Genomic DNA, 46,259 nt, shown 5'->3' with positions numbered 1-46,259 from the left:
AGCTTCGGTTCGATCACCCCGCGCATCCGCGCCGAGTGGAACCATGAGTTCGCCGATGTCGATGCCCAGTGGCTCGACTATGCCGATATCCCGGGTGCCGCGATCTACGACCTGGCGGGCAATGGCTGGAAGCGCGAGCAGCTCCAGCTGAGCATCGGCACGCGCTTCGACATCCTGAGCAGCGGCTGGTCGTTCGACTTCGAGACCGGCCTGCGTGCCGGCCAGGGCGAACGCGCCGGTACCCTCCAGATCCGGCTGTCCAAGCGCTGGTAACGGCTGCAAACCCCGGGGCGGCCCACGCCGCCCCGGGGTTTGCTCCGGATGCAGGAAAGATAGGACCAGCCTCGCGCAGCAATGTTGCAAGACAGGCCGCTGAAACCTGCTCCTGGCCTGTACTTCGTGTACTTTGGGAGGTCGGGAGCTACCGGCCTAGCAGCCGGTCGAGCGCGGCGGCCACCTGGGCTTCACGATAGGGCTTCTCGATCATCGGCACTTCGTCGCCAAAGCCCTCGGGCGGTGCGCCATAGCCGCTGGCAAAGGCGAAGGGCACCCCGCGTGCCCGCAGCGTCTCGGCGATCGGGGTACTGCGCTCGCCGCCCAGGTTGATGTCGAGGATCGCCACGTCGAAGCCTTGCTCCTCGGCCAGTGCCAGGCCGTCGGCAAGCCGGCTCGCCGGCCCGATCGTCTGGCAGCCCAGGGCCTCGAGCAGGTCTTCGAGGTACATCGCCACCACCGGCTCGTCTTCGACGACAAGCACGCGCAGGCCCTCCAGCCCACTCATTCGGCGCCCTCCGGCAGCGGCGCATCGACGACGCAGACCAGCCCCTCGGGGCGGAATTCGATCTTCACGCTGCCGCCCAGCTCGGCAGCCAGGCCGCGCTCGATCATCCTTGTGCCAAACCCGCGACGGCTGGGAGCGGAGACCGCCGGGCCGCCGGCTTCTTCCCAGCGCATCGAAAGGCGGGCGGGGCCTTCGGCACGGAGCCGTTGCCAACGCACTGCGATCCGTCCTTCCGGCCGCGACAGTGCGCCGTGCTTCACCGCATTGGTCGCGAGTTCGTGGATCGCCAGCGCCAGGCTGATCGCCGTCTTGGGCAGGATCATCAGGTCCGGCCCGTCGAGCGCGAAGCGGCAGGCCTCGCCGTGCGGGCGCAGCGCGTCCTCGATGATCTGGCGCATCGACACCAGGCTCCAATACTCGCGGGTGAGCAGGTTGTGCGCTTCGGACAGGGCGGCCAGCCGGCCCTCGAAGGCAGCACGGGCCTGGCGCGGCGGCACATCGTCCTTGAAGCTCTGCTGGGCGATGCCCTGGACGATCGCCAGCGTGTTCTTCACCCGGTGGTTGAGCTCGTCGATGAGCAGGCGGAGATGCGCCTCGGCGCGCTTCGCCTCGGTCATGTCGCGGCCGATCGCGTGGAGCGCCACGGGCTGGCCCTGATCGTCGAGGCTGAGCCGTGAATTGACTTCCCAGATCAGCTCGCGCCCGTCCTTGGCGCGCAGCCTGACGGTGAGCCGGGTCGATCCGCCATGCTGCAGTTTGCGGTTGAACGCGTCCATGCTGATCGCAAACTGGTCCGGGTCCATGAACTCGGCGATCGAGTGGCCCAGGATCTCGCCCTCGTCATAGCCGATCGCTTCCACCACTGCCGGGTTCACCGAGGTCACCCGATTGTCGAGCGTGGTGGTGATCAGGAAGTCGTTGGCCTGTTCGAAGATCGTGCGGAAGCGCGTCTCGCTCTCGCGAAGCTCGTCTTCCGCGCGTTTGCGGGCGGTCACGTCGAACGAGACGCCGACGAAGCGGCTGGGCCGGCTGTCGCCATAGTCGATCCGGTTGCCATGGCTCTGCAGCCAGCGTTCGGCGCCATCGTCGGCACGCAGGATGCGATATTCGATCGTGTAGGGCACGCCCTCGGTGAAGCAGCACAGCGCCGCCTCGCGCGTCCGTTCGCGATCGGCGGGATGCACGCGCTCGATCCACTCTTCGAAGCTGCCGCGTGCATCGGGACGGCGCGCCATGCCGAGCAGGTCGAAGCGATTGGGCGACCAGGCGCCCTCCATCGTCTCCAGGTCGAGCTCCCAAGTCGCCATGCCGGCCGTCTCGGTGGCCAGGCGTAGCGTTTCCTCGCTCTTGCGAAGCGCTTCCTCGCTTTCGCGCCGCTGGGTGACGTCCAGCGTCACCGCCAGCACGCCGAAGGGCTCGCCATTTGCACGGCGGATCACCGCGACCGAATTGTTCACCCAGACGATGCCGCCGTCCCTGCGGATATAGCGCTTCTCATGGGTATAGGGCGTGCCGTCGCGCACCGCCCGCTCGAACAGCGGTACATTGCGCACCAGATCGTCCGGATGGGTGATCTGCTGCATGGTCATGCCCATCAGTGCTTCCTGGCTCCAGCCGGTGATGTCGCAGAAGCGATCATTGACCAGGGTGAAGCGTCCTTCGAGATCGACCTGGGCAAAGCCGGCGGTGGTCTGGCTGATAAAGGCGGAGAGCTGTGCCTCGCGCTCGCGCAGGGCCAGTTCGGCGGTCTTGGCCTCGGTCACGTCATGCGCGACGCCGATGAAGCCGATGTGACGCCCTTCGGCATCGCGGCGAGGTTGCGACGTCGAGTGAAGCCAGCGCCACTCGCCCTCGGCGTTGCGATACCGGCCCTCCAGCTCGAAGGTCTGGAGGCTCACTTCGCCCGCCACCGATTCTGCGAGCAGTCGCGCGGCGTCATCGGGGTGAATGATCCGCCGCCAGTCAAACTCCAATGCTTCCGCATAGGAAACGCCGAGAAAGGCGACATAGGCGCGATTGACGAAGCTGCGACGGCGATCGAGCCGCGTGACCCACACGGCGACGGGGGCGCTGTCCGCGATCAGGCGGAACTCGTCCTCGCCAACCGGCAATGGTTCGGCAGGTGCTTCGATCATCGTACCCCGTCGAGCTGCATCAGCAATTTCCTAGCCAGGCTACGGCAAATCAACGCATGTTACCGGCGCATCGCCAGCACGGCCTTCGCGCGCTTCAGATGCGGCATATCGAGCATCTCGCCCTCCAGTCCGATCGTGCCCATACCCGGATTAGCCGCGAAGACGGCCACGATCTTCTCGGCGCGCTCGATTTCGGCCGGGGAAGGGGAGAAGGCGCGGTTGATCACCGGCACCTGATCGGGATGGATCGCGAGCATCCCGCGGAAACCCGCGCGGCGCGCTTTGGTTGCGACCTTCTCCAGCCCCTGCAGGTCACGGAAATCGCCATGGATCGTTTCGATCGGCGTTACGCCTGCCGCTGCCGCCCCGGTCAGGGCGAGGGTGCGGAAGACCTGATAGGGGAAATCATATTCTCCCGCCTCGTCGCGGTTGTGCGTCGCGCCTAGCGCCGTGGCGCTATCCTCGGCGCCCCAGGTGAGCGCGGCGAGGCGTGGGCAGCCGGCATAGTCGCCAAGCCCGAAGATCGCCTGCGCGGTCTCCGTCGCCACCACAATCGTGCGGATGCCGCCCTGCGGAAGGCCATGTGCGGCCTCCAGTGCGGTCAGATAGTGATGAAGCAGTTCCGCTTCGGCGCGACTGGCCTTGGGGAGCATGATCCCGTCGGGGCGACCGGGCACGATCGCCGCGAGGTCGGGCAGGGCATGCGGGGTGTCGAGGGGGTTGATCCGCACCCATTGCGGCTGGGCGCGCTCGGCTGTCTTGAGATGCTGGGCGACCAGCGTACGGGCGGCGGGCTTGTTCGCCTCGGCCACTGCGTCTTCCAGGTCGAGCAGCACCAGATCCGCTCCGCTCGCGCCTGCCTTGGTGATCTTGCGTTCGGAATCACCCGGCGCAAACAGCAGCGATCGGGCGGCGAGCGGGTCGGTCATGCATCCTCCTGTTATCCAGCCTTGCTATCGCGGCCGGATCGGCGGGTAAACCGCACGTCATCCTTAACCTTGTCCGGCACCTTTCCCTCTCGGTGGCGTAATGATTTTACCGCTCCTTAACGCTGTCCGCTTACCCCGTTTGCAGGGATGAGCGAGGGGATTTCGCAAGTGCGCATTTTGATCGTGGACGACGAACCGGCGATGCACGAGTCGTATCGCCAGGTATTCGGGAGCCGCCGGGGCGGCAACGCGACCGCGCTGAGCGCCATGGCGGCCGAGCTGTTCGGCGACGAGGATGACGCACCGTCCGAACCCGCCAATGACGCGATCGACTTCGACTGCGCCCATTTCAACCAGGGCCTGGATGCCGTCGAGGCGATCCAGGATTCGATCGAGACCGGCAAGCGTTTCGCCGTAGCGTTCATCGACGTGCGCATGCCGCCGGGCATCGACGGCAAGGAAACGGCTCGCCGCATCCGCGCGCTCGATCCCGACATCAATCTGGTGATCGTCACCGGCTATTCCGACTTCTCCCCGCTCGACATCAGCCGCGCCGCCGGCCCCGCCGACAAGATCTTCTACATCGCCAAGCCTTTCCAGGCCGAAGAGGTCATGCAGACCGCGACCGCGCTTGCGCATCGCTGGGAAGCCGACGGCAAGCTGCGCAGCGCCATCGCGCTGCTCGAGGAGCAGAAGCTCGAACTGGCCGCCAATGAATCCCGCGCCGTCCACATCGCCAACCATGATTCGCTCACCGACGCGCCCAACCGCCTCTCGTTCCTCCACATGCTCGGCAAGGCGGTGAAGGGCGACCAGTGCTTCGCCATGGCGATGATGGACCTCGACCGGTTCAAGATCGTCAACGACACGCTGGGCCATCTCGCCGGCGACGAGCTGATCCGCATGGTGTGCGAGATCCTCCAGACGAACGTGCCGGCAGAAGGCTTTGTCGCGCGGCTGGGCGGCGACGAGTTCGCCATGCTCTATCCCGTGACCGGCGAGGACGAGGCGACGATGGTCGCCGAGCGCCTGCTCAAGGCGGTTTCAGTCAGCTTCAAGGTGTTCGGTCACTCGGTGCAGGGTGGTGCCTCGGTTGGTCTGATGGTGGTCGAGCCTGGCACGATCCATGATCCGATCGACGTGATGCGCCGTGCCGATCTCGCGCTCAACGAGGCCAAGCACAATGGCCGCGGTATCGTCCGCCTGTTCGACGAGGCGATGGACGAATCGATCCGTTTCCGCCGCCAGATCGAAGGCGGGCTTTCCGAGGCTATCGCGAAGGGCGAGCTCAAGCTTGTCTTCCAGCCGATCGTCGGTCGCGACCAGCTCGAGATCACCGGCTTCGAGGCGCTGATCCGCTGGTGCAGCCCGGAATATGGCATGGTCTCGCCGGGTATGTTCATCCCGATCGCCGAGGAATCGAACCTGATCCACGAACTGGGCGACTGGGTGATCGACCGTGCGGTCGAGACGCTCAAGACCTGGCCGGGGCAATATGTGTCGGTGAACTTCTCGCCGCGCCAGTTCCGCCGCCACAATTTCGTGGCGCATGTGATGGAACGCGTCGCCAATGCCGGCGTCGAGCCCGGCCGCTTCCAGATCGAGATCACCGAGACGGCGATCTTCGACGATGTGGAACGTGCCGCCGAGACGCTGTTCAAGCTCCGCCAGATGGGCTTCCGCATCGCGCTCGACGATTTCGGCACCGGCTATTCCAGCCTCTACAATATCCGCCGCTTCGCGCTGGACTGCCTGAAGATCGATCGCAGTTTTGTCGACGGCATGGGCCGTGAGCGCGAGAGCGCGGCGATCGTCCACTCGATCATCCATCTCGGCCGCGCGCTGGGCATGGAAGTGGTGGCCGAGGGCGTGGAGACCGAAGCGCAGCTCCAGGCGCTCCGCCTGGCCGGCTGCAGCCATCTCCAGGGCTATTATCTCGCCCGTCCGATGGATGCCGAGGATGCGCTGGTGCTCGCCAATAAGGGCTATATGGGCCTCGAGGAGCCTGAGGCCGAACTGAGCAACGGGACGCACGGCTGATGCCAACCCGGGGGCGCCTCAAGGCGCCGGCCTCGCTCGGCGCGAAACTGGTCCTGATCCTCACCGGCGTCGGCGTGGTCGGCGCCGCCGCGCTTACGTTGATGCTGGCTACCGTCATCACGCCGAGCTTCAACCAGCTCGAGCGCGACGCCGTGAATGCGCATGTCGCGCGCACCGAAGCGGTGGTCCACGACGTCTCGGCCAAGGTCGAGAACGCCGTGCGCGACTATGGCGACTGGAACTCGTCCTACGACTATATGGCGAACCCGACGCGGGCGTTCGAGGAAGAGAGCTTCTCGACGCTCGCGATGGTCAATCTCGACGTCAACGGCATGGCCTATGTCCGGCCGGACCGCTCGATCGTCATCGCCCGCTGGCTCGATCTCGAGAAACAGGCAGATGTGCCGGCGATGCGCGCGCAGTTGACGACCGCCATCTCCAAGCTCGATTTCCCGAGGGCATTGCACGGCCAGAGCTCGGCCGGCTTCTTCATGCGGCTGGGCGATACGCTGGCCGCTGTGGGCGTCGCGCAGGTGCGCAAGAGCGACGGCAGCGGAAGTCCGCGCGGCTATGTGCTGATGGCGCGCGCCGTCACCGCAAGCCAGCTCAGCACCCTGCTCCAGCTCAAGGCGAGCCTCGCGCTCGACAATCCCGTGGCCGAAGTCACCAAGACGCCCGGCACCACCCGCACCCGTATCGCCGTGCCGGTCCCGGGCCCGGATGGCCGCTCGGTCGCCACCGCCACCTACACCGTGCCACGGGACCTCTCCACACTGGGTACCCGTATGCTGGTGCTCGCGGTGGTCGGGTCGTCGATCCTGTTGGCGATCGTCCTGCTGGTGCTGCGCCGGATGATCGCGCGGCTCGTGCTCGGGCCGCTCAAGCGGGTCGAGCAGCATATGGGCGTTGTTCGCGCGTCGGGCACGCTCGGGCTGCTCACCGACAAGGAGCGCGATGACGAGATCGGCAGTCTGGTCACCAGTTTCAATTCGATGCTCAAGCAGCTCAAGGACCTGCGCGAGCAGCTCGAGGTGCAGAGCTTCTCGCTCGGCCGCAGCGAAAGCGCGGTCGCGGTGATGCACAATGTCCGCAACGCACTGAACCCGATCAGCACGGTGCTCAGCCAGGGGCTGGGGACAGGCGCGCCGATGGACCGCGCACTGCTCGATCGCGCGCTTGGGGAGTTGGCTGGCGAGGACATCCCGGCGGTGCGCCGGCAGAAGCTGGTCGCCTTTCTTGCCGCTGCGATCGAAAGCGTGGAGCAGGAACGCAGTGACCGCCGCGAGCAGATCACGATCGGCCGCGAGGCGCTGCACCATGTGCTGGAGATCATCGGCCAGCAGCAGGAGGCAGCGCACGAACGTCCGCCGCTCGATGCCTGCGACATTACCGATATCGTCGCCCAGAACGCTACGATCGCGCGTTATTCAGGCGAGAACTCGATTGCCTTCAGCTTCCCGTCAAAGCCGCAATGGGTGATGGCGAACCGGGTGATCCTGAGCCAGGTGGTCGGCAACCTATTCGCCAATGCCGCCGAGGCAATCGCGGCAACGGGGCGGACCAGTGGTTCGATCGCGGTGACGATCCAGCAGAAGGGCGAGAACACCGAGATCCATATCCGCGACGATGGCGAGGGCTTCGATCCGTCAACCGCGCCCACGCTGTTCCAGCGCGGCTTCTCCACCCGTGCACACAAGTCGGGGGGGCTGGGATTGCACTGGTGCGCGAATTCGATGCTGGCGATGGAAGGCAGGCTCGACCTGCTCAGCGATGGCAGGGGCACGGGCGCCAAGGCGATCCTGACGCTCGGGACTGCCCAACTGGCCCAGCCGAGCGGGATGGCGGCCTAACGCTGCCCGGCGGCGCGGTGGGAACCCGCCACCTCATCCTTCCGCCGCAGATAGGGGGCGACCAGGTTCCGTGCCCGGAACCACTCCTGCCGGTCCGGATCGAGGCTGTCGAAGTTCCCGATCACCCGGCGGCATTGCTCCGAGCGGCACTGGCAGATCATGTGCCAGTTCGATTCCCGCAGCGTCGTCGAATAGTCCCAGGCGATCTCCTCGCCCGGTTGGATCGCGCGGACGGCGACCAGGAACACACCTCGATCGGTGAAGCGCAGCCCGGCATTGGGATCGCAGCTATGGTTGACCAGGTCGTCGATCCGGCCGGATGGGCCCATATAATGGTCGGGCGTCACCTGGACGAAGCGGTCGTTGCTGCCGCGCATCAGGCTGGGGATCTGGTCGGCACGGAAGCGGCGGCCGGTGAACTCGATCAGCACATCGCCTTCGGCAAAGCCGCTTGCGGCATAGACGGCCTTGCCCAGATGGTTGTCACCTACCTTGAAGAGGTTGCTTGAAGGCCGGTAACGATCGAGCCAGCGCAGCCCGCCGCGGCGAGTGCCGAAGGAGCGCAGCGGGTTGATCGTCGCCAGGCCGATCAGGAACCAGACGCTGGCATGGCAGAGGAACTCGACGATCACATAGGCGAGTTCGGCGACGCCCGGCTCGGCGCCGCGCACGGCGATCAGCAGCGTGGCCAGGTCGCCGAAGGTCCACAGACCCCAGGCCGGAGAGCGTTCGCGGTTGCGATCCGTCCAGACGCTGGCCCAGGTCGGCCAGAAGCTAACCGGCACGGCGAGCACCACCAGCATGTGCGCCCAGAATGCTTCGCGGAAGACGAGCCACAGCAGCAGCGCGCTAAGACTGGCGGCAATGCAGAAGGTCTCGGTGGGCGAGGGTGGTGCCCAGGACGAGCGCCGCCAGATACCGATCGTCACCATGATGCAGGCGATGGAGGAGAGCGCGAACACCCAGCCCTGCGGCGCGCCGGGATTGACGGCGGCATAGGTCAGCGCCTCGAGCGTGGTCGCTGCGCTCCAGATCAGCCATGACGCACGGTTCGGCTCCACCAGCTCGCGACGCAGCCCGATCAGGTAGGTCGCATAGCCCGCAAAGCTGAATCCGATCGCCAGAAAGAACCAGATATCGGCAGTCAAAAACGCCCCTCCCAAACGGAGCGTTTACCATGTCCCGGAATCGCCGTCTACGCGCGACTCGCGTTGAATCCGCGAGTCGCTGGGAATCAGCGAGACTCACTTAGCGGCGAAATCTCAGAGATCCGCGCCGCAATCCTTCACCGCCTCGAGCACGATCGGTGCCCATTCCTTGCGGCAGATCAGCAGGTCGGGAATGCTCGTGCTCGGCTGGTTGTAGACGATAGGAGACCCGTCGATACGGGAGGCGTGAAGCCCGGCTGCGAGCGCGACCGCGACCGGTGCGCAATTGTCCCATTGGTGCTGACCGCCCGAATGGAGGTAGATCTCGGCCTCGCCGCGGACCACCGCCATCGCCTTGGCACCGGCCGAACCCATGCCGATATGCACCGCGCCGATCCGCTCGCCCACGCCGGCACAGAGCTGGCTCGGGCGCGTGCGGCTTACCAGCATGCGGGGCGGCAACTCGCCTTCGGGCAAGGCGGGCGGGCAGTCGCTCGAGAGGGTGCAGCCGAGACGGGGCAGGGCGACCGCGCCTACTGCCGGCGCGCCGTCGATGGCGAGGGCGATGTGCACCGCCCAGTCGCCACGTCGCTCGGCGAATTCGCGCGTGCCGTCGAGCGGGTCCACGATCCACACGCGGCTGGCTGACAATCGCGCGGGATCGTCCGCCGATTCCTCGGACAGGATCGCGTCGTCGGGTCGCGCCAGCGCCAGCGCGGCGAGGATCATCGCATTGGCCTCACGGTCGCCGCGATCTCCGCCGGCGCATTCGTTCTGGATGCGCAGCAGCAGCGCGCCGGCCTCCTCGGCGACTTCCCTGGCCAGTTCTGCGTCGTTCAAATCACCGGACTCCACGTGCCCATGATCGTCTCCACGATCCGTTCGGCTGCGTCCTCGGGGCTCTCGCGCGTGGTGTCCACCCGGATTTCCGGCGCCTCCGGTGCCTCATAGGGGCTGGAGATGCCGGTGAAGTGCGCGATCTGGCCGTCGCGGGCCTTTTTGTAGAGGCCCTTCACGTCCCGGGCTTCGGCGACTTCCAGCGGCGTATCGACATGGATCTCGAAGAACTCGCCTTCGGGCAGCATCTGGCGGACCAGGTCGCGTTCGGCCCGGAAGGGCGAGATGAACGCGGTGAGGACGATCAGGCCGGCATCGGTCATCAGCTTCGCGACTTCGCCGACGCGGCGGATATTCTCGATACGATCGGCATCGGTGAAGCCAAGGTCCTTGTTGAGGCCGTGGCGGATATTGTCGCCATCGAGGAGGAAGCTGTGCTTGCCCATGGCGTGCAGCTTCTTCTCGACCAGATTGGCGATGGTCGACTTGCCCGAGCCGGAAAGGCCGGTGAACCAGAGCAATCGGGGTGCCTGGTGCTTCTGGTTGGCATGGGCCTCGCGGTTGATTTCCACGGCCTGCCAATGGACATTCTGCGCTCGCCGCAGCGAGAAATTGAGCATTCCGGCGGCCACGGTGGCATTCGTGGCCTTGTCGATCAGGATGAATCCACCGAGGTCCTTGCCTTGGGCGTAGGATTCGAAAACCACTCCGCGGTCGGTGTAAACCTCCGCAATTCCGATGTCGTTCAGGCCCAGAGTCTTCACGCTCAGCTCGGCCATCGTATTGACGCACACGGCATGGCGCGGCGGCTGGACGGTCGCGCTGACCGTCTGGGTGCCGAGCTTGAGCCAATAGGCCCGCCCCGGCAGCAGCTCCGCCTGGTCCATCCACACGATCGTCGCCTGGAACTGATCCGCGACCTGGGGCGGCGCATCCGCCGCCGCGATCACGTTGCCGCGCGAGCAATCGACCTCGTCCGCCAATGTAAGCGTGACGCTCTCGCCCGCAACCGCCTGCTCCCGATCGCCACCGAACGCGACGATCCGCGCCACTTCGGTCACCTGCCCCGAGGGCAGGATGCGCACCTTGTCGCCCGGCCGCACCGTGCCCGCGGCGATCATCCCCGCAAAGCCGCGGAAATCGAGGTTCGGCCGGTTCACCCACTGCACCGGCAGGCGGAAGGGCCGCGCGGCATCGGCGTCCGCGTCGATCTCGACGCTCTCGAGATGCTGGAGCAGCGACAGGCCCGTGTACCAGATCGTGTTCGGGCTGGAGCCGGTGATGTTGTCGCCCTTGAACCCCGAGATCGGGATCGGGGTGAAGCTGGTGATGCCGATGCTCTCGGCGAAGGCGCGATAGTCCTCGACGATCGCGTCGTACGCGGCCTGATCATAGCCGATCAGGTCCATCTTGTTCACCGCCAGCACGATGTGGCGGATGCCGAGCAGATGGCAGAGGTACGAATGGCGCCGCGTCTGGGTGAGCACGCCCTTGCGCGCATCGATCAGGATCACCGCGAGATCGGCGGTCGAGGCGCCGGTGACCATGTTGCGGGTGTACTGCTCGTGGCCGGGGGTGTCGGCGACGATGAACTTGCGCTTCTCGGTCGCGAAGAAGCGATAGGCGACGTCGATCGTGATGCCCTGCTCGCGCTCGGCGGCGAGGCCGTCGACCAGCAGCGCGAAATCGATCTCACCGCCCTGGGTGCCGACGCGCTTGCTGTCGGCTTCGAGCGACGCGAGCTGATCCTCGAAGATCATCTTCGAATCGTAGAGCAGCCGGCCGATCAGCGTCGACTTGCCGTCATCGACGCTACCGCAGGTGATGAAGCGCAGCAGCGACTTGTTCTGGTGCAGCTGGAGATAGGCGGAGATATCGGACGCGATGAGCGCGTCGGGGCGGTAGGAGGTCATGCGTGTTCTCCCAGCCCGTCGTCATTTCCCAGCCCGTCATCCCCGCGCAGGCGGGGATCCAGGGCAACAGAGCGATGTCCTTCATGACTCTGGATCCCCGCCTGCGCGGGGATGACGGGGAAGGGGGTGGGGGTGGTGAAGGGAGAAGAGGTCGAAGCGGGCCGCATCAGAAATACCCCTCCTGCTTCTTCTTCTCCATGCTCGCCGCCTGGTCGTGGTCGATCGCGCGGCCCTGGCGTTCGCTGGTGGTGGTCAGCAGCATCTCCTGGATGACCGCCTCCAGCGTATCGGCCTCGCTCTCGACCGCGCCGGTGAGCGGGTAGCAGCCGAGCGTGCGGAAGCGGACCGAGCGGGTGACCGGCTGCTCGCCGGGATTGAGGCGGAAGCGCTCGTCATCGACCATCAGCAACAGGCCGTCGCGCTCCACCGTCGGACGGGGGGCGGCGAAATAGAGCGGGACGATCTCGATCCCCTCGGCGAGGATGTACTGCCAGATGTCGAGCTCGGTCCAGTTGGAGAGCGGGAAGACGCGGATGCTCTCGCCCTTCTCCTTGCGGGCATTGTAGAGGTGCCAGAGCTCGGGGCGCTGGTTCTTCGGGTCCCAGCGGTGGCTGGCGGTGCGGAAGCTGAACACGCGCTCCTTGGCGCGGCTCTTCTCCTCGTCGCGCCGGGCGCCGCCAAAGGCCGCGTCGAAGCCGTATTTGTCGAGCGCCTGCTTGAGCCCCTCGGTCTTCCACATGTCGGTATGGCGGCCGCCATGATCGAACGGGTTGATCCCCAGCGCCTCGGCCTCGGGGTTCTTGTGGACGAGCAGCTCCATGCCGGCATCGCGCGCCGCCTTGTCGCGCAGATCGTACATCGCGCGGAACTTCCAGGTCGTGTCGACATGGAGGAGCGGGAAGGGCGGGGGGGCGGGGTAGAAGGCCTTGCGCGCGAGATGGAGCATCACCGCGCTGTCCTTGCCGATCGAATAGAGCATCACCGGGCGCTCGGCCTCGGCGACGACTTCGCGCAGGATGTGGATGCTCTCGGCCTCGAGCCGCTGGAGGTGCGTCAGGCGCGCGGGGGCGAGCGATGCGGTCGCTTGAGCCTGGTTCTCCGTCATGTTCCCGGAATGCAGCATGGGGGGCGATTTAGGAAGCGGGCTGAGGGAGCGCGATCTAGTTTATGTTTAGGGGGGAGTAGGATGGGGGGCTTTTTGCTCCCCTCCCTGCAAGGGAGGGGTTGGGGGTGGGTTGCGCCTCCGGTCTTCCGGAGGCGCCCAGCGAGACGGTAGCCGAAAGCAGAAAAAGCCGGGCATCGAGCCCGGCTTTTTCTAACCCACCCCTAGCCCCTCCCTTGCAGGGAGGGGAATTATGCGCGTCCCCCAATCCAGCTGCGCTGCACGTCCAGCGCGTCGTCCAGCAGCACCAGGTCGGCGCGGTAGCCGGGGGCGATGTGGCCGAGCTTGCCGGCCAGGCCGAGGAACGCCGCCGGGGTGGCCGAGGCCATGCGGGAGGCGGTCTCCAGCGGCACGCGGCCCTGTTCCATCATTCCCTTCACCGCGCCGGCCATGGTGAGCGTCGAGCCGGCCAGCGTGCCGTCGGCGCCGACCAGGCGGTCGCCATCGCGGTGGATCTCGCGGCCGTGGATCAGGAAATGATCCTCGTCGCTGCCGACGCTGGGCATCGCGTCGGTGACCAGCATCAAATGGTCGGGGCCCTTGGCGCGCAGCGCGACGCGCAGCGTGGCGGGGTGGAGGTGGTGGCCGTCGGCGATGATGCCGGCATAGGCATCCGCTGCCTCGAGCGCGGCGCCGACCATGCCGGGCGCGCGGCTGGTGAGCGGCGACATCGCGTTGAAGATATGGGTGAAGCCGGTTGCGCCATTGTCGAGCGCGGCGCGGACCGTCTCATAGGGGGCGTCCGAATGGCCGGCGGCGACGATCACCCCGGCGGCGGCGAGGCGGGCGACCTGATCGGGCGTGGCGGCTTCGGGCGCGAGGGTGACCAGCGTCCTGCCGTGGCGGGCGGATTCGAGCAGCGCGAGGAACTGGTCCTGCAGTGGCTGGATCTTGCTCTCGCTGTGGATGCCGCGGCGGACCGGGTTGAGGAACGGGCCCTCGATATGGATGCCGAGGATGCCGGGCACGCCCGCCTCGATCGCGGCGTCCACGGCCTGGATCGCGGCCTCGATCACCGAGAGATCGTCGCTGATCAGCGTGGGGAGCAGGCCGGTGGTGCCGTAGCGGCGGTGCGTCTCGGCGATGACCCGTAGCGTCTCGACGCTGGGATCGTCGTTGAACAACCGGCCGCCGCCGCCATTGACCTGGGTATCGATGAAGCCGGGGAGCAGGGTGTGGCCGGCAAGGTCGACGGGTTCGGCACCGGCGGGCGGATCGGGCAGGATCGCGGCGATCCGCTCGCCCTCGATCACCACACAGGCATCGTCGCGCCAGCCTTCGGCCAGCAGCATGCGGCCGTTGACCAGGGCTTTCACGCGAGCGTGTCCAGCGCCGCGCCGAGGCTGCCCTGGGCGGCGGCGAGCAGGGTCTCGGCTTCGGCGGCGTCGAGCCCGCGGGCGATCAGCACGGCGCGCTTGATGTTGAGGCCGCCGGCGTCGAGCGCGCGCTCGGCCGCGGTCTCGTCGGTGCCGGCGAGGGTGGCGACCATGCGGATCGCGCGGATGCGCAGCTTGGCGTTCGACACCTGCATGTTGACCATCAGCCCGTGGTGGACGAGCCCGAGGCGCAGCATGATGCCCGTTGAGATCAGGTTGAGCGTGACCTTCTGCGCGGTGCCGGCCTTCATCCGGGTGGAGCCGGCGACGACTTCGCTGCCGGTGTCGGCGAGGATGGCATATTCGGCGGCGGCCAGCACCGGGGTGTCGGGATTGTTGGAGACGCCGATGGTCAGCGCGCCGGCGGCACGGGCGGCTTCGAGCGCGGCGATGACATAGGGGGTGCGGCCGCTGGCGGCGACGCCGATCAGCACGTCGTCGGGGCCGAGCGCTTCGGTCTCCACCGCTGCGATCGCGGCGGCGCGACTGTCCTCGGCGCCCTCCTGGGTGCGGGTGAGCGCGGCGGGGCCACCGGCGATGAGGAAGGCGAGCCGCTCGAACGGCCAGTTGAAGGTGGGGGTGAGCTCGACGCCGTCCTGCACGCCGATCCGGCCCGACGTGCCGGCGCCGGCATAGGCGATGCGGCCGCCATTACGGAGCCGCCCGGCGGCGGCATCGATCGCGGCGGCGATCGGGGCTGTCTGGGCCTTGAGCGCGGCGATCGCGGCGAGCTGGGCCTCGAGCATCGCCTCGACGGCGGTCTCGGTGGGCCAGCGATCGAGTTCGTGGTAGCGGGGGTCGGTGGCTTCAGTCGACATGCGTCTTCCGGGTCGGGAGGGCGGAGGCGGACAGGCCGGCGAGGAGCAGCGCGCCGTCGAGCGGATCGGCGATGGCATCGGTCAGCCGGGCGACGGTGCGGGCGCGCAGCCAGGGCTTGATCCGCATCGCAAGGCCGCCGGCGAGCGCGCAGCGGACGGCGCCGCGGGCGAAGATCGTCTCGATGAAGCGTTCGATATGCTGGGCGGCATCCTCGACGATCGAGCGAGCGATCGCGTCGTTATTCTCGGCATAGTCCATGACGAGCGGAGCGAAGGCCGCGTAATCCTTGGGGGTCGCGGCATCCATCCAGGCGACGGCGCGGGCGGTGTCGTGCCCGAAGCCGGCGGTGACGGCGTGGCTGAGCGCGGTGACTTCGCTGCGGCCGTCGAGCGCGCGCAGCGCATGGCGCATCGCGCTGAGGCCGAGCGCGGCGCCGCTGCCTTCGTCCGAGATCGGGAAGCCATAGCCGCCGATCGCGAAGCTGGTGGTGCCGACGCGGACCTCGGCGATGCTGCCGGTGCCGATGATCAGCGTGGCGCCCTCCGCCCCGGCATGCGCGCCGAGATTGGCGATCGCGGCATCGGTGGCGAAGATGATGTCGGCAAAGGGGAAGGGCAGGGCGGCGAGCTGCTCGCGCATGCCGGTGCGGGTGATGCCGGCGATGCCCATGCCGGCGCGGATCGTCGCGGCCTGGGCGGCGTCGAGCCCGGCGGCGGAGATCGCCTGCTGGACGACCTCGCTCAGCACGGCGTGGAGCCGCTCGATCCCGATACGGGTATTGGCGGGACCGCTCTCCCCGGTGCCGAGGATCGTCCCGCGTTCGTCAACCAGCCGGCTGCGGCAATGGCTGCCGCCCGCGTCTATCCCGAGGAAATAGGCCATGCTCGTTCCCTACAGCAGCGTTGGCGGGGTTTGCCATGCCGAAGGGCCCAGGGGCCATAATCCGAGGGTATGGCTGGGCAAGGGTTTGGGTGCCGGGAACGGTAATACGTAAATTTACCAATTTCCGGGTTTCGGGGCCGGGAGCAGGCTTTGCGACGGTTCAGTGAGACGAAGCGATCATGGCGAGCGTGAAGCGTGGAAAGGCCGAATCCGACCCCAAGATCGGCCAGTGCGGGCGGATGGTGCTTCGGGACGTCGCGGTACTCTCGGGCGAGGAGTTGCTCCTGCGCTTCGGGGACGCGGCCCCGCAGCAGCTGATCGACCTGATCGTTGCCGCCATCCGCAAGGGGGACGACGACGAAGTCGCCGCAATCGACGGGCGGCTTCGCGAAGTCGAGCGGATATCGCTTCGGCAAGGGACTAGCCTTCCCGGCGGTGCTCCCCCGGGCCGGGGAGGCTAGAACCGCGCTTCCTCATAGACGCGGCGGATGTCGCCGCCCCAATCGCCGTTGAAGCGATCGAGCAGGACCTGCGCCGGCACCTTGCCGGTGCGGACCACTTCGCGCAGCGGATCGAGGAAGCCGGACTCATTGTCGCCCGAGGCGTTGAAGCGCGCGCGGGCGTTGAGGCCCGAGGCGGCGATGTCGAGGACTTCGCCGGCGATATCGCGGAGCTTGCCGCCGCCGGGCAGAGGGGCGGCGAGCGCCAGCTTCGGCACCGAGCTGCGCAGCGTCTCGCGCTCCTCCATCGACCAGCCCTTCACCAGGTCCCAGGCGGCATCGAGCGCGCCCTGGTCGTAGAGCAGGCCGACCCACAGCGCGGGCAGCGCGCAGATCCGGCCCCAGCGGCCACCATCGGCGCCGCGCATCTCGAGGAAGGTCTTGAGGCGGACTTCGGGGAAAGCGGTCGAGAGATGATCGGCCCAGTCGTCGATCGTCGGCTTGTGGCCGGGATAGGCGGGCAGCTCGCCCTTGAGGAAGTCGCGGAAGCTCTGGCCGGCGGCGTCGATATATTTGCCGTCGCGGTAGACGAAGTACATCGGCACATCGAGCGCGTATTCGGCGTAGCGCTCATAGCCGAAGCCGTCCTCGAAGACGAAGGGCAGCATGCCGGTGCGCGCGGGATCGGTGTCCGACCAGATGTTCGAGCGGAAGCTGAGGAAGCCGTTGGGCTTGCCCTCGGTGAAGGGCGAGTTGGCGAACAGCGCGGTCGCCAGCGGCTGGAGCGCGAGGCCGACGCGGAACTTCTGCGCCATGTCGGCTTCGGAGGCATAGTCGAGGTTCACCTGGATCGTGCAGGTGCGCAGCATCATGTCGAGCCCGAGATTGCCGACGCGCGGCATGTGGCGCAGCATGATCTCGTAGCGGCCCTTGGGCATGATCGGCAGCTCGGCGCGGGTCTTGTCGGGCCACATGCCGAGGCCGAGATAGTTGATCCCGAGGCGCTCGCCGACCTGCTTGACCTGCTCGAGGTGGCGGCCGGTCTCGTTGCAGGTCTCGTGAAGGTTCTCGAGCGGGGCGCCGGAGAGCTCGAGCTGGCCGGCGGGCTCGAGGCTGACCGTGCCGTCGGGGCCGGACAGGGCGATGACGTTGTCGCCTTCGAGCACGGGCTTCCAGCCATAGGCGGTGAGGCCGTCGAGCAGGTCGCGGATGCCGCCCTGCTCGGTGTAGCTGGGGGCGTGGAAGTCGCTCTTGGCGAACACGAACTTCTCGTGCTCGGTGCCGATCCGCCAGCGCTCCTTCGGCTTCTCGCCGCCGGCGAAATAGTCGATCAGCTGCTGCCGGTCCTCGATCGGTGCCGACACCTTGGTGTTCTCGGTCTTGGTGCTCATGCGAAGGTCTCGACGGGAGGAATGGAGCGGCGGTGGCGGAGCACCGGGATGCGCGAACGGACGTCCTCGATGCGCGAGAGATCGATCTCGGCGGTGTCGAGCCCGGCTTGCTCGCCCATGTCGAGCAGCACCTCGCCCCAGGGATCGATCACCAGCGAATGGCCATAGGTGGCGCGGCCGTCCGCATGCTCGCCGGTCTGCGCGGCGGCGATGAGGAAGGCCTCCGCCTCGATCGCGCGGGCGCGCAGCAGCACGTGCCAATGCGCCTGGCCGGTCGGGCGGGTGAAGGCGGCGGGGACGGCGAGGGCAGTGGCGCCGGCATCGCTCAGCGCGCGGAACAGGTCCGGGAAGCGCATGTCGTAGCAGATCGCCAGGCCGAGCCGGCCGATCGGCGTGTCGACCAGGATCGCGCGCTCGCCGCGCTGATAGGTATTGGACTCGCGCCAGCTCTCGCCGGTGGCGAGGTCGACGTCGAACAGATGGAGCTTGTCATAGCTCGCCCGGATCGCGCCGGTATCGTCGATGACGAAGCCGCGGTTGAGGAACTTGTCGCCCTCACCCTTCACCGCGAGCGAGCCGAGATGGACCCAGATGCCGTGCTTGGCCGCGGCCTCGCGGGTGGCGGCGAGGACCAGGTCCTGGTCTTCCGGCACGACATGGCCCCGGGCGCGCTCGCGATTGCCGTCGAGCAGGCCGGACATCTCGGGGGTGAACAGCATCGCGCTGCCGGCAGCCGCGGCCTGCGCAACCCCATCGGCGATGGTGCGCGCGTTCTCAGCGGGCTCGATCCCGCTCGTCATCTGCAGCAGGCTGGCCTTCATCGATCTACTCCCCCCGTATGGCCGGGATCAGCCGCGCTTCGGCTTGCCGACGCCGACCAGGGTCAGCCCGGCACGCTCGGCCTCCGCGGCCGGATAGACGTTGCGCAGGTCGACGAGAAGCGGCGCCTTGAGCAGCGACTTGATCCGCCCAAGGTCGAGCGCGCGGAACGCATCCCATTCGGTGACGATCACCAGCGCATCGGCGCCGTCCGCGGCGGCATAGGCGCTGTCGCTGAACTCGACGTTCGGCAGCAGCGGACGGGCCTGCTCGAAGCCTTCCGGATCATAGGCCTTCACCGTGGCGCCCGCATCTTCCAGCGCCGCGACGATCGACAGGCTGGGCGCGTCGCGCATGTCGTCGGTGTTCGGCTTGAAGGTGAGGCCGAGCAGGCCGACCGTCTTGCCGCGAATATCGCCGCCCATCGCCTTGATGACCTTGCGGCCCATGGCGCGCTTGCGGGCGTCGTTGACCTGCACGGTCGCCTCGACGATGCGCAGCGGGGTCTCGTTGTCGCCGGCGGTCTTGAGCAGCGCCAGCGTGTCCTTGGGGAAGCACGAGCCGCCATAGCCCGGGCCGGCATGGAGGAACTTGCCGCCGATGCGGTTGTCCATGCCGATGCCGCGCGCGACTTCCTGCACGTCGGCGCCGACTTCCTCGCACAGATCGGCGATCTCGTTGATGAAGGTGATCTTCACCGCCAGGAACGCGTTCGCCGCATACTTGATCAGCTCGCTGGTGCGGCGGCCGGTGAACAGGATCGGCGCCGACTGGTTGAGCGAGAGCGGGCGATAGATGGCGCGCATCACTTCGCGCGCACCCTCGTCATCGGTGCCGACGACGACGCGGTCGGGGCGCTTGAAGTCCTCGATCGCGGCGCCTTCGCGCAGGAACTCGGGATTGGAGACGACCTTCGCGCCGCTGTTCGGTGCGACCTCCGCCAGGATGCGCTCGACTTCGTCGCCGGTGCCGACCGGCACGGTCGACTTGGTGACGATCACGCTGCCCTTGGTCAGGTTCTCGGCGATCTCGCGCGCGGCGGCGAAGACATAGCTGAGATCAGCATGGCCATCGCCACGGCGGCTGGGCGTGCCCACCGCGATGAAGATCGCATCGGCATCCTTGACGCCTTCGGCCAGGTCCGTGGTGAAGGAGAGGCGGCCCGCCTTCACGTTCGAGGCGACCAGCGCGTCGAGCCCCGGCTCGTAGATCGGCATCACGCCCTGGTGAAGCAGCTCGATCTTGCGTGCGTCCTTGTCGACGCAGACGACGTCATGGCCGAAGTCCGAGAAACAGGCGCCGGAAACCAGGCCGACATAGCCCGTGCCGATCATAGCGATGCGCAACGTGGATCCCCTTGGGAAGAAACTATGCTGCGCAGATAGCGACGCCAGCGCCCGGGGCAAGGGGCTGGATCAAACCGCCTCTCCGGTGCCCCGAGCAAGAAGCGCGCGGACAACAAAAAAGGCGGCCCGAGGCCGCCATTTTTTTGTTTCGTTTTCTGTTGTCGTCCGGGCCGGTCAGCACGGCCTCACAGGAGGTCGCTCCACCGCCGGCCCGGATGAGTGTTCCGGTTAGAACGGGCGGATATCGTTACCGCTAGCGCCGTCGCGGAACAGAACAGTGAGCAACGCGAACATTTTCAGTCTCCCATCGGTGCGCACAGGTGCGCGATTGGTGTGGTTAAAGACTGCTTAACGATGAATCAATCCGGATTTCTGCGGAGTTGGCGAGATCGAAAATGCCGAAGCGCCCGGGATTTAACGGTTCCTTCAATGGTCTCGGGCTAGACCGTCGGGGCATGTCGGCACGCAAAGAGCCCTTGGCTAACCAGGCCAGCGCTATCTCGAGCGCAGTCGTGAGGTCCGTGGAAAATACGGAAATCACGAGGGAATTTGTGCAAGTGCGAGCTTCGCAGGACGCCACGATGGATATCCGCGCACGCCCGCGCAGCCGCCAGGCGCCGGGCAAGCGCGAACTGCACCGGGCAAGTAACGATCGTCACGTCGAGGGGCGTTACTGGAGCGTTCTCGGACTTTGTGAAATTGCGAATTTTGCTTCGCTGCGCCGCCACATCGGCCGCGCGAGGGCCGATTCGCTGGTTCTGGACGTCGCGCGGCGAATCTCTTCGCTGATTCCCGACGTTCGAATTTCCGCCGCCGGCCGCGCGGTCGTGGAGATCGCGTTCGAGCGCGAATCCCCCGAAGTCGCCGCCGACGATATGGACCGGATCTACAAGGCGTTCCTGACCACGCTCGACATCGACGGCGAGCCGCACCAGCTCCAGATGCATATCGGCGTCGCCGCCGCGCCCACGGTCGAGGACGACGAGGTGCTGCTCTCGGAGGCCGCCGAATCCGCGCTCGAGCAGGCGCGTGTCGACGGCCGGGTGGTGATGCTCGACCTGTCGCGGGCGGACCTGGCGTTCGACAAGCTGACCCTGATGCGCGAACTGCCGCGTGCGATCGCCAATGGCGAGATGTTCCTCCAGTACCAGCCCAAGGTGCATGTCCGCCGCCAGGAGATCGCCAGCGCCGAGGCGCTGGTCCGCTGGCAGCATCCCACGCGCGGGCTGATCCTGCCGGGCGACTTCATCTCCGTCGCCGAACAGGCCGGCGAGATCTCCAAGCTGACGCTGTGGACGCTGCGCCAGGTGATCGAGGACCAGCGCAAGCTGCGCGAGGACGGCTTCGACCTGCTGCTCTTCGTCAATATCTCCGGCCAGCTCCTGGCTGACCCCGCCTTCGTGAACGAAGTCTGCGAGATGCTGGCGAGCACCGACGCCAAGCTCGGCTTCGAGATCACCGAAACCGCGGTGATCCGCGATCCGGAAAGCGCGATCCGCCACCTGCAGTTCTTCGCCGACAGCGGCGTGACGCTTGCCATCGACGATTATGGCGCGGGCCTGTCCTCGCTCGCCTATCTCAAGAAGCTGCCGGCGCGCGAGCTCAAGATCGACAAGATGTTCGTGATGCAGTTGACCAGCAGCAATCGCGATCCGCTGATCGTCCGCTCGACGATCGACCTGGCCCATGCGCTGGAGATGGAAGTCACCGCCGAGGGCGTGGAGACACCGTCGGCGCTGGCGCTGCTCAGCGTGATGGGCTGCGACATGGTGCAGGGCTTCCTGATCTCCCGCCCGCTCGGGCTCGATGCGTTCCGCAAGTTCCTTGTGGACGACGGCCATCTCGACACTGCGAACGGCCAGCTTCAGTCGTTCGTCCGGCCCGAGAGCTTCTGGAAGCGCGCCTGATGCGCGTGTGCCTCCACGCCTTCCTGACATTCCTGGCGCTGCTGACGGCGACTCCCGTGCTCGCCCAGTCGCCGGCCAAGCCTGCCAATGAGTTCACGCCCGCGATCCAGGCCGAAATCCAGGCGGCCAAGGGCAGCATGATGAGCGACCAGGCCGAGGCGCTGCGCCATGCCGACGCGATCGACAAGCTCGCCCGGCAGCTGCCCGATCCGCGCCAGGCCATGCTTGCCCAGGCGACGGCGCGCTGGCTTGCCGCCGAAGCCCGCCTGCGCAATGACGAGCCTGCCCAGGCACAGCCGCTGATCGCCGAAGGGTTGAAGCTGATCGAGGCGATCCCCGAGCCGATCAAGCTGCGCGGCGACCTGCTGATGTCGCAGGGCACCTTCTTCATGGCACGCGACCAGGCCGTGAAGGCGCTGGAAAGCTACCAGAACGCGTTCCGCATCTTCGGCGACGTCAAGGAACTGCGCAGCCAGGCGATCGCGCTGCAGAACATCGCATCGCTATACAGCTCGGCCAACGACAATGCCCGGGCCGAGCAATATTACCGCCAGGCCGCCGACCTGTATGACGGCGATCCGGTGCTCTCGCTGTCGTTGCACAACAATCGCGGTAATGTGCTGCTCACGATGGATCGCAACGTCGAGGCGGGGCGGGAATATGAAGAGGCGCTGCGCATCGCGCGCGAGATGGACCAGCCCGTGCTCGAAGCGCGGATTCTCAGCAACTATGCACGCAGCCAGATCGAGCTGAAGCGCTTCGATGTCGCCGGCCGGCTGATCTCGCGCGGGTTCGAGCTGCTGAAAGGCGCCGATGCCGATTTGCTGCGCCGGCACCTCCTCTCGACCTCCGCAGCGCTCGAGCTGGAGCGGGGCAATACCGAACGGGCGGTGCGCCTGATCCGCGAGGCCTTTGCCGGCTTCGACCTTGCGAAGACGACGGTCGAGTTCCGCGGCGACCATATGTACGCCTATCAGATCTTCAGCCGCGCCGGGGACACCCGCGAGGCGCTGATCCATCTCGAGGCGGCGAAGCGGCTGGGCGACGAAGCCTCGAAGGTGGCGACGACCACCAGCGCGGCGCTGATGGCGGCCCAGTTCCAGTACGCCAAGCAGCAGAACGACATCCTGACGCTGCAGAACCGCGAGGCCGAGAACCGCGCGCGCACCCAGCTGACCATGTTCCTGCTGATCGGCGGCGCGACGGTGATCGTCATGGGCGCGCTGGGCTGGGGTCTCGTCACCATTCGTCGGAGCCGCAACAAGGTGCGCGCCGCGAACATCGTGCTCGGCGAGACCAATGTCGCGCTGGAAAAGGCGCTCAAGGCCAAGACCGAGTTCCTTGCGACGACCAGCCACGAGATTCGCACGCCGCTGAACGGCATCCTCGGCATGACCCAGGTGATGCTGTCCGATCCGAAGCTGGAGGCGCAGACGCGCGACCGGATCGGCATCGTCCACAGCGCCGGCGTGACGATGCGTACGCTGGTCGACGACATCCTCGACGTGGCCAAGATGGAGACGGGCAACCTCAGCGTCGAGGCGTCGCCGATGGACCTGTGCGCCACGCTTCGCGACGTCACCAAGCTCTGGGAGGAGCAGGCGCGCGCCAAGGGACTGAATTTCAAGCTCGAGCTCAGCCATGCGCCGCACTGGATTGTCAGCGACGCCACCCGCCTGCGCCAGGTCGTGTTCAACCTGCTCTCCAATGCGATCAAGTTTACCGAGAAGGGCGGGGTGACGCTGCGCGCCGTGGCGGAGGGCGAAGGCGATGCCCGCCGCCTCAAGCTGGCGATCGAGGACAGCGGCATCGGCATCCCGCGCGAGAAATTCGAGGAGATCTTCGAGAGCTTCCGCCAGGTCGACACCAGCACCACGCGCCGCTTCGGCGGCACCGGGCTGGGCCTCGCCATCTGCCGCAACCTGGCCCGCGCGCTGGGCGGCGACATCATGGTGGAGAGCGAGGACGGCAAGGGATCGCGCTTCGTTGTCGACCTGCCGCTGGTTCCCGCCGAGGCGCCGGAGACCGCGGTGACGGCCGAAAGCAGCACCGGGATCGACCTGGTGGTGCTCGACCGCAACCCCATCGCCCGCTCGATGCTGCGCACCCTGCTCGAGCCGCGCGTCGCCCGGCTGCGCTTCGCGGCGAATGTCGGCGAGGCGCTGCCGATGCTCGAAGAGGGCGGGGTCGGCCACCTGCTCGCCGACGAAGCCACGCTCAAGGCCGAGGCCGACGGTCCCGTCCAGGCGCTCACCGCGCTGCGGGCGGCGGATGGAAGCGTTTCCCACACCATTCTCTGGCTCAAGCCCGATGCGGAGACCGTGGCTGAGCTGATTGCAGCAAGTGACGGCAAAATACTGGAAAAACCCATTACCGGCGCGAGCCTGATTGATGCTATCATTCCGCCGACGGAAGAAAATTCCGACAAGAGGGATGGGGACCCGCTTGTATCTCGGGCGGCTTAGGGCGATAGCACACCTGACATGACAGAAATGGTCGCGCGTATCTCGAGGAAACCGGTCGCCACGGGCGGGCGGGCATGAACATCCTCTTCATTGAGGACGATCCGATGAACCGTCGGGTCGTGAAGGACATGCTCGACGTTGCGGGGGCCACCATGGCCGAGGCCAGCTGGGCCGAGGAAGGCCTGGCGATGCTCGATGCCGAGAGCTTCGACGTGATCCTGGTCGACCTGCGCATGCCGGGGATGGACGGGTTCGAGACGATCGAGCGCATCCGCGCGCGCGGCGACGAGAAGGGCGAGCTGCCGATCATCGTGGTCACGGCCGATACCGCGGTGGACCTGCGCGAGCGGTGCCTCGCGGTGGGCGCCGACGACGTGCTGTTCAAGCCGGTGGCGATGGACGCGCTGTTCGATTCGATCGGCCGCGTGCTCGCGATCCGCGGCGGCGGCGGGATGATACTTTAAAGAGGCCTGGAGGGGGCTGTCGAAGGCCCCCTTGTCACCCTGAAGCAGGTTCAGGGTGACCGGGGATGCCTGGCCGAGTTCAGCGTGCGATGCCGATCACGGCGGTGGCGCTATAGCCCGCCGCGACGCTGCCGCTCATCACCGGGGTCTGCTGGGCGATCTGCGCGCTGGTGTTGTCGCCGAACACATTGTCGCTGTTGATGCTGACGCTCGCGAAGTTGCGGATGCTCGTCGTGTAGCCGGTGGCGTTGTTGTAGACCGTGCTGCACGCCGCGCTCGGCATGGCGAGCTGCGAGATCAGCGTGGCGTAGCGCCCGCCGGTGGCGTTGGCCAGGCTCGAGAACACCTCGAAATGGATGTGCGGCCAGCGGCCCGAATAGCAGCCGGGGAAGATGGTGGTGAAGGTCACCTGGCCGTTGCTGTCGGTCACGCCGACGCCGCGGAGGTAGCTCTCGGCCGGGAGGTCGTAGAGCGAGTATTTCCCGTCGCGGTCGCAGTGCCAGATATAGATGGCATAGCCGGCCAGCGGGGCGCAGGCGGCGTTCACATTGACCAGGGTGAGGGTGAGTGTGACCTGCACGCCCGCCGCCGTCGTCGTCGAGCTGCCGACGAACGAGGTGCGGATGTCGCTGCGCACCACGTTGCTGGCGGTGAGCACGTTCGATGTCGCGCCGCTCGAGGTGTTGGTGCCGTCGGCCGGATAGGGACCGTTGGTCTCGGTGGGGTCGACGACGCAGGTGCTGCTGGTGGAGGTCGCGGTCGGCGTCGGCGTGGCGGTGGCCGATGCCGTGGGGGTGGGCGTTGCGGTGGTGGTGGTGCCCGAGCTGCTCGTGCTGCTGGTGGTGCCGCTCGATCCGCCGTCGCATGCCGCGAGCATCGCCGCGCCGCTGGCACCGGCGAACCAGCCCAGCGCCCGGCGGCGGCTGGCGAGCTGCGTCATTGCTTTCAGGTCGTGGGCGAGGCCCAGGTCGTGCTCGTCATGATGTTCCATTCTGCCTCCTTGGTCAGAGGCTTCAGTCACATGCCGGACACACGCGGGGATTTCCCCGCGTCGCCGATTGTTGCAGCATGTTGCAGTCAGGCGGGCAGGCGCACCCGCACGCGTCCGCCACCGGCGGCACGATTCTCCAGCGTGACTTCGCCGCCATGCGCCTCGGCGATCGTGCGGACGATGGCGAGACCGAGGCCGGTGCCGCCGGTCTCGCGGTTGCGCGAACTCTCGCCGCGCACGAAAGGCGCGAACAGCGCCTCCGCCCGGCTGAGATCGAAGCCGCGCCCGTCATCCTCGATCACAACATCGACCTTGCCCTCGGCCAGGCTCCAGCCGAGGCGCGCGCGCTCGCCATAGCGCACCGCATTCTCGATCAGATTGGCGAACAGGCGACGCAGCGCCGCGGGATCGCCCCGCACCACCGCGCGTGGGCCAGGCTCCACGCTCACCGGCTTGCCGGCGGTGGCGAGGTCATCGACCAGGCTCTCGACCAGGCTGCCCAGATCGAGCTTCTCGTGCGGGGCGCCGTCGCGGCCGTCGCGGGTGAAGCTGAGTGCGGCCTTGAGCATCGCGCGCATCTCCTCGATGTCCGCCTCGGCGCGCAGCCGTGCATCGTCGGGAAGCTGCTCGACCCAGAAGGCGATGCGGGAGAGGGGAGTGCCCAGGTCATGCGCGATCGCGCCGAGCATCGCGCTGCGGTTCTCCGCCTCGACCAGGATGCGCTCCTGCATCGAATCGAGCGCGCGGGCGAGCTCATGGACCTCGCGCGGGCCGTTGTGCGGGATCGGCTGGCGGGCGCCGAGCCGCACGCGCGTCGCGGCGCCGGCCAGATCGCGGATCGGGCGCGAAATGCGCCGCGCCACGCCCCAGGCGAGCAGCGACAACACCAGCAGCACACCGAGCATGCCCAGCAGCCTGGCGAGGTGCCAGCGGGTGAAGGCGGGACGGAACAGGCTCGAGGCGACGATCCAGCCATTGCCGTCCTCCAGCGCGACGGTGAAGCTGCCGTGCATGTCCTGCTCGGGGTCGCGCGCGGGGAACTGGTAGAGGCCGTGAACACGCTCGGCCGGCACGCCGATCAGCCGGGCGATCGCCGCGTCACGCGCCGGGGAGGGGCGCTCGTCCTCGCGGCCGAACTTGTCCTCGCTGGTGCGTGTGATCGCCATCCGCGCCTGGGCAGTGGGGGCAACCGTGCCGGTGCGCAGCGCCTCGGCGACGCGGGCAAGCGGCAGCGGGCCCGGCCCGGGCGGCGGGCCGTTGAACATGATCGTGAATTGCGTCGTCGTCGCGATCAACGCCGCGGCGATGACGAGCAATACGATCGGAACGGTGATCGAGCGGCGGGTCACGGGTTACTTGGTCGTCACTTCGGTGACGAACATATAGCCTTCGTTGCGGATCGTGCGGATCAGGTCCTCGGAGCCCGGCCGGGCCAGCTTCTTGCGCAGGCGGCTCATCTGCACGTCGATCGCGCGATCGAAATGCTCGGCATTGGGGCCGCGCGAGAGATCGAGCAGCATGTCGCGGGTCAGCACCCGGCGCGGGCGCTCGACCAGCGCGAGCAGCAGGCGGAACTCGCCGTCGCTCAGGTTGATGATGACATCGTCCGGATCCCAAAGCTGGCGCGCGACGGGATCGAGCCGCCAGCCGGCGAAGCGCATGAAGGCGCGGGTGGTGATCGCGGCCGGCGCGGTGCTGCGGTCGCCCTGGCTGCGACGCAGCACCGAGCGGATGCGGGCCAGCAGCTCGCGTGGATTGGCGGGCTTGGGCACATAATCGTCCGCGCCCATCTCCAGCCCGACGATCCGGTCGATATCCTCGCCGATCACCGAGTGGAGGATCACCGCGGGGCCGGTTTCGCGGTCCATCGAGCGGAGGATCGAAAGGCCGTCCTCGCCCGGCATCATCACGTCGAGCACGATCAGGTCGTAATCGTTGCGCGCGGTGAGGGTGCGCATCTCGATGGCGCCCGATGCGGTGTCGACGACATAGCCATGCTGCGACAGGAAGGCCGCGGTAAGCTCGCGGATTCCGGGATCGTCGTCGACGATCAGCAGGCGGGTCTCGATGTCCAAGGCGGGGGCTAAAGCTGCTTGTGGCATCCCATCGGTTTAAGTGCCGAGCCTAACGCCGGTATTGCACGGCTGCAACGCACGGAAACATAATGACGGAGCGGGAAGGGGAAAGCCGTAATGGGATTTCTGCACTTCCCTCCATTCCGTCATCCCACCTCCATTCCGTCATCCCCGCGTAGGCGGGGATCCAGGGTGGCAGAGCGATACCCTTTGTGACTCTGGATCCCCGCCTGCGCGGGGATGACGAGGGAAGGGGAAGTCGGGATGGAAGCGAGGGAAATGGGTTGGAGATGTGCTAATGATTAGCAATAGCCTATCAATCCTCGAGGATCTGCGAGTGTTTCGCAGTGTCCCGCATGCACAGATAGGTGACTAGCGAGATCGCGATCATCGCGGTGACGTACCAGTAGAAACCGCGCTCCCAGCCTTCCTGCTTGAACCACAGCGCCACGGTGGGCGCGGTGCCGCCGAACAGGGCATTGGCCAATGCATAGGGCAGAGCGACGCCCAGGGTGCGGATATGAGCGGGGAAGAGCTCGGCTTTCACCACGGCGTTGATCGAAGTGTAGCCGGTGACGATCACCAGCGCCCCGGTCATCAGCAGGAAGGCGGTGAGCGCGTCGCGTGCGCCTTCCATCGCGACGAAGATCGGATAGCTGAGCAGGGTGCCGAGCACGCCGAATGCGATCATCAGCGGCTTGCGCCCGATCCGATCGGACAAGGCGCCGGCGAGCGGCTGGATCGCCATGAACACGAACAGGGCGGCCGCATTCACCTGGGTCGCCGCTGAATCGGAGAAGCCGGCGGTCTTCTTGAGGAAGGCGATCGGGTAGATCGTATAGGCGTAGAAGGCGAGGGTACCGCCGGCGGTGAGCAGCATCACCACGGCCGCCTCGCGCGGATGCTCGCGGACCAGTGCCAGCGCGCTCGATTTCTTGGTCGTTTCGCGCTTGGCGAAGCTCTCGGTCTCGGCCAGCCGGCGCCGGAGCCAGAATACGCCGAGCGCCAGCACGCCGCCCACGGCGAACGGGATGCGCCAGCCCCAGGCTTTCAGGTCCGCCTCGCTCATCACCGCCTGGAGCACCAGCAGCACGAGCAGTGCGACGAGCTGGCCCGAGATCAGCGTGACGTACTGGAAGCTCGAAAAGAAGCCGCGATGCTTCCTGCCCGCCATTTCAGAGAGATAGGTGGCACTGGCGCCATATTCGCCGCCGAGGCTGAGGCCCTGGAGCAGTCGCGCGGTGACGAGCGCGACGGTGGCCGTCACGCCGATCTCGCCATAGCTGGGCGTTACCGCGATGATGATCGAGCCGGCGCACATCAGCGTGACCGACAGGGTCAGTCCCGCCTTGCGCCCGCGCCGGTCGCCATAGATGCCCATCAGCCAGCCGCCGATCGGGCGCATGAAGAAGCCGATTGCGAAGACGATCCAGGCGCTGATGTCCTGGCTTGCGCCCTTGGGGAAATAGTGCGGCGCCAGATAGCTGGCGAGCACCGCATAGGCATACCAGTCATACCATTCGACCAGATTGCCGGCCGATCCGCCCAGGATCGAGCGCAGGCGGTGGCGGGGCGGGGTGGCGGCGTCGGCTGCTGTCATCGCGCCACTATGGCGCCAGGAATCGCGCTTGTCTTTGGCTGCGATATCGGCTGAGTGGCGCCACGAATTTGGAGAGGGATTTCCTGAAGATGCGTGCCATCCTGCTCGTCGGCGCCTTTGCACTTGCCGGTTGCCAGTCCGCCGCGGAGCGCCAGGCGGCCGCCACGGGCGAGTTCGAAGTGCGCAATGGCTCGATGAAGGAAGTCGCCGCACTGTCCAAGGCGGCCCATTCGAAGATGCTGATGCAGCCGGGCACCTGGGACTCGGGGATGCAGGTGATCTCGGCCGACTTCACCGACGGGCCGGACAAGGCCGACCAGCTCGCCGCGGTGCGCAAGCAGGAGCGCCATGCGGTGAAGTGCCAGACGGCGAGCGACCTCAAGCCGCTCGACATCGAGAATCTGGAGAAGGTCGCCGGCACCTGCACCTTCCCGCGCTTCATCCAGAAGGGCGGGAAGCTCGACGTCGAGATTCAGTGCACCCAGGCGAGCGGCGCGAAGACCACGCTCCTCTATGCCGGCACGATGGGCAAGGACGCCTATGACGTGACCGTCGACCAGAAGAGCGGCGCCAGAGGCCAACCCGACTATGCGGCGATTCGCATGCGGGTCTATGGCAAGCGGCTGGGGCTTTGCACCGGCAAGCCGGCTGCCTGAGGTGCGGCTCGCCGCATCACAGGGGAGGCGGGGCCGGTTCGCCCTTGTAAAATTGGATTCACGCTGTTAGGTGGCCGCCCTTACGCCGCAACTCTCGTGTTCCGGCGAACCCTTTTCTATTGATTAGACCGGAGCACTGACGGGTTTATGCAGATCATCGTTCGCGACAACAACGTCGACCAGGCACTGCGCGCACTCAAGAAGAAGCTGCAGCGTGAGGGCGTGTATCGCGAGATGAAGCTCCGTCGCCACTACGAGAAGCCCAGCGAGAAGCGTGCTCGCGAGCGTGCTGCCGCGGTTCGCCGCGCCCGCAAGCTCGAGCGCAAGCGCATGGAGCGCGACAGCGCCCGTTGATTTCGCGAATCGGCCATGCGCGGACCTCGCGCGTGGCCGTCGTGACTTTCTTGACTAACGGGTAGCCTGAATACCCGCGCCTGGAGCCTATCGCATGTCCGTGACCGCCGTTCCGCTCCAGCCCGTCAAGCGCAGCTACAAGACCTGGCTCTGGGCCGGTGTGGTGCTGGCGATCGCCGTTGCGGTGGCGCTGGCCTGGACCGGCACCCGCGCGCCTGTCGCCGCCAAGGGCAGCGACGCGCAGTTCCTTGCGTGGAACAAGGGCCAGACCGGCGTGCAGACCACGGCTTCGGGCCTGCAGTATCAGGTGCTCAAGGAAGGCTCCGGCGCCAAGGCGCAGGAAGGCGACGGCGTCTCGGTGTGGACCGTCGGCACGATGCGTGACGGCACCGTCTTCCAGCCGGCCGGCGACATCCGCCTCCAGGTTGGCGGCGCGATCCCTGGCTTCGACGAAGCGCTCAAGATGATGAGCAAGGGCTCGAAGCTGCGCATCTGGATCCCGGCGAACATCGCCTATGAGAAGGCCGGCCCGCAGCACCCGCTGTTCGGCAAGCTCCTGCAGTTCGACCTCGAGGTGAAGGAAATCGTTCCCGCCGCGGTCCTGCAGCAGATGATGATGCAGCAGATGATGCAGCAGCAGCAGGGCCAGGGCGGCGGCGCTCCCGGCGGCCCGGGCGGCCCCGCCGGCCCGCAGCCGGGTGGTCCCGAGGGGCAGTAAGCTCCGGGCACAGTGAACAGCAAAACGCCGGTGGATCGCTCCGCCGGCGTTTTTGCTTTCCGCCCCATTTCTCGCACGGAGCGTTCGGCCGCGGTCCAAAACGGTTGCGTGCCATGCGGTGCTTGATTAGGCGCCGGGCGTGGGCCTTAGGGGATGACGCGCCAATGAAGGGTATTATTCTGGCCGGCGGCAGCGGCACCCGGCTCTACCCGGCGACGCTTGCGATTTCGAAGCAGCTCCTGCCCGTGTTCGACAAGCCGATGATCTACTATCCCTTGTCGGTGCTTATGCTTGCCGGCATTCGCGATATCCTGATCATCTCCACGCCGCGTGACCTTCCGCTGTTCGAGACGCTGCTCGGGGACGGCTCGGCGTTCGGGATCAATCTCCATTATGCCGTGCAGCCCGAGCCCAATGGCCTGGCCGAGGCATTTGTGATCGGTGCCGATTTCATCGACGGCAAGCCGAGCGCGCTCATCCTGGGCGACAACATCTATCATGGCGACAAGATGGGCGAGAAATGCCGGGTCGCGGCGGAAGAGGCGGCGCGTGGCGGTGCGAACGTCTTCGCCTATCATGTCGATGATCCCGAGCGCTACGGCGTGGTCGCGTTCGATCCGGACGGGCGGGCGACCAGCATCGAGGAGAAGCCCGCCGCTCCCAAGTCGAACTGGGCGGTGACCGGCCTCTATTTCTACGACCAGGACGTGGTGGAGATCGCGCGGTCGCTGCGCCCGTCGGCGCGCGGCGAGCTGGAGATCACGGACGTCAACCGCACCTATATGGAGCGCGGCGACCTTCACATCACCCGGCTGGGCCGCGGCTATGCCTGGCTCGATACCGGCACGCACGACAGCCTGCAGGAAGCCAGCGCGTTCGTGCGCACGATCGAGCATCGCACCGGCATCAAGATCGCATGCCCCGAGGAGATCGCGCTCGAACTGGGCTGGGTGAGCGGGGAGCAGGTGCTCGCGCGGGCCGCGATGCTCGGCAAGACCGGCTATGCCGATTATCTCAAGCGACGGGTGGCGAGTACGATATGACGGTTTTCAATCGGCTGGCCATTCCCGACGTCATCGAGATCCTTCCCCCGAAACACGGCGATCATCGCGGCTTCTTCTCGGAAGTCTACAAGCGCTCGGCGTTCGAGGCCGAGGGGATCGACATCAGCTGGGTCCAGGACAATCACAGCCTCTCGACCGACCTGGGGACGGTGCGGGGCCTGCACTTCCAGCTGCCGCCGGTTGCCCAGGACAAGCTTGTCCGGGTGCTGCGCGGGCGCATCTACGACGTCGCCGTCGATATCCGGAAGGGCTCGCCGACCTACGGCAAATGGGTCGGCTGCGAGCTTTCGGCGGAGAAGTGGAACCAGTTGCTGGTTCCCATCGGCTTCGCGCATTGCTTCATGACGCTCACCGAGGATGCCGAAGTGATGTACAAGGTGAGCGCGCCTTACTCGCGCGAGAATGAGGGGGCCATTCTCTGGAACGATCCGGCGCTCGGCATCGACTGGCCCGATCTCGGCGTGGCGCCGACGCTGTCGGACAAGGACCGCGTGGCATTGCCGCTGAGTGCCTTTGACTCTCCATTCGTCTATGAGGGAGCGCGCGCATGAAGACCATTCTCGTCACGGGGGGCGCAGGCTTCATCGGTTCGGCGGTGGTGCGCCACCTGGTCCGCAAGGGCCTTCGCGTCATCAACCTCGACAAGCTCACCTATGCGGGCAATCCGGCGTCGCTGAAGGCGATCGAGAACGCCGCGAACCATCGCTTCGTCCAGGGCGATATCGCCGACATTCCCCTGCTGCTCAGCCTGTTGCGCGAGGAGCAGGTCGACGGGATCATGCATCTTGCGGCGGAGAGCCATGTCGATCGCTCGATCGATGGCCCCGGGGCGTTCGTGGAGACCAATGTCGTCGGGACGTTCCGGCTGCTTTCCGCCGCGCTGGAATATTGGCGCGGGCTGGAAGGCGACGCCAGGGCGGCATTCCGCTTCCACCATGTTTCCACCGACGAGGTGTTCGGAGACCTGCCGTTCGACAGCGGCATCTTCACCGAGGAGACGTCCTACGCGCCTTCCTCGCCCTATTCGGCCTCCAAGGCGGCTTCGGACCATTTCGTCCGCGCCTGGCATGAGACCTATGGGCTGCCGGTGGTGCTGTCCAACTGCTCGAACAATTACGGGCCCTATCACTTCCCCGAGAAGCTGATCCCGCTGACCATTCTCAACGCGCTCGAGGGCAAGCCATTGCCCGTCTACGGCAAGGGCGAGAATGTGCGCGACTGGCTGTTCGTCGAGGATCATGCGCGGGCGCTCGAGCTTGTGCTCACCCAGGGGCGTGTCGGCGAGAGCTACAATATCGGCGGCAATCAGGAACGGACCAACCTCTCGGTGGTCGAGGCGATCTGCGACGCGCTGGATCGTCGCGTCCCGCTGGCCGAAGGCGGCGCGCGCCGGGGGCTCATCCGCTTCGTGACCGATCGCCCGGGCCATGACCGGCGATATGCGATCGACGCTTCGAAGATCGCCCGGGAGCTGGGCTGGACGCCGGAGGAGAGTTTCGAGACGGGTCTCGATCGTACGATCGACTGGTATCTCGAAAATCGCTGGTGGTGGGAGCCGATCCGGTCGGGAACCTATGCCGGCGAGCGGCTGGGAGGCGCATGAGGATCCTGGTTACCGGCAGGGACGGGCAGGTCGCGAGGAGCCTGGCCGAACGGGCACCGGCGCAGCACGACGTCATCTTCGTGCAGCGGCCTGAGCTCGATCTCGCCGATTTCGACACGATACACCGGGTGATCGAAGCCGAGCGGCCGGATCTGATCTTCAATGTTGCCGCCTATACCGCGGTGGACAAGGCCGAGTCCGAGCCGGCGCTTGCCATGGCGGTGAACGGAACCGCGCCCGGCGTGCTGGCCCGGGCTGCCGCGGAAATCGGCGCCGGGATCGTGCACCTGTCGACGGACTATGTCTTCGACGGCACGCTCGACCGCCCCTATCTGGAAACCGATCCGGTTTCGCCGATCAATGTCTATGGCGAGACCAAGCTGGCTGGTGAGCAGGCCGTTGCCGCATCGGGCGCCCGCTACGCGATCCTGCGCACCGCCTGGGTCTATAGTCCGTTCGGCCGGAACTTCGTGAAGACCATCCTGGCGCTCGCCGCGCAGCGCGACGAGCTCACGATCGTGAACGACCAGTGGGGATGCCCCACCTCGGCCTTCGACATTGCCGATGCGCTGTTCCGCATCGCGGACCGCTGGGCGGTGGACCCGCAGCACGGCGCCGATGCGATCTATCATCTTGCCGGCGGTGGCGAGACCAACTGGGCGGAGTTCGCGCGCGAGATCCTGGCGATGAGCATCGCGCATGGTGGCAAGGACGCCGAGGTGCGCGGCATCCCCGCCACCGACTATCCAACGCCGGCACGGCGGCCCTCCAATTCCCGGCTCGACAGTCGGCGCTTTGCCCAGCTGTTCGGCTATGTCGCGCCGGAATGGCGAGCCTCGCTCGCTCCGGTGGTGAGGCGCCTGCTGGCCTGAGTGTCCTGCCCTCGGGCTAGGCGCTGCGATAGGAGGCCGACATCTGCCAGACCTTCTGCGAGAGATCGTGCTGACCCATGCCGCCGATGCGGTTGCTTCCCGGCGCAAGGCTGGCGCGCGCGGCGAGCGGCGCGCCATCGGCATTCAGGCTCACCGTGGCCGCCGCCCCGGTGGCGCAGGCGAATGGCATGCCCTCGATGCGCGCAGTGGCCGAGCTCACCCCGCCCTCGGCTTCGAGCGTGACGAACACGCGGCGACCGATCCGCTCATAGGTTGCCGAACGAAGCTTCGGGGGCTTGGCCCAGCCGATGAACTTGGGTGTCCAATCGTCTTCGGCGTAGGTGAGCGTTCGGGAAGATACCCCATCGCAGCCGAGCAGCGCCCAGTTGTTGAGCACCGCGGCGGGCGTATAGCTGTCCAGCTTCTCGAATGGCGGATCCATGTAGATGCCGTTCACGACGCCCGAGGACCCGTGATCGAAGAAGATCGGGCGGGAGGGCTGGGCGCCGCCGAAGCGCAGCCCCGCGATCGTGACGGCGCGACCAATCACCTTGACTGCATACAGGCATTGGGTGGGGCGGATGCTGAGCAGGTTGAAGTTGCTTGCCGTCTGGACCTGATTCAGGGTCACGACGCTGTCGCTCGGCGGATGGTCGGCGGTCATCGTCTCGACCGCGAGGTTGATGATGGATCCTCCGGGTGAGGAGAAATAACAGCAGCCATCGCAGGTCAGGTTGATGAAATTCGAGAAGTTCGAATGGATGTAATAGGCATATGCCTTGTCGGTTACGCCGGTGACCTCGATATTCCAGAATGTATTGTAGGTGACGTCGATGAACGCGTCCTCGCAATATATGCCATATCTGGATACGCGGCCGGAGATGGTGATGTTCTGCCAGATCGATCGGTAGACCACGCCGCCAATGCGGATGCCGATGCGCGGGTTGATGATGAACAGATCTTCGAAGACGGATTGATTGACGCTCGAATTGACCTTCGTCGTAATGATCTCGATGCCGTCGCTGGCGGAGCCGGGGGTGCCGCAGATCAGTTTCAGGCCCTGGATCCGCAATCCGATGATGCTGGAATTGTCGCGGCAGGATATGCGGATCGCCGGGATCGGGCCGTCACTGTCCAGGTGCAGCAGCGTGTTGTCCGATCCGTCGCCTGAAATCGTGATGTTTTCCTTGATTTCTAGGGTCTTGGTCAGCCGGTAGCGTCCGGCGGGAGCGTGCAGGGCAAAGCCGTGCTCGGAAACGAAGTCGATGGCCTTCTGGAAGGCGCTGGTATCGTCCGAGGTGCCGTTGCCGGTGGCGCCGAAATCAAGCACCGAGACGAAGTTCTGGATCGGCCGGGGTTGCGATGCGTCCTGCGGTGCACCGATCACGTCCGGCCCGCCATTCCTGGCGAGCGCCCGGGCTGCCACGGGATGCGCGGCTGAGCCTGCGAGCGCGGCCAGCAGCATGCGCCGCGAGGCGTGAGGAGCATCGATCGGCATTCAGGCAGGCTTTCCTTGTGGCGTTCGTGCGTGGCCCTGCCACGATTCCGCGCCGACGTCTTCCCCGTCCGGGGTCGGGTCGGGGCGGGGCGGCGCCGGGGTGCGGTTGACGCTCGTAATGGCCGCATCTAACGCCGTGCCGCCATCCTTCTCGGCAGGCGATGCCGGCGTCAGAAAGAAAATGCGCGATGATGCAATATATTCGTCAGTTCCGGGCGAAGTTCTGGGTGATAGCGGCATTTCTGGTGCTTGTTTTCTTCATCGGCGGCGGCTCGCGGGACGATGTTGAATCCCTGTTGATCCTGCGGCCTGCTGCGGCGCTGATGTGTTGCTTCGCCCTGTTCTCCCTGCGCATGGAAGAAGTTCGGGCCAATCGGTTCGCGTTTGGCATCGCCGCGGCAGTTGCCGGGCTTTGCATCCTGCACCTCATCCCGTTGCCGCCCGCGCTCTGGCAGAACCTGCCGGGGCGGCAGCTCGCGGTTCAGGTCGATGCAGCTGCCGGCCTGCAGGGCGTGTGGCGGCCGCTGAGCCTGGCGCCGGACGATAGCTGGAACGCCCTGTACAGCCTGCTGGTGCCCTTCGCGATATTCCTGATGGGCGTGCAGCTTCGGCAGCGCGAGTTGCACGCGCTGCTGCCGCTGTTCGTGGCGCTGGGCCTGCTGAGCGGCGTGCTGGGTATCCTCCAGATACTCGGCCCCCCGCACGGGTCGCTGTATCTCTACCGCGTCACCAATGACGGCGCCGCGGTCGGCATGTTCGCCAATCGCAATCACCAGGCGTTGCTGCTTGCGCTGCTGTTTCCGATGCTTGCCACCTACGCGATGCTGCGCGGGGACAAGGGAGAGCGGAGCATCGGGCGTTCGCTGCTGGCCGCTGGAGCCGGGTTGGTCCTCGTGCCGCTGTTGCTGATCACCGGATCGCGCGCGGGCCTGCTGATCGGGATCTGCGGGCTGCTGAGCATCGCCATGATATATCGGCTGCCCAGCACGCGCCGCGGCGGGCGTTCCAAGGCGCTGTGGCGCGACTGGCGCTATTGGGCCGCGGCCGCCGTCGTATCGGCGATGGTCGCGATCGCGGCGCTGAGCTCGAAGGCCGAGGCGCTGAGCCGCCTGCTGGCGGCGGGGCAGGGCAATGATCGCCGTTTCCAGATGTGGGGGCCCATTGCCGAAATGGCATGGAAATACTTCCCGTTCGGGTCCGGCGTCGGCTCGTTCGTCGAGGTATATCAGGTCGATGAACCTAGAAACCTGCTGTCGCTGACCTACACCAACCACGCGCATAATGATTTCCTGGAGATCTGGCTGACTGCAGGCGTGCCGGGCGTAATTCTGCTCTTGCTGGCGGTGGTTTTGCTGGGGCGCAGGATATGGAGCCGCTTCCGTGCTCCGGTGCGCGCCGAGGGTGATCTATTTGGCCGCCTGGGCGCATTTCTCGTGGTTTTTGTTGCGCTTGCGAGTCTCGGGGACTATCCGCTTCGTGTCCCGTCGATTTCTTGCCTTTTCGTTGTTGCGGTTTTGTGGGTTTCCGGCGAGAGACGCGCTGTAAAGGACGGCAAGGGCCTCATCGACGATGAGGTAGGAGGGAAATAATCTTGCTGAGTTTTGGTGCTTTTCGCGGGGTCGCGCTGCTGGTCGCCGTTTCCGCGCTCTCGGCCTGTGCCGGTAGTCGTGCGCTTGGTGGTGATGCCGGTACGCAGGTGGTGGTCGGCAATGAGCTGCCGCCGCCTTCGCGCGTGGATATCGTCGGCGAAGACCGTCCCTATCTTGTCGGCCCGTTCGACAAGCTGGAGATCGACGTCTTCGGCGTCGAGGAACTGAGCAAGAAGGAAGTCCAGACCGATGCGAGCGGGCGAATTTCGTTCCCGCTGGCGGGGGTGGTGGAGGCTGCCGGCCGCACGCCGGCCGAAATCCAGGACATTCTCCGCGATCGCCTTCGCGTCGCGCATATCCGGGATCCGCAGGTCACGGTGAATCTCAAAGAGACTGTGAGCCAGGTCGTCACCGTGGACGGCCAGGTTCGCGAGCCGGGCCTGTATCCCGTGGTGGGCCGCATGACGCTGATGCGCGCGGTCGCGACTGCCAAGGGCGCCACCGAATATGCGAAGCTCGACTATGTTGTCGTGTTCCGGACGGTGCAGGGGCAGAAATATGCCGCGCTGTATAACCTGAAGGCCATTCGTCAGGGCGCCTATGCGGACCCTGAGGTCTACGCAAACGACGTCGTGGTCGTCGGGGAATCCTACGCGCGCCGCCTCTTCCGCGACTTCATCTCGATCATTCCGCTGGTGACGACTCCGCTGGTCGTGGCCCTTCAAAACTAATCAAACTGACACTCGGATATTTTCCCACATGTCGCAGACAGATACTGAAGGGCACGCGCAGGTTGCTGGGGGCCAGGGTGAGGTGAAGCGGGTATCCTCGCTCGCGCCGCCGCTGCTGCTTCAGTATTGGCAGATCATCAACCGCTGGAAGTGGGTGATCGCGTCGATCTTGGTCGTTTCGGTTGTCCTCGGCTTTGTCGCCACGATGATGATGACGCCGCAATACACCGCGCGTGCGCGCGTGGAGATCAGCCGCGATCAGAAGAATATCACGAAGGTCGAGGGTCTTGAGCCGGCCGATGCGGGCCGCGACCTGGAATTCTACCAGACCCAGTATGCGCTGCTCGAGGCGCGCACGCTGGGCGAGCGCGTCGTGCGCAGGCTGCGGCTGGCGAGCAACGATGCGTTCTTTGCCGCGCACGGGATCGATCCCGCCGCCTTTGCCGCCGGCAAGCCTGCCGGCGCGGCGTCGTCGATCGCCGATGAGCGCGAGAAGGCCGCGACCAACCTGGTGCTCGCGCATATCGGCATCGCGCCGGTTCGCGGCTCCGCGCTTGTCGACGTCAGCTACACCAGCGGGTCGCCTGCGCTTTCCGCGGAAATCGCCAATGCCTGGACGCAGCAGTTCATCGAAGCCAGCGCCGACCGTCGCTTCTCGTCGACTGCCGACGCGCGTTCCTTCCTCGAGCGCCAGCTGAACGATCTTCGCGGCAAGCTCGAAAAGTCCGAGCGGGACCTCGTTTCCTATGCGTCGGAGCGTGACATCGTGACGCTCCACCGGACGCAGGGCGCCGATGGCAAGACCCAGGCCGAGCGGACGCTGACGGCGGTCGATCTCGAAGCGCTGAACGATGCCCTGAGCAAGGCGATTGCCGATCGCATCGCGGCGGAGAGCCGGATGAAGAGCGGCGGCTCCGCGGACAGCAATCCGCTTGCGCTCGCCAACTCCGCCCTGTCGCAGCTGCGGCAGCGCCGCGCGGAAGTCGCGTCGGAATATGCCCGCATGCTGGTGCAGTTCGAGCCGCAATATCCGGCGGCGCGGGCGCTGCACGAGCAGCTCGGGGTTCTGGATGCGAGCATTGCCCGTGAGGAGCGTCGCGTAACCGGCCTCGACAGCAATGCGTTCCGCGAGGCAACGCGCCGCGAGGCGGAATTGCGCGAACAGGTCTCGGTGCTGAAGAAGCGGCTCGATGTCGAGCAGCGCGACAGCATCCAGTACAATATCTACCAGCGCGAGGCCGACACCAATCGCCAGCTCTATGATGCGCTGCTGCAGCGCTACAAGGAGATCGGCGTCGCCGGGGTGACCCCGAGCAACATCGCGATCGTCGATACCGCGAAGGTGCCGGCGAAGCCTTCCTCGCCCCGCCTGTTCCTCAATCTCGCTTTGGCGATGCTGGGCGGCCTTGCCTTTGCGGGCATTGCGACGATCGCACTCGATCAGATCGACGAGGGATTGCGCGAGCCGAGCCAGGTCAACCGGGTCCTGCAGGTTCCCTTGCTGGGCAGCGTGCCCGACGTGGAGGGAGAGGACGCGTCGAAGGCGCTGGCCGATGCGAAGTCCGAGCTTTCCGAAGCCTATCTCAGTATTCGCTCCAACCTGTCCTTCTCGACCGATCACGGTGTGCCGCGATCGCTCATGGTCACCAGTACCCGGCCTGCGGAAGGCAAGAGCACGACTGCGTTCGCGCTCGCTACCGTGCTGGGGCGCACCTCGAAGAAGGTCATCCTCGTCGATGCCGACATGCGCCGTCCGTCCGTCCACGGCCTGTTCGGGGTCAAGAACGAGCGCGGTTTGAGCAACTTCCTGGCCGGCGAGAATGATTGGCGTTCGTTCATCGTCGAGACGCCGCTGCGTGGCGTGTCGATCATGTCGTCGGGCCCGATCCCGCCGAGCGCCGCCGAGCTGCTGAGCAGCGACCGCATGGGCCTTCTGGTCCGCCAGCTGCTCGAAGAGTTCGACCATGTCGTCGTCGACTCCCCGCCGATCCTCGGTCTGGCCGACGCGCCGCTGCTGTCGCGCTCGGTTGAGGGCAGCGTGTTCGTGGTCGAGGCCGAGGGCGTGGCGGTGCGCGGCGTGAAGTCGTCGCTCAGCCGTCTCCAGGATGTCCACGCGCACATCTTCGGCGTGGTGCTGACCAAGCTCAAGCGCCGCCAGGCGGGCTATGGCTATGGATACGGCTATGGCTATGGCTACGGAAACGAAGAGGGCGGCGACGCGCGATGAGCCGTCGGGGATCCCTTCGTGATGCCTTTTCCGACAGGGCCAGAGTGGGCCGGGGCATTGCACTTGGGATCCTGGCAGCCGGAATCGGCTATGCGAGCTTCGCCGCCGCGATGGGCTCCGTCTATCGCGGGAACGATCCGGCCGCGGCATTGCGTTTCGCGCCGAATGACAGCGGCGCGCTCGCCGGCATGGCGCAGCGCGTACTGACGACGCCGGATCCCGCCTCGGCGGGGCGGGTGAGCGACCTGGCGCTCCGCTCGATCCGGGCGCAGGCGCTCAATCCCAGCGCGATCGCCGCGCTGGGTGTCGCCAAGGATCTCCGCGGGGACCAGGCCGGCGCCGCTCGCCTGATCAATCTCGCACAGCGCGTGGGCCAGCGTACGCGCCTCGCCCAGCTCTGGCTGATCGAATATCACGCCGCGCATAACCAGCTGCCCCAGGTCCTCGTGCAATATGATCTCGCGCTGCGTTCCAGCGAGGGTGCGCGCGACCTGCTGCTGCCTGCGCTTGGCAATGCCTTGTCGGATCCGGAAATCCGCAAGGCGATGAAGCCTTATGTGAAGGCTGGTGCTCCGTGGCTCGTGCCGTTCCTGATCACGCGCGTCGCGGCGCCGGACCAGGATCCCCGCGTGCTGTCGGCGATGATCCTCGAGGATGGGCCGCTTCCGCGCGATTCCGTCTACCGCATCATCGAGATCCAGCTGGTCGACAAATTGGCCGGTGCCGCGGCTTTCGACGAGCTTGAGCGCTTCTATCGCTCGTTGCCCTATGCCGATCTCACCGTTTTGCGCAGCGCCGCGATCGGCGAGCGCGACGCAAGCAGGAAGTTCGGCGCGCTGGGATGGCGTTTGGTCAGCGACCCCGATGCCGGAGCGGAATTCTCCAGTGCCGCCAATGGCCAGACCGGATTCAGTGCCTATGCCAATCCCGGCCATGGCGGCACGGCGGCGAGCAAGCTGCTGTTCCTCGCGCCGGGGCGGTATCGCTTCCAGGCCAAGTACGACAACATCGCCTTGCCCGCGCGGGCTCGGGCCAATTGGATTTTACGCTGCGGAATCGGCGAAGGCAGCCGGATCGTTTGGCAGGGCCGTCCGGTCGACGGAGCGCGATCCGAGGAGATTGACGATTCGATCCTGATCGACGAAGGGTGCCCGCACCAGTTTCTGGAGCTTGATGTGAGCGGGGGCGAAGACCGGCAAGGGGTGACTTTCGACGTAGTGAAGATCGATCTGACGCGCGTCGCTCCTCGTTAGGCTGCTCCTGATTTCCCGCGGCTTTTTCGGACGGCGGTTTCCCAAACGTTTCTAGCGGAGAGAGCCTTCGGGCTCGGTAAGATCTATGAGTTCTGGTCAAAAGGTTGCGCTGATCACCGGAATCACGGGGCAGGACGGGTCCTATCTTGCCGAGTTTCTGCTGCAGAAGGGCTATGTCGTCCACGGCATCAAGCGCCGGTCCAGCTCGTTCAACACCGGGCGCATCGACCATATCTTCCAGGACCCGCACGCCCAGGATGTGAACCTGCATCTCCACTATGGCGATCTGGCGGACTCCACGAACCTCATTCGGCTGATGCAGCAGATCCAGCCGGACGAGGTCTATAATCTCGGCGCGCAGAGCCATGTCGCGGTTTCGTTCGAGCTGCCCGAATATACCGCTGACGTCACCGGCGTGGGCGCCCTGCGCGTGCTCGAGGCGATCCGCCTGCTCGGGCTCCAGGAGCGCACGCGCTTCTACCAGGCATCGAGCAGCGAGCTTTACGGCCTGGTGCAGACGGTGCCGCAGACCGAGAAGACGCCCTTCTATCCGCGCAGCCCCTATGCGGTGGCGAAGCTCTACGCCTATTGGATCACGGTGAATTATCGTGAGGCCTATGGGATGTATGCCTGCAACGGTATCCTGTTCAATCACGAGAGCCCGCGCCGCGGCGAGACCTTCGTCACCCGCAAGATCACCCGCGGCCTGTGCAACATCGCGCAGGGGCTCGAGAATTGCCTGTATCTCGGCAATCTCGATGCGAAGCGCGACTGGGGGCATGCGCGCGACTATGTGCGGATGCAGTGGCTCATGCTGCAGCAGGAAACCCCCAAGGACTATGTGATCGCGACCGGCGTGCAGTTCAGCGTCCGCGAGTTCCTGACCTGGAGCGCCGAGGGCCTCGGGATCACGCTGCGCTTCGAGGGCGAGGGCGTCGAGGAGCGCGGCATCGTCGAGGCGGTCAGCGGCGACAATGCGCCGGCGGTGAAGCCGGGCGACGTGATCGTGCGCGTCGATCCGAAGTATTTCCGTCCGGCCGAAGTCGAGACCCTGCTCGGCGATCCGGCCCTGGCGAAGGATGACCTCGGCTGGTTGCCCGAGATTTCGACCCGCGATCTCTGCGCGGAAATGGTCGAGGCGGATCTCAAGGCGGCGCGCCGCGCTGCCCTCATCGCCCATTCCGGGTATTGAAGGCATGGCCGCATCGGGACTGCTGGAGCCCATCCTTGTAACCGGTGGCACGGGGATGGTCGGGCAGAATCTGCGCGAGCATCCGGCCCTCAGCGGTGCGCGGTTGCTCATGCCGGGGCGCGCCGAGCTGGACCTGCGCGACGCAGCCGCGGTGCGCGCCTATATGCAGCTGCATCGGCCGGCCACGGTGATCCATGCTGCCGGCAAGGTGGGCGGCATCCAGGCGAACATGCGCGATCCCGCCGGCTTCCTGATCGAGAATCTCGATCTCGGGCGCAACGTGATCACGGCGGCGGTGGAGGCGGGAGCCTCGGTCGTGCTGAACCTCGCCAGCTCCTGCATCTACCCGCGCGACCGCACGACGCTGCTGCGCGAGGAGGACCTTCTGACCGGTCCGCTGGAGCCGACGAACGAAGGCTATGCGCTGGCCAAGATCGCGGTGCTCAAGCTTGCCGCCTATCTCGACGCGGCCAGCGAGGCGACGTCGCTGAAGTCGGTCATCCCGTGCAACCTCTTCGGAAGGCATGACAATTTCAAGCCGGCCAGCTCCCATCTGCTGCCGGCGATCATCCAGAAGGTGCATGGCGCGATCCAGACCGGCGCGGAATCGGTGGAGATCTGGGGGGACGGCACGGCGCGGCGGGAATTCCTGTTCGCGACCGACTTCGCGGATGCCGTGGTGCACTGCCTGCAGAATTTCGATGCGATGCCCGACCTGATGAACATCGGCCTGGGCTTCGACTACAGCATCAACGAATATTATCAGACCGTGGCGGATGTCCTCGGATATGCCGGCGGCTTCCACCACGACCTGGACCGTCCGGTCGGGATGGCGCGGAAAGTCGTCGACGTGTCGCGTCTCGACGCAATGGGGTGGAAGCCCCGCCATGACCTCAAGCAGGCAGTGGGTCTGACTTATGAGTTCTTTCTGAGGAGCGCAGTATGAGCTTTGTTTTCCCGCTGGCGAATTCCACCTGGGACGAAGCTGAATACCAGGCGTTGCAGGACGTGATCGCCTCCGGACACTTCACCATGGGTCCGAAGGTGCAGGCGTTCGAGCGCGCCTTTGCGGACTATCTCGGGGCGAACTACTCCGTGATGGTCAATTCGGGTTCCTCGGCCAACCTCCTGATGATCGCGGCGCTGTTCTACACGTCGGACGAGAAGCGCCGGCTCAAGCGTGGCGACGAGGTGATCGTTCCGGCGGTTTCGTGGAGCACGACCTACTATCCGCTGCACCAGTACGGCCTGAAGATGAAGTTCGTGGACATCGATCTCGAGACGCTGAATCTCGACCTCGATGCGGTTGAGGCAGCGATCGGTCCGTCGACGCGCGCGATCCTCGCGGTCAATCTGCTCGGCAATCCGAACGATTTTGCGCGCCTCCAGAAGATCTGTGACGCGCATGGCCTGATCCTGCTCGAAGACAATTGTGAATCCCTCGGCGCCGAAGTCGACGGCAAGCAGGCCGGCACCTTCGGCCTGATGGGGACCTATAGCTGCTTCTTCAGCCATCACATCTCGACGATGGAAGGCGGCATGGTCTCGACGGACGACGAGGAGCTGTACCATATCCTCCTCTCGCTTCGCGCGCATGGCTGGACGCGCAACCTGCCGCGCGTGAACCATATCTGCTCCGACAAGTCGGATGACTATTTCGAGGAAGCCTTCCGCTTCATCCTTCCGGGCTACAATCTCCGCCCATTGGAGATGTCTGGTGCCCTGGGCATCTGCCAGGTGGAGAAGCTGCCGGGGCTGATCGCCGCGCGGCGCGAGAATGGCGCACTTCTGCAGGCCGCCCTGTCGCAGCATCCGGACCTGATGATACAGCGGGAGATCGGCAAGAGCAGCTGGTTCGGCTTCAGCCTCGTCGTGCGGCCGGGCCGGAATCTCACGCGCAGCCGGTTGCTGGGGGCTTTGCATGCGAAGGGATTCGAATGCCGCCCGATCGTGGCCGGGAATTTCGCTGCCAAGGAGGTGGTGAAGTACATGGATCACGAAGTGCACGGCCGGCTGGCCGCCGCGGACCATGTGGATGCGCACGGCGTGTTCGTGGGCAACCACCATTATCCGATACCCGATGCCATTGAGGCGCTCGCCTCGCTCGAGATCTGATGCCGGTTGTCGTTCGAACCCATGGTGGCCTGGGCAATCAACTGTTCCAGCTGCTCTTCGCCCGCCTGTTCGCGGCGGAGCGGGGCGAGCGGCTGTACCAGATCCACGACCTGAACTACCCGCACCGCTTCACGCAGAGCGACGAACTCCCGTGCGAGGCGCCCGCCGGCTGGGTGCGCGCGCTCTCGGCGGCCCGGCTGCCCAAGATCGCCGCACGGCTCGGCGCGCAGCAGGAATGGATCGCGCTTCCGGGCATCACGCTGCTCGACGGCTATTTCCAGTCGAGCCGGGACTATGCCCGCTTCTCGCCGCAGGCGGTCGCGAACGCCCTGGACGACCTGCGCCGGGACCTCGCCATTCCGGGCGAAAAGCTCTATCCGTTCGGCGTGCATCTGCGCCTTGGCGACTTTTTCGCCGATCGCACCGCTGCCATCGCGCATGTCCAGGCGCGCATGGCAGCGATCCCGAGAGGAGCCGCCCTGCTTACCAACGATGAAGCGCTGCTCTCGTCGCCCGAACTCGCGCCGCTGCTGGCCGAGCGCGAGGCCCATGTCGTGACGACGGCAGGCATGAAGAGCGAGGACGTGCTGCGGACCTTCTGCCGCTTCGGCGCGATCGACGGGAACAACAGCACCTTGCTGTTCTGGGCTTCGGTGCTCGGCGACACCGACGCCAGGTTCGATGACCCGAGGCTTGCCGAGACCCAGGCATTGCTGCGCGGTACCTTGGCCAGGGAGAAGGCCTGACATGCGCGCGCGTGTGAACCTGCTCACCCGGCATGCCTATCCGCTGTACACCCAGCATATCGGCGCGCAATTTTCCGAGAAGGTCGAGCTCGTCGAGAATGGAGACGGCGGCGACTGGGACCTCGCGATCGTATTCGAAGGCATGTCGATCCCGGCAGCGCTGACGGTGCGCGAAGGCGGGCTCGTCTTCGTTTCGGGCGAGCCTCCGGAGATCGGCATCTATCCGCCGGGTTTCCTCGCGCAGTTCGATCGCGTCTATTCGGCCAAGCCG

41 protein-coding genes (1 of these 41 running past the window's edge) are annotated in these 46,259 nt (G+C 66.2%); 23 read left to right on the top strand and 18 right to left on the bottom strand.

Features of this window, described 5'->3' with window-relative positions; all coding sequences use genetic code 11:
• On the top strand, positions 1-273 hold a 273-nt coding region (locus HNP52_RS14490; RefSeq protein WP_184168230.1), incomplete at its 5' end, for a hypothetical protein.
• Positions 274-421: 148 nt separating this feature from the next.
• Here HNP52_RS14490 and HNP52_RS14485 read toward each other — a convergent pair.
• Genes HNP52_RS14485 through HNP52_RS14475 form a run of 3 tightly spaced genes read right to left on the bottom strand, consistent with a single transcriptional unit; the run spans position 422 to position 3,845 of the window.
• On the bottom strand, positions 422-781 hold the full coding sequence (locus HNP52_RS14485) for a response regulator (protein WP_184168228.1): 360 nt from the start codon (positions 779-781) through the stop codon (positions 422-424).
• A complete protein-coding gene (locus tag HNP52_RS14480; RefSeq protein WP_184168226.1) occupies positions 778-2,916 on the bottom strand; it encodes a PAS domain S-box protein in 2,139 nt (712 codons plus the stop codon). The genes HNP52_RS14485 and HNP52_RS14480 overlap by 4 nt, the downstream gene beginning before the upstream one ends.
• A 59-nt stretch (positions 2,917-2,975) precedes the next feature.
• Positions 2,976-3,845, bottom strand: a complete 870-nt coding sequence (locus tag HNP52_RS14475; RefSeq protein WP_184168224.1) for a CoA ester lyase — start codon at positions 3,843-3,845, stop codon at positions 2,976-2,978.
• A gap of 147 nt (positions 3,846-3,992) precedes the next feature.
• On the opposite strand from HNP52_RS14475, the gene HNP52_RS14470 reads away from it, so the two are divergent.
• Together HNP52_RS14470 and HNP52_RS14465 are read left to right on the top strand one after the other, a co-directional pair.
• Positions 3,993-5,885, top strand: coding sequence for a bifunctional diguanylate cyclase/phosphodiesterase (locus tag HNP52_RS14470; RefSeq protein WP_184168222.1), 1,893 nt, complete (start codon positions 3,993-3,995; stop codon positions 5,883-5,885).
• Positions 5,885-7,735, top strand: a complete 1,851-nt coding sequence (locus HNP52_RS14465; RefSeq protein ID WP_184168220.1) for a CHASE4 domain-containing protein — start codon at positions 5,885-5,887, stop codon at positions 7,733-7,735. The genes HNP52_RS14470 and HNP52_RS14465 overlap by 1 nt, the downstream gene beginning before the upstream one ends.
• Here the strand turns inward: HNP52_RS14465 and HNP52_RS14460 are convergent.
• The 7 genes from HNP52_RS14460 to HNP52_RS14430 form a co-directional block, all read right to left on the bottom strand.
• Positions 7,732-8,883, bottom strand: coding sequence for an SET domain-containing protein (locus tag HNP52_RS14460; RefSeq protein WP_184168218.1), 1,152 nt, complete (start codon positions 8,881-8,883; stop codon positions 7,732-7,734). The two genes, HNP52_RS14465 and HNP52_RS14460, sit on opposite strands and share 4 nt — an antisense overlap.
• Positions 8,884-8,997: 114 nt before the next feature.
• On the bottom strand, positions 8,998-9,723 hold the full coding sequence (locus HNP52_RS14455) for a 3'(2'),5'-bisphosphate nucleotidase CysQ (RefSeq protein WP_184168216.1): 726 nt from the start codon (positions 9,721-9,723) through the stop codon (positions 8,998-9,000).
• Positions 9,720-11,633: a sulfate adenylyltransferase subunit CysN gene (gene cysN / locus HNP52_RS14450; protein ID WP_184168214.1), complete on the bottom strand. Its 1,914-nt coding sequence runs from the start codon at positions 11,631-11,633 to the stop codon at positions 9,720-9,722. Before cysN ends, HNP52_RS14455 begins: the two co-directional genes overlap by 4 nt.
• A 166-nt stretch (positions 11,634-11,799) precedes the next feature.
• Positions 11,800-12,738, bottom strand: a complete 939-nt coding sequence (gene cysD, locus HNP52_RS14445; protein WP_184168367.1) for a sulfate adenylyltransferase subunit CysD — start codon at positions 12,736-12,738, stop codon at positions 11,800-11,802.
• 248 nt (positions 12,739-12,986) lie between these two features.
• Entirely contained in the window at positions 12,987-14,111 is a 1,125-nt protein-coding gene (gene nagA / locus HNP52_RS14440) for an N-acetylglucosamine-6-phosphate deacetylase (RefSeq protein WP_311768473.1), read from the bottom strand.
• Positions 14,108-14,989 carry an N-acetylmuramic acid 6-phosphate etherase gene (locus HNP52_RS14435; protein ID WP_184168212.1) on the bottom strand — a complete coding sequence of 294 codons (882 nt, stop codon included), beginning with the start codon at positions 14,987-14,989 and terminating at the stop codon, positions 14,108-14,110. The genes nagA and HNP52_RS14435 overlap by 4 nt, the downstream gene beginning before the upstream one ends.
• Complete coding sequence (locus HNP52_RS14430) at positions 14,979-15,872, bottom strand: BadF/BadG/BcrA/BcrD ATPase family protein (protein ID WP_184168210.1); 894 nt, start codon at positions 15,870-15,872, stop codon at positions 14,979-14,981. Before HNP52_RS14430 ends, HNP52_RS14435 begins: the two co-directional genes overlap by 11 nt.
• A 188-nt stretch (positions 15,873-16,060) precedes the next feature.
• On the opposite strand from HNP52_RS14430, the gene HNP52_RS14425 reads away from it, so the two are divergent.
• Positions 16,061-16,333, top strand: a complete 273-nt coding sequence (locus HNP52_RS14425) for a hypothetical protein (RefSeq protein WP_184168208.1) — start codon at positions 16,061-16,063, stop codon at positions 16,331-16,333.
• Here HNP52_RS14425 and HNP52_RS14420 read toward each other — a convergent pair.
• From HNP52_RS14420 to HNP52_RS14410, 3 genes are read right to left on the bottom strand one after another with little or no spacing between them, the layout of a single operon-like run.
• Positions 16,330-17,703, bottom strand: coding sequence for a glutamate--cysteine ligase (locus HNP52_RS14420; protein WP_184168206.1), 1,374 nt, complete (start codon positions 17,701-17,703; stop codon positions 16,330-16,332). The two genes, HNP52_RS14425 and HNP52_RS14420, sit on opposite strands and share 4 nt — an antisense overlap.
• Entirely contained in the window at positions 17,700-18,524 is an 825-nt protein-coding gene (locus tag HNP52_RS14415; RefSeq protein WP_184168204.1) for a carbon-nitrogen hydrolase family protein, read from the bottom strand. The genes HNP52_RS14420 and HNP52_RS14415 overlap by 4 nt, the downstream gene beginning before the upstream one ends.
• A gap of 27 nt (positions 18,525-18,551) precedes the next feature.
• The gene (locus tag HNP52_RS14410; RefSeq protein ID WP_184168202.1) at positions 18,552-19,868 is read right to left on the bottom strand and encodes a UDP-glucose/GDP-mannose dehydrogenase family protein; all 1,317 of its coding nucleotides are present in this window, start codon (positions 19,866-19,868) and stop codon (positions 18,552-18,554) included.
• A 581-nt stretch (positions 19,869-20,449) separates the two neighbouring features.
• Here HNP52_RS14410 and HNP52_RS14405 point away from each other — a divergent pair.
• The 3 genes from HNP52_RS14405 (at position 20,450) to HNP52_RS14395 (ending at position 24,704) form a co-directional block, all read left to right on the top strand.
• On the top strand, positions 20,450-21,775 hold the full coding sequence (locus tag HNP52_RS14405) for a GGDEF domain-containing phosphodiesterase (RefSeq protein WP_184168200.1): 1,326 nt from the start codon (positions 20,450-20,452) through the stop codon (positions 21,773-21,775).
• A complete protein-coding gene (locus HNP52_RS14400) occupies positions 21,775-24,240 on the top strand; it encodes an ATP-binding protein (RefSeq protein ID WP_184168198.1) in 2,466 nt (821 codons plus the stop codon). Before HNP52_RS14405 ends, HNP52_RS14400 begins: the two co-directional genes overlap by 1 nt.
• Before the next feature lie 74 nt (positions 24,241-24,314).
• Positions 24,315-24,704 carry a response regulator gene (locus HNP52_RS14395; protein WP_184168197.1) on the top strand — a complete coding sequence of 130 codons (390 nt, stop codon included), beginning with the start codon at positions 24,315-24,317 and terminating at the stop codon, positions 24,702-24,704.
• A 79-nt stretch (positions 24,705-24,783) separates the two neighbouring features.
• On the opposite strand, the gene HNP52_RS14390 is transcribed toward HNP52_RS14395, so the two are convergent.
• From HNP52_RS14390 to HNP52_RS14375, 4 genes are all read right to left on the bottom strand, one after another.
• Positions 24,784-25,695, bottom strand: coding sequence for an intradiol ring-cleavage dioxygenase (locus HNP52_RS14390; RefSeq protein WP_184168195.1), 912 nt, complete (start codon positions 25,693-25,695; stop codon positions 24,784-24,786).
• Between the two features lie 86 nt (positions 25,696-25,781).
• A complete protein-coding gene (locus HNP52_RS14385) occupies positions 25,782-27,044 on the bottom strand; it encodes an ATP-binding protein (protein WP_269574569.1) in 1,263 nt (420 codons plus the stop codon).
• Between the two features lie 3 nt (positions 27,045-27,047).
• On the bottom strand, positions 27,048-27,797 hold the full coding sequence (locus tag HNP52_RS14380; RefSeq protein WP_184168193.1) for a response regulator: 750 nt from the start codon (positions 27,795-27,797) through the stop codon (positions 27,048-27,050).
• A gap of 289 nt (positions 27,798-28,086) precedes the next feature.
• On the bottom strand, positions 28,087-29,370 hold the full coding sequence (locus HNP52_RS14375; protein ID WP_184168191.1) for an MFS transporter: 1,284 nt from the start codon (positions 29,368-29,370) through the stop codon (positions 28,087-28,089).
• A gap of 89 nt (positions 29,371-29,459) precedes the next feature.
• Here HNP52_RS14375 and HNP52_RS14370 point away from each other — a divergent pair, with 89 nt between their 5' ends.
• The 7 genes from HNP52_RS14370 to rfbD all read left to right on the top strand — a co-directional run bounded on the left by HNP52_RS14370 (position 29,460) and on the right by rfbD (position 34,637).
• Positions 29,460-30,026 carry a DUF3617 family protein gene (locus HNP52_RS14370; protein ID WP_184168190.1) on the top strand — a complete coding sequence of 189 codons (567 nt, stop codon included), beginning with the start codon at positions 29,460-29,462 and terminating at the stop codon, positions 30,024-30,026.
• A gap of 147 nt (positions 30,027-30,173) precedes the next feature.
• On the top strand, positions 30,174-30,380 hold the full coding sequence (gene rpsU / locus HNP52_RS14365; RefSeq protein ID WP_010545388.1) for a 30S ribosomal protein S21: 207 nt from the start codon (positions 30,174-30,176) through the stop codon (positions 30,378-30,380).
• 94 nt (positions 30,381-30,474) lie between these two features.
• Entirely contained in the window at positions 30,475-31,098 is a 624-nt protein-coding gene (locus HNP52_RS14360; RefSeq protein WP_184168189.1) for an FKBP-type peptidyl-prolyl cis-trans isomerase, read from the top strand.
• Positions 31,099-31,262: 164 nt separating this feature from the next.
• Positions 31,263-32,141, top strand: coding sequence for a glucose-1-phosphate thymidylyltransferase RfbA (rfbA, locus tag HNP52_RS14355; RefSeq protein ID WP_184168188.1), 879 nt, complete (start codon positions 31,263-31,265; stop codon positions 32,139-32,141).
• Positions 32,138-32,713, top strand: coding sequence for a dTDP-4-dehydrorhamnose 3,5-epimerase (rfbC, locus tag HNP52_RS14350; RefSeq protein ID WP_184168187.1), 576 nt, complete (start codon positions 32,138-32,140; stop codon positions 32,711-32,713). The genes rfbA and rfbC overlap by 4 nt, the downstream gene beginning before the upstream one ends.
• The gene (gene rfbB, locus HNP52_RS14345; protein ID WP_184168186.1) at positions 32,710-33,765 is read left to right on the top strand and encodes a dTDP-glucose 4,6-dehydratase; all 1,056 of its coding nucleotides are present in this window, start codon (positions 32,710-32,712) and stop codon (positions 33,763-33,765) included. The genes rfbC and rfbB overlap by 4 nt, the downstream gene beginning before the upstream one ends.
• Complete coding sequence (rfbD, locus tag HNP52_RS14340; RefSeq protein ID WP_184168185.1) at positions 33,762-34,637, top strand: dTDP-4-dehydrorhamnose reductase; 876 nt, start codon at positions 33,762-33,764, stop codon at positions 34,635-34,637. The genes rfbB and rfbD overlap by 4 nt, the downstream gene beginning before the upstream one ends.
• 16 nt (positions 34,638-34,653) lie before the next feature.
• On the opposite strand, the gene HNP52_RS14335 is transcribed toward rfbD, so the two are convergent.
• Positions 34,654-36,135, bottom strand: a complete 1,482-nt coding sequence (locus HNP52_RS14335; protein WP_184168184.1) for a glycosyl hydrolase family 28-related protein — start codon at positions 36,133-36,135, stop codon at positions 34,654-34,656.
• Between the two features lie 188 nt (positions 36,136-36,323).
• On the opposite strand from HNP52_RS14335, the gene HNP52_RS14330 reads away from it, so the two are divergent.
• The 9 genes from HNP52_RS14330 to HNP52_RS14290 form a co-directional block, all read left to right on the top strand.
• Positions 36,324-37,724 carry an O-antigen ligase gene (locus tag HNP52_RS14330; protein ID WP_184168183.1) on the top strand — a complete coding sequence of 467 codons (1,401 nt, stop codon included), beginning with the start codon at positions 36,324-36,326 and terminating at the stop codon, positions 37,722-37,724.
• Positions 37,725-37,726: 2 nt separating this feature from the next.
• Positions 37,727-38,455, top strand: coding sequence for a polysaccharide biosynthesis/export family protein (locus HNP52_RS14325; protein WP_221416292.1), 729 nt, complete (start codon positions 37,727-37,729; stop codon positions 38,453-38,455).
• Between the two features lie 82 nt (positions 38,456-38,537).
• Positions 38,538-40,682 (top strand): polysaccharide biosynthesis tyrosine autokinase, encoded by a 2,145-nt coding sequence (locus HNP52_RS14320; protein WP_311768472.1) that lies wholly within the window; start codon positions 38,538-38,540, stop codon positions 40,680-40,682.
• A gap of 44 nt (positions 40,683-40,726) precedes the next feature.
• Positions 40,727-41,935: a hypothetical protein gene (locus tag HNP52_RS14315; protein WP_184168180.1), complete on the top strand. Its 1,209-nt coding sequence runs from the start codon at positions 40,727-40,729 to the stop codon at positions 41,933-41,935.
• Between the two features lie 85 nt (positions 41,936-42,020).
• Positions 42,021-43,127, top strand: a complete 1,107-nt coding sequence (gene gmd, locus HNP52_RS14310) for a GDP-mannose 4,6-dehydratase (protein WP_184168178.1) — start codon at positions 42,021-42,023, stop codon at positions 43,125-43,127.
• 4 nt (positions 43,128-43,131) lie between these two features.
• On the top strand, positions 43,132-44,073 hold the full coding sequence (locus tag HNP52_RS14305; RefSeq protein ID WP_184168176.1) for a GDP-L-fucose synthase: 942 nt from the start codon (positions 43,132-43,134) through the stop codon (positions 44,071-44,073).
• Positions 44,070-45,242 (top strand): DegT/DnrJ/EryC1/StrS aminotransferase family protein, encoded by a 1,173-nt coding sequence (locus HNP52_RS14300; RefSeq protein ID WP_184168174.1) that lies wholly within the window; start codon positions 44,070-44,072, stop codon positions 45,240-45,242. The genes HNP52_RS14305 and HNP52_RS14300 overlap by 4 nt, the downstream gene beginning before the upstream one ends.
• Entirely contained in the window at positions 45,242-45,988 is a 747-nt protein-coding gene (locus HNP52_RS14295) for a hypothetical protein (protein ID WP_184168172.1), read from the top strand. Before HNP52_RS14300 ends, HNP52_RS14295 begins: the two co-directional genes overlap by 1 nt.
• Position 45,989: 1 nt before the next feature.
• Positions 45,990-46,259, top strand: partial view of a glycosyltransferase family 10 domain-containing protein gene (locus tag HNP52_RS14290; protein WP_184168170.1) — the start only. It continues 735 nt past the right edge of the window; the window shows 270 of its 1,005 coding nt (coding positions 1-270); the start codon lies at positions 45,990-45,992; the stop codon falls past the right edge of the window.

The organism is Sphingomonas kyeonggiensis, from assembly GCF_014204495.1.
GTDB lineage: Bacteria > Pseudomonadota > Alphaproteobacteria > Sphingomonadales > Sphingomonadaceae > Sphingomonas > Sphingomonas kyeonggiensis_A.
This window is presented reverse-complemented; position numbering and strand designations above follow the sequence as displayed.

Excerpts from the sequence above, each read along its gene's own strand:
- HNP52_RS14305 (WP_184168176.1), top strand. The coding sequence starts at position 43,132 with ATGGCCGCATCGGGACTGCTGGAGCCCATCCTTGTAACCGGTGGCACG.
- HNP52_RS14295 (WP_184168172.1), top strand. The coding sequence starts at position 45,242 with ATGCCGGTTGTCGTTCGAACCCATGGTGGCCTGGGCAATCAACTGTTC.
- HNP52_RS14475 (WP_184168224.1), bottom strand. The coding sequence starts at position 3,845 with ATGACCGACCCGCTCGCCGCCCGATCGCTGCTGTTTGCGCCGGGTGAT.
- HNP52_RS14360 (WP_184168189.1), top strand. The coding sequence starts at position 30,475 with ATGTCCGTGACCGCCGTTCCGCTCCAGCCCGTCAAGCGCAGCTACAAG.
- HNP52_RS14370 (WP_184168190.1), top strand. The coding sequence starts at position 29,460 with ATGCGTGCCATCCTGCTCGTCGGCGCCTTTGCACTTGCCGGTTGCCAG.
- rfbD (WP_184168185.1), top strand. The coding sequence starts at position 33,762 with ATGAGGATCCTGGTTACCGGCAGGGACGGGCAGGTCGCGAGGAGCCTG.
- HNP52_RS14465 (WP_184168220.1), top strand. The coding sequence starts at position 5,885 with ATGCCAACCCGGGGGCGCCTCAAGGCGCCGGCCTCGCTCGGCGCGAAA.
- HNP52_RS14300 (WP_184168174.1), top strand. The coding sequence starts at position 44,070 with ATGAGCTTTGTTTTCCCGCTGGCGAATTCCACCTGGGACGAAGCTGAA.
- HNP52_RS14405 (WP_184168200.1), top strand. The coding sequence starts at position 20,450 with ATGGATATCCGCGCACGCCCGCGCAGCCGCCAGGCGCCGGGCAAGCGC.
- cysD (WP_184168367.1), bottom strand. The coding sequence starts at position 12,738 with ATGACGGAGAACCAGGCTCAAGCGACCGCATCGCTCGCCCCCGCGCGC.
- gmd (WP_184168178.1), top strand. The coding sequence starts at position 42,021 with ATGAGTTCTGGTCAAAAGGTTGCGCTGATCACCGGAATCACGGGGCAG.
- rfbB (WP_184168186.1), top strand. The coding sequence starts at position 32,710 with ATGAAGACCATTCTCGTCACGGGGGGCGCAGGCTTCATCGGTTCGGCG.
- HNP52_RS14330 (WP_184168183.1), top strand. The coding sequence starts at position 36,324 with ATGATGCAATATATTCGTCAGTTCCGGGCGAAGTTCTGGGTGATAGCG.
- HNP52_RS14485 (WP_184168228.1), bottom strand. The coding sequence starts at position 781 with ATGAGTGGGCTGGAGGGCCTGCGCGTGCTTGTCGTCGAAGACGAGCCG.
- HNP52_RS14375 (WP_184168191.1), bottom strand. The coding sequence starts at position 29,370 with ATGACAGCAGCCGACGCCGCCACCCCGCCCCGCCACCGCCTGCGCTCG.
- HNP52_RS14470 (WP_184168222.1), top strand. The coding sequence starts at position 3,993 with ATGAGCGAGGGGATTTCGCAAGTGCGCATTTTGATCGTGGACGACGAA.
- HNP52_RS14380 (WP_184168193.1), bottom strand. The coding sequence starts at position 27,797 with ATGCCACAAGCAGCTTTAGCCCCCGCCTTGGACATCGAGACCCGCCTG.
- HNP52_RS14395 (WP_184168197.1), top strand. The coding sequence starts at position 24,315 with ATGAACATCCTCTTCATTGAGGACGATCCGATGAACCGTCGGGTCGTG.
- HNP52_RS14430 (WP_184168210.1), bottom strand. The coding sequence starts at position 15,872 with ATGGCCTATTTCCTCGGGATAGACGCGGGCGGCAGCCATTGCCGCAGC.
- rfbC (WP_184168187.1), top strand. The coding sequence starts at position 32,138 with ATGACGGTTTTCAATCGGCTGGCCATTCCCGACGTCATCGAGATCCTT.
- HNP52_RS14335 (WP_184168184.1), bottom strand. The coding sequence starts at position 36,135 with ATGCCGATCGATGCTCCTCACGCCTCGCGGCGCATGCTGCTGGCCGCG.
- HNP52_RS14400 (WP_184168198.1), top strand. The coding sequence starts at position 21,775 with ATGCGCGTGTGCCTCCACGCCTTCCTGACATTCCTGGCGCTGCTGACG.
- HNP52_RS14480 (WP_184168226.1), bottom strand. The coding sequence starts at position 2,916 with ATGATCGAAGCACCTGCCGAACCATTGCCGGTTGGCGAGGACGAGTTC.
- HNP52_RS14435 (WP_184168212.1), bottom strand. The coding sequence starts at position 14,989 with ATGTCGACTGAAGCCACCGACCCCCGCTACCACGAACTCGATCGCTGG.
- HNP52_RS14390 (WP_184168195.1), bottom strand. The coding sequence starts at position 25,695 with ATGGAACATCATGACGAGCACGACCTGGGCCTCGCCCACGACCTGAAA.
- rfbA (WP_184168188.1), top strand. The coding sequence starts at position 31,263 with ATGAAGGGTATTATTCTGGCCGGCGGCAGCGGCACCCGGCTCTACCCG.
- HNP52_RS14420 (WP_184168206.1), bottom strand. The coding sequence starts at position 17,703 with ATGAGCACCAAGACCGAGAACACCAAGGTGTCGGCACCGATCGAGGAC.
- HNP52_RS14415 (WP_184168204.1), bottom strand. The coding sequence starts at position 18,524 with ATGAAGGCCAGCCTGCTGCAGATGACGAGCGGGATCGAGCCCGCTGAG.
- rpsU (WP_010545388.1), top strand. The coding sequence starts at position 30,174 with ATGCAGATCATCGTTCGCGACAACAACGTCGACCAGGCACTGCGCGCA.
- cysN (WP_184168214.1), bottom strand. The coding sequence starts at position 11,633 with ATGACCTCCTACCGCCCCGACGCGCTCATCGCGTCCGATATCTCCGCC.